This window comes from Paenarthrobacter sp. PAE-2 (assembly GCF_026013155.1).
GTDB classification, from domain to species: domain Bacteria; phylum Actinomycetota; class Actinomycetes; order Actinomycetales; family Micrococcaceae; genus Arthrobacter; species Arthrobacter ureafaciens.
Map to the genome: position 1 here is coordinate 1 of NZ_JAPDNV010000027.1, position 50,232 is coordinate 50,232.

A 50,232-nucleotide genomic window follows, 5' to 3' on the forward strand; every position below is an offset into this window, starting at 1 on the left:
GCTTGAGGTGCTAGTCCTCGAAAGGGGGTGGGGGTTCAAGTCCCCCTCCGCGCACACAATGAGCCCTGGAAGGTCAATGATCTTCCAGGGCTCACATGTTTAGGCTGCCATGTTCCAGCCGGTAAGCCGGTAAGGCGCCCGCCGGTCACGCGCCCGTGCGCGGCGCGAACATGATGACGCCGACGCCCACTATGCAGATGACGGCTCCAATGATGTCCCAGCGGTCCGGGCGGAATCCGTCAACCAGCATGCCCCAGGCAAGTGAGCCAGCTATAAAAACGCCCCCGTACGCCGCGAGAACCCTTCCGAAATGGGCGTCGGGCTGGAACGCCGCGAAGAAACCATAGATTCCCAAGGCAACGACTCCCAGCCCGGCCCACCACCATGCCTTGCCCTCCCGGACTGCCTGCCAAATGAGCCAAGCGCCCCCGATTTCGGCTGCCGCGGCCAGGACGAAGAGGACTGTGGACTTGAGGATGGTCATGGTTCAAGTATTCATTGCCCCTTATCCACATAGGCCTTCCCGGCGCTTTCGGCCACGACACACCGCCGAATAGCTTTGGATGCAGGAGATGCACTAGGATATTGAAGTCTGTGCTGCGCCCTCCTTCCGAATCTTTGGCGGGGGAGCGAGGCACAGCAATCGCAAATGAACCTCCTGTTACGGAAATACCGTAACCGCTTAGCCCAAAGGAGGTGGGTTCACATATGCGTCCTTACGAATTGATGGTAATCATCGACCCCGAGGTCGAAGAGCGTACCGTAGAGCCGTCGCTTCAGAAGTTCCTGAATGTCATCACCACCGATGGTGGAACCATCGAAAAGGTTGACATCTGGGGCCGTCGTCGCCTGGCATACGACATCAAGAAGAAGTCCGAAGGTATCTACGCAGTGGTGAACTTCACCGCTGAGCCTGCTACCGCCAAGGAACTTGATCGCCAGCTGTCTCTGAACGAGACGATCATGCGCACCAAGATCATCCGCCCCGAAGACCAGAAGGTTGTTGCTGAGTAATCAGCCCCTTCCAGATCTTTACCCCGCAGGAACGAACAAGGAGGCAGTAGATGGCAGGCGAAACCACTATTACGGTCATCGGTAATCTCACCAATGATCCGGAGCTGCGGTTCACCCCGTCTGGCTCAGCAGTAGCGAACTTCACCATCGCTTCTACTCCCCGGACCTTTGACCGCCAGTCGAACGAATGGAAGGACGGGGAAACCCTGTTCCTCCGCGCGTCCGTATGGCGGGAAGCAGCCGAGAACGTTGCCGAGTCCCTCACAAAGGGAACCCGCGTCATTGTTTCCGGCCGTTTGAAGAGCCGTTCTTACGAAACCAAAGAAGGCGAGAAGCGCACCGTTATTGAGCTTGAGGTCGACGAGATCGGCCCGAGCTTGCGTTACGCGAATGCCAAAGTCAACCGCACCCAGCGCTCCGGCGGCGGGTTCGGCGCCGGCAACGGTGGCCAGGGTGGCTTCGGTGGCGGCAACGCAGGTGGCTTCGGAGGTGGCCCCGCTGGTGGAAACCAGGGCGGTAACTCCGGTGGAAACTGGGGCGGCAACCAGCCCGCACAGCAGGATGACCCTTGGGCTACGCCCGGCGTCAGCAACGCTGGTGGCTGGGGCAACGGCCCGGACTCCGAACCTCCCTTCTAAACAAAAAAACACCACCATCCCGTGGATCAATATCCACGGGCTCCATAGAAAAGGAGCTCCACGATGGCTAAGGCTGAACTCCGTAAGCCCAAACCAAAGTCCAACCCCTTGAAGGCCGCTGACATCACTGTCATCGACTACAAGGACGTAGCATTGCTGCGCAAGTTCATCTCCGACCGCGGAAAGATCCGCGCTCGTCGCGTCACTGGCGTTACCGTTCAGGAACAGCGCAAGATCGCCCAGGCAATCAAGAACGCCCGCGAAGTTGCTCTGCTGCCCTACTCCGGCGCTGGCCGCGGCTAAGGGAAGGGATTAACTAACATGGCAAAGCTCATTCTGACCCACGAAGTAACCGGTCTCGGTGCTGCTGGCGACGTTGTCGAGGTGAAGAACGGTTACGCACGTAACTACCTTCTGCCCCGCGGTTTCGCTCTGACCTGGACCCGTGGTGGCGAGAAGCAGGTTGAGACCATCAAGGCAGCACGTGCTGCCCGTGCCCACGCAACTGTTGAAGCTGCACAGGCGCAGGCCCAGGCACTGTCCTCCAAGAAGGTCAAGCTCGAGGTGAAGGCCGGTCAGTCCGGTCGTCTCTTCGGCACCGTCAAGCCTGCTGACGTCGCTGCTGCTGTTGAGGCTGCCGGCCTCGGCGCCATCGACAAGCGCAACGTTGAACTGCCGAACCACATCAAGTCTGTCGGTTCGTACCAGGCCAACGTTCGCCTGCACGAGGATGTTTCCGCTGTCATCGACCTTGAGGTCGTTGCCGGCAAGTAGTCCCTGACTACGCCTGAAGGACCCCGCCCCCGGATTCCGGGAGCGGGGTCCTTTTGCATCCCCCGAGTTGGCAATTGATGACAATGTTGGTGCCCTGGACTGCCATTAACTGCCAGCTCGCGGGGGCACGGGCGCGGGGTCAGGGCCTATGGATCTCCGTCATGGTGTGGTTGTAGCCGGTGCGGATCAGCTCGGCCAGCACATCCCTGTCCACATCGTCCAACCTGTTGACGTACAAGCACGATGCGCCGGTTTTGTGCTTACCCAGTTCGGGAAGCAAGCGGTCCGCCTCCGGACTCATCGTCAGTCCATAGAGGGCCAGGTTGGCTTTGCGCGGTGAGAACCCCACGGCTGCAGCATCGCCTTCACGGCCGCTCTGGTACTTGTAGTGGTACTGCCCGAAACCTACGATCGACGGACCCCACATCACGGCTTCCTGGCCGGTGATCCCGCGCATCATGTTCAGTAATTCAAAGCCGTCCGCACGCCGGACCGGGTGCTCCACGGCATTAAGGAATTCCTCAACGGGCACTTGGGTGGGCTGCGTCTTGTTCTCTGCCATGAAGGTAGTGTGGCAGACGGCCCACAGGCTCACCAGCACCAGTGATAGCCTGCACCGGTGAGCCCACTTTCCCCCCGAAACCGCCCATTCCACCAAGTTGACGTCTTCTCCGACCGTCCCTATTTCGGCAACCCGCTCGCCGTCGTCGTTGATGCCGAAGGGCTCGACAGCGGGACGATGCAGCGATTCGCCAACTGGACCAATCTGTCCGAAACCACCTTCCTGCTGCCGCCCACACATCCGGACGCGGACTACAGGGTGCGTATCTTCACCGGCAGCGAGGAGTTTCCGTTCGCGGGACACCCCACGCTTGGCTCAGCTCACACGTGGCTGCAGGCAGGGGGAGTGCCCAAGTCTGCCGGCGTCGTGGTCCAGGAGTGCGGAGCAGGTTTGGTACGCGTCAAGCACGACGGCGGACGGCTGGCTTTCGCGGCCCCGCCACTGACCCGGTTTGGTCCGGTGGAGGACAGCGTACGGAAGCAATTGGCCGCGGGTCTTCGACTTTCGGAAAATGACATCCTCGATGCTTCGTGGCTGGTGAATGGGCCGGCGTGGATTGGCGTCCTGCTCGAATCCGCTGACCAGGTCCTTGGCCTGGAACCGGACATGCTTGCCTTGGGGGACTTGAAGGTGGGCGTCATCGGGCCGTATCCGACAGGCTCCGACGTGGATTTCGAGGTTCGTACGTTTTTCCCGGGCGACGCCATGATCGAGGACCCGGTGACGGGTAGCTTCAACGCGGGGGCAGCTCAATGGCTGATAGGGAGCGGGCGTGCGCCGGAGGCATACGTGGCCGCCCAAGGCACCGTGCTGGGGAGGGCAGGGCGCATCCACGTCAAGGCTGAAGGGGACCAGGTCTGGGTGGGCGGTGATTCGACTACCTGCATCCAGGGGACAGTACTGTTATAGGCCTGGGTAACTAAAGGAGAACGCATGGGTTCCGCACGGACATTTGAGTCGATCGTCATCATCTTCAACCCCAACAGCACGGGGAATGCCCCTGAGCTTGCGGAAGAGCTGCACGGGAAGCTCATCAAGATGCTGCCGTACTCGCCGGAGATCATCCTTGAACCAACCCAGCACGCGGGGCACGCGGTCGATCTGGCCCGCGAAGCCGCCGGTAAGGGTGGCGACGTCCTGGTGGTCTCGGTCAGCGGCGACGGTGGCTACAACGAGGTTGTCAACGGTGTGATGCAGGCGGAGAACCCCAAGGCAGTGGCCGCAGTCATGGCTGCCGGCAACGCGAACGACCACCGGCGGACGGTTGGAACCAAGCCCTTGGAGGAAGCCATCGCAGAGGGCAACGTCCACAACATCGACCTGCTCCGGATCCACACGGGCCAGAAAGAGAATGAGCCGCTGGAGTACGCCCACTCGTACATCGGGTTCGGCCTGACCCCGGTTGTGGCGACGGAGTTGGAAAAGGGAAGCAAGGGCGCCCTGACGGAGATGGTGTCCGTAATCAAGACGTTCTCGGAGTTCAAGCCGTTCGAAATCCGGCTGGACAACGGCAAGCGCCAGAAGGTGGACAGCCTCGTTTTTGCGAATATCCCCGAAATGGCAAAGTACGCCACCCTCAGCGAGGCGGAGGAGACGCCCCGTGACGGCAAGTTTGAGGTCATCTTCTTCCCCCACATGCCCAAATGGCGGGTGGTCTTGAACGCTTTGCGGGCCACCACCCAGGGCCTGGGCGATCAGCCGAGCGTCAGCAGCTACGAATTCACCACGCTGAAGCCCTTGCCGTACCAAATGGACGGGGAAGTAAAGAACGTGGAAGCCGGGATCAAGGTCCGCGTGGAGAGCGCACCAGCGGCGCTGCCCACCATCGGCTGAGTTCAGCCTGCGCTGCAGGCAGCGGTGACAAAGTCATGGATGCGTCCGCGCAGATCGGCAGGAGCCGGCACCTTCAGGGCTCCCTGACGGTTGCCGATGGCCACATTCAACGGAACCAGTGTTCCCACCTTGTCTTCAGCGACGGCATGGGGGTCGCAGCGGGCAGGGCGTACGCGCAGGGACAGCACCCGGGCGTCCGCTGCGGCCGTAATAATGACATCGCGGGGCCACGGGTCCGACGGCTGCTCCGCCAGTAACGTGGTGCCACCGATCGATTCGATAACCAGGGTCTGGTTATGGGAAGCGTTCTTGGTTGGGGTGACAACCAGGCGCACGACGGCGGTTCTTCCGTCGGGAGCCACGTCCAGTTCCGGGTCCAAGGCGATGGCTGCCACCGCCTCAACGTATTTGGCGAGGCAGAGCTCGTCTGAGTTGCGCTGCAGGACGCCGAAGGGGTCGTTGGCTCCGGTGCTGATGTGGCGTTGCTGATCGGTGCCGCCGGCGTATCCGATTGTGGTTACCGGGGGGTCGCCCGCTTGGCTCCCGCAGCGTGGCTCCGGAAGGCTGGCGGGGAGGCTCTTGGGCTGGTTCGGCGGTAGTTCCAGTGGCCCGTTCTCCGGCCTCCATGTGATGTCCTGCTGGAACAAGCCTGAGCGGAGGTCCACGCCGCTGACCGTGACGGGCGAGCCGGAGGTGTTGGTCAGTTGGATGAGGATGGCTTGCTTTCCGTACTGGTCGCGGGACTGGTTGATGTCCACCACGATCCCCGCTTCTGGCTCACTGGTCCTTGTTTCAGGAGCCGCGGGCTGGCAGGAAGAGACCGCCCCCGCGGCACACAGCAACAAAATGAGTGCCAACCATGAACGCCGCTGCCGGGCCATGCGATCAGTTTAGGCCTGGCCTTGCGAAACCTGTTCGGGTTCCTCTGGCGATAGCTTCGTAAGCATGCTTAGCTTAATTTCCAATGCTGGTGCGCCACCGGAAAGGAAGTCATGTCCACTGTTACCCGGCCCTTCAAGTCTTCAGCAGCCGACGTCTGGAATGTGATCGCCGACGGCTGGCTTTACCCTGGCTGGGTGGTGGGTGCCTCACGGATCCGCGCTGTGGATGATCAGTGGCCCCAGGCCGGTGCGAAGCTTCATCACTCCGTTGGCGTCTGGCCTTTCCTGATCGATGACAGCACCAGCGTGGCTGCGGTCCAGACCGGACGCTCCCTTGAGCTCCTTGCCCGTGGATGGCCGATGGGTGAGGCCAAGGTGCTGATCACGGTGGAAGAGGCCGGTCCGGACGAATGCCGCGTCTCCATCTCCGAGGACGCAGTGCGAGGTCCCGGCAAGTTGGTTCCCAAAGTCCTGCGGGACCCTGTGATCGACGTTAGGAACAACGAGACCCTGCGACGACTGGAACTGATGGCAGTCGGCGGGGCTGGGCGGCAAAGGTAGTCTTTTCGGCAAGATCCTTCGCCAAGGGCCTCTTCCGTCCTAGCATGGTCCGCAGGTGCGCACACGGACGGTGCACAGTCGGGGGGATGGGGTCATGGGGTCATCGGAAGCGGCAGAAGCCAGCGTACCGGCAGCGGCCAGTGCAGGGCCTCCCAAGCCGGAGAGTGAGCCGGGCAGGCGCAGGCGTCCACGGAGAATCCGGAAGCTGGAGCTCGCCGTCGTGCTTGTGTTGGCTGTACTCCTGGCCCTTTCTGCCACCCCGTGGCCATCGGCGATGGTGATCCGTGGGGTCTTCGAGCGCGGGGCCCAGGACACCGTTGCGGAAATGACTCCTTACGTCCCGCAAGCCGGGCTGCAGACACGCGCCAATGTTGTCTACAAGCCGGGCCTCTCCTTCGACGCCTTTAGTCCCGAAGGAGCTGCAGGCGGACTGCCGACGATCGTCTGGATTCATGGTGGTGCCTGGATTTCCGGAACCCAAGCCAACGTTGAGCCCTATCTTCGGATTCTCGCCGCCGAAGGCTACACAACCATCGGCGTGGGCTACACGATCGCGCCCGAGGCCACGTATCCCACAGCGGTTCATGAAATCAACGACGCACTGGCTTACATCAAGGCTCATGCCGCTGAACTGAACGTGGATCCGGGCCGCATCGTCCTGGCAGGGGACTCTGCGGGTGCACAGCTGGCCAGCCAAATGGCCACCCTGACGGTCAATCCTGCCTACGCCAACCTGCTCGGTGTGGAGCCGGCGTTGCGCAAGGAGGATCTGGCTGCCACCATTCTTCACTGCGGTGTTTACGATCTGGACGCCATGAGCAAGCTCAACGGTCTGGTGGAGTGGGGTCTCAAGACGTCTTTGTGGTCCTACACGGGCACCAAGGATTGGTCCGCCACCTACGCCGGGGCAACCATGTCCACCATCGAATTCGTTACGGGAGACCTGCCCCCTACGTTCATCAGCGGCGGCAACGGGGATGGGCTGACCTGGCTGCAATCCGTTCCCTACAGCAATCGTTTGAAAGCAGCCGGAGTTCCCGTGACCGAGCTTTTCTGGCCGGCCGACCACACTCCCGCACTTCCCCATGAGTACCAGTTCCAGTTGAACTTCTCCGAGGCCAAGGACGCCAAGGACAGGACCATGGGCTTCCTGGCCACTCACGTGCAGCCGCGCCCATAGAAGCGGCCGGGAATACTTCCGGTGTTCGTCCGGTTCAACCACATAGATGCATATGCATGTAAACTGAGTTGAATCGAGCAACAGGAGAACGCCATGGAAACCCGCCGCATAACCGTCCTTTCAGCAGGGCTCGGCGTGCCGTCTTCGAGCCGTCTGCTGGCCGACCAATTGGCTGCCTCCACGGAACGGCAGCTGCAGGCAGCCGGGTACCAAGTGAAGATCGACATCGTTGAACTAAGGGACTTGGCGGTGGACATCGCCAACAACTTCGTCACCGGATACGCAGCTCCCCGCCTCGCGGAGGTGATTGCCGGCGTCGAAGACTCCGACGGCATCATCGCCGTCAGCCCCGTTTTCAGCGCCTCGTACAGCGGCCTCTTCAAGTCCTTCATCGACGTCCTGGATCCCAAGTCGCTGGACGGCAAGGCGGTCCTCATTGGCGCCACGGGCGGCACCGACCGCCACCAGATGGTCCTCGACCACGCCATGCGGCCGCTTTTCAGCTACCTGCGGACCAGGATGACGGCGACTGCCATCTTCGCCGGGCCCCAGGACTGGGGTAGTGACGACGGCGGCTCACCGCTTTCCGCGCGCGTAGACCGGGCGGCCGGTGAGCTCGTGCAACTGCTGAGCGGCCCCCAGCCCGGGCGGAAGTCGCCCGCCTTGGAGTCGTTGCCGTTCGAGCAATTGCTGGCAGGAATCTCTGCTGCGCGATAGCCGAACTAATCGCCGTGCCGGGTCGTTGGGGAAGGCATGAAATGTCCTGTGGATTCTGTAGACCTGGTGATGAGCGAACGCAGCGGGGTTGAGATTGATTACTGCCCGCAATGCAGGGGTGTGTGGCTGGACCGCGGTGAGTTGGACAAAATCATCGATCGGGTGGCCGCCGACCCCGCACCCGCTCCGGCGCCGCACGTTCCAAGCCAACCTCCCATAGCCCCTCCACCGCTCTACAACCCGTTCGAATCGAGGCCCGGGCAGCCGCGGTACGACGACCGGGGTGGCCGCCGGGACTATGAGCGGAGGGACGCTGATCGGCGGGACTACGACCGTCGCGATGACTATGGCCGCAAGCGGAAGAAGAAGGAAGGCTGGCTCGGAGACCTGTTCGACTTCTAGTCGTCCAACAGCTCGATGAATTCGCGCGCCTGCTTGATGGTGATGTCCGAGTGGCGGGTCAGGGCCAGCGCTGCGCCCTCCACGTCCCCGCTTTTGGCGAGAGTCCTGATCCGCCCGTAGATCTCGTCATTGAGCATATTGCTGCTCACCTCGCGGGTCACATCGCCCTTGCTGACGATTGCCCGGTACCGGTAGGGGAACCGCTCGGGCTCATCGTCATCGTCCGCCAGCAGGTCCTTGGCGGGAGCTTCCGGCCGGTAGGGCTGGGGATGGGCGGCGAGGGCTCCGACGGCGTCGCGGGAGGCCCGCAGGCCTTCTCCAGTGGCCTGCAAGTAGAGCTTGATGGCCGCCATCCCTTGGCCCTGCGCTATGAGGGAGTACAGGCGACGGTGCTGTTCCTCGTTTAGTTTGGCTGCCGACTCCTTGGCGAGGGTGACTGCATCCTTGGGCACGTTCAGGGCCGCGGCGTCGGCACGGGTCTCGGCAGATCGCTTGGTGTAGGAGCGAATGAGCAGCAGCACGCCCGCAATGACCGCAATGAGGATCACGAGCGGGATGAGAAGCGAATCCATGGCGTTTATCAGAGCCGATCTATGTAGTTCTTGGCGGTCATGAGATCTGAGTGGGTTGCCTGCCGCAGTACCTTGATGGCTTGGATCTTTTGGCCGCTGCGGACAAGGTTTTGGAGCTCGAATGCCAACTGTGGGTTGAGCTGGCCGTTGGGAAGTATTGCGGGTTGCTGACCCCGGGCAGGGGAATTCGGGGACTGCTGGCCAGGGGCCGGGCGCGAAGTGTGGGAACGGTTCTGGCTGGGCTGCGCGGAAGCTTCTATGCGTGCCCGCTGGGCCAGTGCCGCCTGGATTTGCGAGGCTTGGTGCGCGGCGGAGCGTGAAGCCAGTTCACGTTGGTAGCGCTCCGCCTCGGACACCCCGGTATCACGGGGCCGAAGCGCCGTGGACACGGCCCATAACAGGCCAATAAGGATCACCAAAGGGAGGGCTGTCAGGAGCAGGTCGCCAAGGTCGTTCCCCATGCTTAGAGCTTATGCCAGATTGAGGTTATCCACAGCACATTCCATGAGCGGCATAAGCTTCCGAGAGGGAAGTGTCAAATGCGGCATGAACTTGTTGGATGCATCACATTCTGGGCATGTTTGTGCCTCGTCGAGGCGTGATGGGCTTCCCTCCCTGTGAATGTATTTGTGGATGGTTATCCACCAAAAAAACTTTTGCTCCACAAGCTGTGATGAACGTTTTCCCACGTCAGACGCAGTTTTCTGCAAAAAGTATTTTCATATCCACAGGTTCGCACACAGTCTGTGCACAACCAGCAGGACTTATTCCACAGGTTATCCACAGATGTGCAAGACGGCGGGCTTTGTGCTTCCGGTGAGCGCGGATAACGTGGCTCAGGTACCTGTTTCAGGATGGAAATAACCCTCCCGAATATCCTCAGCCGACGGCGCGCAAATCAGCTTGGGGATACTTCTGTGGATAAGTTGTGGGTAACGGGGACGGCCCTAAGAATGTCGGTCCCGGACGATATAACAGGAGCACTCGGCTGGTCCGGATGCCAGGGTTATCCATTCCAGGTCCACCCGCGCTTTACGCACCGCCGAGGGACGGAATCTCTGCAGCGGTACACATATGGAGGACGGCTTTGTCAGTAACGCACTTGGACTCACTCGAGGGCACCCGGGCTTCGGATTCGAGCCGCAAACCTCCGCAGGACATCGCGGCTGAACAATCAGTCCTCGGTGGCATGATGCTCTCCAAGGACGCCATTGCCGACGTCGTGGAGATCGTTCGCGGGCACGATTTTTACCGCCCGGCGCACGAGACCATCTACGAATCCATCATTGACCTGTACGGACGCGGAGAACCCGCTGACGCAGTGACCGTCTCGGACGAACTGACCAAACGCGGCGAGATCAACAGGATCGGCGGGCCGGCCTATCTCCATGAACTGATCCAGACTGTCCCCACCGCCGCAAACGCCGGCTACTACGCGGAAATCGTCGCAGAACGTGCTGTCCTGCGCCGCTTGGTCAATGCCGGAACCAAGATCGTGCAAATGGGCTACGGGCAGGACGGAGAGGTCGAAGACCTCGTCAACCAGGCCCAGGCCGAGGTCTACGCTGTTGCTGAAAAGCGTACGGCTGAAGACTACGTGGCGTTGAAAGACGTCTTGGAGTCCACGGTGGACGAGATCGAGGCGTCCGGGCACCGTGGAGAGGGCATGGTGGGTGTTCCCACCGGCTTCTATGAACTGGACGAACTCACCCACGGCCTCCACCCGGGTCAGATGATCGTGATTGCAGCACGCCCCGCCGTTGGTAAGTCCACGTTTGCGCTGGACTTCGCCCGTTCGGCAGCCATCAAGAACAACATGGCCACTGTGATGTTCTCCTTGGAAATGGGCCGGAACGAGATCGCCATGCGCTTGCTCTCCGCGGAGGCCACCATCAGCCTCCAGGATCTCCGCAAGGGGACCATCAAGGACGAGCAATGGTCCAAGATCGCCACCACCATGGGCCGGATGAATGATGCGCCCCTGTTCATCGACGACAGCCCCAATATGTCCCTCATGGAAATCCGGGCCAAGTGCCGCCGCCTCAAGCAGCAACATGACCTGAAGCTCGTGGTGCTCGACTACCTGCAGCTGATGAGCTCGGGCAAGAAGGTCGAGTCCCGCCAGCAGGAAGTGTCCGAGTTCTCGCGTGCGCTGAAGCTGCTCGCCAAGGAACTCCAGGTCCCCGTGATCGCCCTCTCGCAGCTGAACCGTGGTTCAGAACAGCGTCAGGACAAGCGGCCCATGGTTTCCGACCTCCGTGAATCCGGCTCTATCGAGCAGGACGCGGACATGGTCATCCTCCTCCACCGTGAGGATGTCTACGACAAGGAGTCCCCCCGCGCAGGTGAAGCGGACATCCTGATCGCCAAACACCGTAACGGCCCTACCAAGGACATCGTCGTGGCATTCCAGGGCCACTACTCCCGGTTCGCCAACATGGCCGGCGATTCCGGCGGAGGCGGCGGTTTCTAGCACCCGCTAGGCAGCGTCCTCAAGCTGCTTCCGCAGCAGGCAGAACTCGTTGCCTTCGGGGTCTTGCAGCACATGCCATTGTTCCTCGCCCGTTTGCCCGACGTCGGCTGGCCGGGCTCCGAGGGCAAGCAGGCGCTCCAGCTCAGCAGCTTGGTCCCGGTCCACGGGATTTACATCGATGTGGAGCGGCAGGCGGCCCGTCCGCGGGTTGCTGCTGGGGCTCAGGATGATGGTGGGCTGCAGGCCGCCGAAGCCGGCATCGGATGGCCCGATCTCAATCGAGCCCTCATCCCTGTCGAGTTCGACGTATCCGAGCACGTCACACCAGAACTTGGCGAGCAGTTCGGGATCTTTGCAGTTCAGGACCAGTTCGCTGATTCGGCAAGACATGGACGCCAGTGTAGTTGGGCTTCAGCCCAGTAAGAGATAGAACACGATTGCCAATCCGGGGATGAGGGCCTGTCCTATCGCACTCGTCCACAAGCGTTTCTCCGTCACCCAGAGCCAAAAGCTCAGGAACACGTGGCTTGCGCAGCAAAAAAGGACGATTGACGTTCCACCAGCCGCGTTGCCTGTGTTCACCATCAACAAACCCACGGCCAATCCAAATGCGAAGGCAAAGTTGTAGGCACCTACGTTCATGGCCCACATCCTGACGGCCCTCACGTCGTCCGGTTGGATCAGTAAGATCAGGTGGAAGCGTTGATTGCCGTGGAAGAAAATCTCAAGAATGCCGACGCTGCCCAGCGTCAAGAGTGCAGGGCCGCAGATCCTCCGAGACAGCTAGCAGCCTTCGAAGTCGCTGAGGACTTTCACCTTCTCCGCGGAAGCGGACGCGGGATCGAAGGCGTAGCCGACCCACTCTTTGGCCAGCCGCCGGGCGAGTTCCACGCCCACCACGCGCTGTCCCATGGTGAGGACCTGGCAGTCGTTGGAGAGGATGGAGCGCTCCACGGAAAACGAATCGTGGGCCGCGGTGGCACGGATGCCGGGCACCTTGTTGGCGGCGATGGCCACGCCGATGCCGGTACCGCAGAAGAGGATGGCGCGATCAGCCTTGCCGTCGCGGATCATTTCGCCTGCCGCGATGCCCACGTACGGGTACGGCCTGGTGAAGTCCGCATCGGCACGGTTCACTCCGATGTCAATCACTTCGGTGATCCGGTGGTCTGCCTCCAGATCCGCGAGGATCCGGTCCTTGTAGTCAACGCCGGCTTCGTCGGCGCCCACGATGATGCGCATGGTTACTCTCCTAGTTGGTGGCTGCAGCTACGGGAACTGCCGTGAAGTGGGGTCCGACGGCGGTGAACACCATGGCGAGCGACGTCGCCCCGGGGTCGGGGGTGCCGATGCTCTTCTCGGCGAGGGGACGGGCGCGGCCTTTGAGCGGGCGAAGATCAGCGGTGGCGGCTGCTGCCGACGTTGCTGTTGCAGCCGCGGCAGCCCACGCCTCCTCTGCGGGGGATCCTGCAGTCACGGCGTGAGTGAAGGATGAAGCAAACGGCAGCAGGGAGTCCACCATGGTCTTGTCGCCAATTTCGGCTTTGCCCAGGCCGGTGATGCGGTCGGCGAAAGCGCGCACAGCGTCTGCGAGGAGGTCCGCCGTCGGGCTTTCCGCGTCGCCCAGCCGCTCGCCAAAGGCGCGCAGCCCGGCACCCCAGAGGACACCCGACGTTCCGCCGGCTTTGTCAGCCCACGCGTCGCCGCCGGCGATCAGCACGGAGCCCGCCCCGGCACCGGCCGAGTAAGCGGCGGCAGCAGCCTCGAGGGCGGCGGCGGATCCACGGACCATGCCGCGGCCGTGGTCACCATCGCCGGCGATCGCGTCCATGTCTCCGAGCATCGCCTCCGATTCGCGGAGCAGCTCCGCAGTGGTTTCCAGCGCGGCAAGGCACCTGCCGGCGTAGGCCCGCGATTCCTCTGTGGAGAAGTAGTTGGCGGAGTCCGAGGCAACGACTTCTTCTGCAGCGTCGCCTGCCGCGGTGACATCGAACCCAACCGAACCCCGGCGATAGGCGGGAGTCAGGGCAGGAGCCGTCCAGTACTCCTCCAGTTCCTCGTCCAGCCACGTCAGCGTCAAGGAAACACCCGCCATGTCCAGGCTGGTCACCAGTTCTCCGACCTCGGGCATGACCAGGGTGTATCCCGCTTCGCGGAGGAGCGGGGCAACCGTGCGCCACAGGACAAACAGTTCCTCGTTCTTGGTGGAGCCAAGCCCGTTGAGGATGACGGCAACACGTCCGGGCACGGCTGCGGGCGCTTCCGCCAGGACGCGTCGCACCAGTTCGTGGCCAAGTTCGACGGCGGTAGGCAGTTCAGTATCGAACAGTCCCGGTTCGCCGTGGATGCCCAGGCCCAGGCCCATGTGACCTTCGGGAAGGCGGAAGAGGGGTTGCTCCGCTCCCGGGAAGGTGCAGCCGCTGAACGCCGTTCCGATGGTGCGGGTGCGGTCATTGGCCTTGCGTCCCAAGCGCACCACCGAATCCAGGTCCAGCCCGGCTTCGGCGGCTGCACCCATGACCTTGAAGACCACGAAGTCCCCGGCAATGCCACGGCGCTTTTCGACCTCGGACAGTGGGGCGCTGGCGATGTCGTCCGTGACCAGTACGTTTTCCGCCCGGATTCCCTCGGCATTCAACCGTTCGCTGGCCATGCCGAAGTTGAGGACGTCGCCGGCATAGTTGCCATAGGTGAAGACGACGCCGGCACCCGAGTTCGCGGCCTTTGCCACGGAGTAGGCCTGTTGGGTGGACGGTGAGGTGAAGATGTTTCCCACCACGGCCCCGTCAGCAAAGCCCGGGCCGATGATGCCGGCGAACGCGGGGTAATGCCCCGAACCGCCGCCCGTAATAACTGCCACCTTGGGAGCGGAGGGCCGGTTGCGGCGAACGGCGCCACCCTCTACCTGGCGTACGAGGTCCGAGTGGGCGTCGCAGAAGCCGGCGAGGGCTTCATCGGCGAAGTCGGCGGGATCGTTGAAGATTCTGGTCATGGTGGGTCCTGGTGTTCCTCGGAAATGCGGGCGACTAGTGAATGTGGCTGCCGCCGTTGATGTCGATGGTGGTGCCGGTGAGGTACGCGGAATCCTCGGAGGACAGGAACGTGATGACGGCGGCAACTTCCTCGGTGGTGGCGTTGCGGCCCAGCGGGATGCCGGCGTTGATGGCGTCTTCCTGCTCCTGGGTGCTGCCTACGCGGATGTTCGTGTCCACCGCGCCGGGGGTGATGGCGTTAACGGTCACGCCGGTTTCGCCGATTTCACGGGCCAGGGCTTTGGTGAAGCCGAGGATGGCTGCCTTGGCTGCGGAGTAGGGAACCTTGCCGAACACGCCCCCACCACGCTGGGCGGAAACGGATGACATGTTCACGATGCGACCCCAGCCGTTGGCGATCATGTCCGGGAGGAATGCCTTGGTCACCAGGTAGGTGCCAGTGGCGTTGACGTCCATGACCTTATGCCACAGCTCAAGGGTGGTTTCGAGGAACGGAACGGGCGAGGTGATGCCGGCGATGTTCGCCAGAGCGCCGACCACCGGGAGGTTTCCGGCCGACACTTCAGCCGCGACGGCAGCCTGGGCCCTGGCAACGGAGGCTTCGTCGGCCACGTTGATTTCGTAACCGAACGCGGGGACGTTGAATTCGTTGCCGATCTCGGCAGCGACTTTCGCCGACTTCTCGCCGTCGAGGTCGAGGATGACGACTCCCCAGCCCTGGGCGGCGTAGCGGCGGGCTGTGGTGAGGCCGATTCCACGCTCGGATGTGGCTCCGGTGAGGACTGCGGTGCGCTGGATGGTGGTCATGATGCTCCTTGAATGGTGTGCAGGGGGTTCTGGATGAGGTCTGTGATGAAGCTGCCGGCCTTGGCTGCGGCAGCGGGCCGCTCGTCATGGGTGACGTCGCGGGTTTCGAGTTCCAGGGAGAAGTGGCCCGTGTAGCCGATGTCCCGCAGGGCGGAGAAACCGGCTGCGAAGTCCGCCTGGCCGTTGCCGATGCTGAGGTTGATGTTCCCGGGCCCGGTTTCGGTGGCGGGCACCGCATCGCGCAGGTGCACGTGGGTGATGCGGTCGCCAAACCGTTCGACGAAGTCCACCGGGTTGCCCCCGGAGGCCACGATGTGGCTGAAGTCCATGACGATTCCGACGTTTGAACCGGTGAGCTGGTCGGCAAGGAGCTGGGCCCGCTCTGTGTTCCAGCACAGCCGGAAGTAGTGCAGGGATTCGGTCCACAGTTCTACGCCGAACTCTTTGGCCCGTTCGGACGCGTGGATGAGTTGGGCGCCAACCGTTTCGATGTCTCCTTCGAGGCTGCCCACGGGTTCGTGGTCGATCGCACCGCACGGCAGGACCAGTGCTTTCGCCCCGGTTTTGGCAGCGAGGCTGAGCAGCATCTCAAGGTGGCGTTCGCGCTCCAGCCGGGCGTCGGCGTCGAGCGTTGTATTCAGGTCCCCGACGTCGCCGTTGACGCTGCGGACACGCAGTCCGGACTCACGCACGACGGCGGCAACCGCCTCCACTGCCTCGGCGTCCAGCACGTAGGGCACGTGGTCGCAGACGCCGGGGAGTGCTCCGAGGTCGATCTCTTCAAAGCCGAGGCCGCTCATGGTGGGCAGGGCTGTTGCCAGGTCCTGGTGCCGGAAGCTGATGGAAGAACAGCCCAGTCTTTGATGGAACATCGTCGTTGATCCTCAGGTTGCGGCTCTCGTCGGAGAGAGCCTTTAGTGATGCGGACCACGTTATAGGAGTTAACTGTTAACAGTCAACCCTCGAAGTTGACTGTTGACATTGCTGGTGGCGTCGGTCACAGTTGACGTATTATGTTGACTGTCGACAGTGGTGTTGCGGAATGCAGCCCACTCTTCGAAAGGGAATAAGCAATGAGCAATGATGCTCTGACCATGCGTGGTCCGGTTCATGGAACCAAGGAAGCCAAGCGAGTCGCCGTCGGTTCGGGCGTCGGCGCAGTCATCGAAACCTACGACTTCATCGGGTTCGGCACCGCTGCCGCACTGTACTTTGGTACGGCATTCTTCCCGGGCGCCGATCCGGTGACCGGTACGTTGGCGTCCTTCGCGACACTCGGTGTTGGCTTCGCTGCCCGTCCTTTGGGCGGCATCATTGGCGGCCACCTCGGCGACAAGCTTGGCCGTAAGCCCGTCCTCGTTGCCTCCCTCATCCTGATGGGCCTGGCGACCTTCGCTATTGGCCTCCTCCCGACCTATCAGCAGGTCGGCCTGCTGGCTCCCGCACTGCTCGTGATCGTGCGCATCATCCAGGGCCTGGCATTCGGCGCCGAATGGGGCGGTGCCATCCTGATGAGCTACGAGCACGCACCGTGGAAGAAGAAGGGCCAGTTCACCGGCATCGTGCAGGCAGGCTTCCCCGTAGGACTGCTGCTGGCAAACCTCGTCTTCCTCTTCAGCGTCGGCCTCGGCAGCGAATGGGCCTGGCGCGTACCGTTCCTCGCCAGCATCCTGCTGGTCGCCGTAGGACTCATCATCCGTTCCAAGGTGCCCGAGTCCCCGGTCTTCGAAGACGTCAAGACCAAGGGCGACATTGTTAAGTCCCCGATCGTCGAGGTCATCAAGACCGACTGGCGCAACATCGTCCGTGGCATCGGCCTCCGCATCGCCGAAACCGCCGGCTACGCCGTTTCCGTGACGTACATGATCTCCTACCTCCACAGCACCAAGCTGGCCGACAAGACCCAGACCCTGGTGGCCCTCTGCATCGCAGCCGCCATCGGCATCTTCGCCACCTACGCCTGGGGCAAGCTGACCGACAAGGTAGGCCGCCGTCCCGTGTACATCTGGTCAACGGCCTTCGCCGTGGCCTTCGGCATCCCGATGTTCCTCCTGGTCAACACCGGCATGTTCATCTTCATCATCGCCACCATCGTGATCGCCTACGCCGTATGCCAGAACTCGCTCGCCGGCGCCCAGGGTGCCTGGTTCCCCGAGCTGTTCCAAGCCAAGACCCGCTCCTCCGGCGCATCCCTCGCCTACCAGATCTCCGCCATGGTCTCCGGGTTCACCCCGTTCATCACCACCCTGCTGTTCGTCAGCTTCGGCTGGATGGGCCCCGCAGCCCTCTTCAGCATCTACGGAGCGATCGGTCTCTGGGCCGCCCTGGTCACCAAGGAAACCTGGGGCAAGCGTGAGCGCCGGCTGGCCGAAGAAGCCGCCAGCAAAACTCCCCAGACGGTAACCGCCTAAGCAACCACTCGACGTCGGGCGTGTTCTCCCCATCGGTCCACGCCCGACCCCGGAAGGATTCCCGTGACTATTCCATCAGTCGAAGCAGCGCCCGCTTTGCCGGCCGCCGACCGCGTGGAGCGCATCCGCGCTGCCGCCTACCGCATCCGCCACCACGCCCTGAACATGGGTGAGGTCCAAGGCCAGGGCTACGTCGGCCAGGCCTTGGGTGCAGCGGACATGTTCGCCGCCGTTTACGCCGACCAGCTTACGTACCGTGCCGAAGATCCGCACTGGGAGGGCCGTGACAGGTTCCTGCTCTCCACCGGGCACTACGCGATTGGGCACTACGCGGCCTTGGCCGAAGCCGGGATCGTTCCCGTGGCTGAACTCGAAACCTACGGCTCTGACGATTCCCGCCTCCCGATGTCCGGGATGTCCACCTACACCCCGGGCATGGAAATCTCCGGTGGTTCGCTGGGACACGGTCTGACCATCGCCGTCGGGATGGCTCTTGGCCTCCGGGCGCAGGGTTCCTCCAACCGCGTCATCAACTTCCTTTCCGACGGTGAACTGGATGAGGGCTCAACCTGGGAAGCTGCCATGGGCGCACATCACCACCAGCTGGGCAACCTGACAGCCATGGTGGACATCAACGCCCTCCAGGCCGACGGCGCCACCAATACGGTGCTGCGCACCGAACCTGTCACCGAGAAGTGGGAATCGTTCGGCTGGTACACCCAGCGCGTGGACGGGAACGACGTCGGTGCGCTGCTGGCAGCGTTCGACAACATCGCCGCAGTTTCGGCACCGGTCGGGCAGCCGTCCGTCATCCTCTGCGACACCAAGGTCGGGCGCGGGGTGCCGCTGCTGGAGACGCGGGAGAAGGCACACTTCATGCGCATCGAAGAACACGAATGGCAGATCTGCCGCGAGCAGCTGACCGCAGGATACGAAGGGACGGCATCAGCATGAGCACAGTCACCGCATCGGCTTCGGCCGCAAAGCCCAAGTTGAAGACGTCGGCGATGATCGCTTCCTTCGCCGACCCGGGCCAGAAGACCACCTCCGCCCCGTTCGGTCACGCGTTGGTTGCCGCCGCCGAGGCTGATAAGCGGATTGTGGGCCTGACGGCAGACCTCGGCAAGTACACGGACATGCATATCTTCGCGAAGGCTTTCCCTGAGCGGTTCTTCCAGATGGGCATGGCCGAGCAGCTCCTCCTTGGAGCCGCCGCAGGCATGGCCGAGACCGGCATGATCCCCTTCGCCTCCACCTACTCCGTGTTCGCAGCCCGCCGTGCCTACGACTTCCTCTGCCTGGACATCGCCGAGCCGAACCTGAACGTCAACATCGTCGGTGGGTTGCCGGGGTTGACCACCGGCTACGGTCCCAGCCACCAAGCAACCGAGGACATGGCGATCTTCCGCGGCATGCCCAACCTCACCATCGTGGACCCTTGCGACTCGGTCGACATTGAGCAGGCCGTTCCCCAGCTGGCAGCCTCGGAAGGGCCCACCTACCTCCGCCTGCTGCGGGGCAACGTTCCCACGGTGCTGGATGAGTACGACTACACATTCGAACTCGGCAAAGCCAAAGTGCTGCGCGGCGGCAACGACGTTGTGTTCGTTTCCTCCGGTCTGATGACCATGCGGGCCCTGCAAGCGGCAGACGCCCTGGCCAAGCACAACGTTGACGTTGCCGTGGTTCATACCCCCACCATCAAGCCGTTCGACTCCGCGACTGTCCTCGCCGAACTGAACACGGACCGACTCGCCGTCACCTTGGAAAACCACACCGTTGTTGGCGGTCTGTTCGAAACCGTCGCCTCCGCCGTCGTAACCGCCGGTCTGGGCAAGCGCGTGGTGCCCATCGCGCTTCCGGACCAGTTCCTCGACGCCGGCGCGCTGCCGACGCTTCATGAGCGTTACGGACTCTCCGTCGACAGGATCGTTGCCAAGGTCCTGGCCGAACTGGGCTAAGAACCTACCCGCAAGAGGGGGCGCAGGACTGCCGGTCCTGTGCCCCTGCCCGTAGTATCAACTGTTAACACCGGACTGTTGGCAGTCGCCCGTACACATTGAGGACACATCATGGCCCTAACCGCATCCCTGCTGGGACTGGAAAAGAAGAGCTTGCGCGAACAGGCGCTCATCGCTCTGCGGAGTGCCATCACCAGCGGGGAACTGGAGCCCGGCCGCCACCTCGTAGAGACCGAACTCTCCGAGATGCTCCAGATCAGCCGCGGAACCCTCCGTGAAGCGCTGCGGCAGTTGGAGCAGGAAGGGCTGGTCTCTGCCGGGGCGCGCGGCCGGCTCTCCGTTCGCCACCTGGACGTCAAGGAAATCCGGGACATCTTCGCGGTCCGGGGCGTCCTCGAATCGCTCGCTGCCCGTACCCTGAGCGACATGCCGGACAAGGAGGCCGCCCTCGCTGAACTGCGTGCCGCCGTCGAGAACATGGGTAACGCCGCAAAGCTCTCACTCGAGGAACAGATCGAAGCCGACCTCGAGTTCCACCGGACGCTGTGCCGGCTTTCCGGGAACGAAACGCTGCTCCATCAGTGGGAATCGCTGGAAGGCTCCATCCGGATGTCCATTATGTTCGCCGGTTTGGAGCGTGCCACCAGGAACATGAGCGTCGGACGGCATCACGATATTGTGGCCGCCATCGAAACCGGAGACGCTGCCAAGGCGCGCGAGACCATCATCGGACACATGGACGGTGCCGCCGAAAACCTGGTGGGCTAGGTAGGCTCGGTGAATCCGTGAGTTGATGGATTACTGAGGAGGGCGCGGATTTGCCGATGTGGATGCAGGCCCTGATGTGGGGCACGATCGCCGGCGGCGCGTTGGTGCTCGGCTCGGCGTTGTCATGGAAATGGTCCATCCCGCCCAAAATCGTCTCATCCGTCATGTCCTTTGGGGCAGGCGTCCTCATCTCCGCGTTAGCCTTTGACCTGGTGGACGAAGCCGTCAGTGGCGGGGGTCTATGGCCGACCGTCTTCGGGTTCCTGGCTGGCGCGGTCGTCTATGTGGGAGCAAACTTCCTGCTGGCCCGCCGGGGAGCCAAGCACCGGAAACGCTCGGGTGGCCACCAGCCCAGCGAAGCAGAGTCGCCGGGCAGCGGGACCGCGATCGCCGTCGGTGCCCTCCTGGACGGCATCCCGGAATCCGTGGTTCTGGGCCTGGGGCTGATCACCGGGGGCGGTGTCAGCCCGGCAATGCTCGCAGCTGTCTTTATCTCCAATGTCCCGGAAGGTCTTTCCAGTACCGCGGGCATGAAGAAATCCGGACGCAGCGCCGCCTACGTCTTCGGAGTCTGGGGTGGTATCGCCGTGCTGTGCGGTATTGCCTCACTGATCGGCTACTCGGCACTGGAGAACGCACCGGCAGGAGTCATTGCCTTCATCACGGCCACCGCAGCCGGTGCCATCCTGGCAATGCTCGCGGACACCATGATTCCGGAAGCCTTCGAGGAACATCACCTGCTGAGCGGCTTGATTGCTTCGCTGGGCTTCCTGACAGCCTTCACGATCAGCGAACTCGGGGGCTAGCCTCTTTCGCAGTCGATCAGTTCGCTGGTCACTGGCCGCCCGCGTTCAACAGATGGTCCGGCAGCCGGTTTCCAGGTGCCCTGCCCCGTATTTCCAGCAGTTCGCGCGCGTGGGCGTGCAGCTTCTTGTCCTCCTCGGAGACCGGAACCCAAGCAGGGATGGGAACTGCGGTACCGGTCTCGTCCCGGGCCACCATGACGGTGAGGCAGTACGTGGTCAGATTCATCTCCCGGGTCTTTGGATCGCCCGAACGTACATGTACCGCAATGTGCATACCTTTGGCGCCCGTGTAGACCAAACGGGCTTCCACTTCCACCACATGGCCAATGAGGAGAGGCCTGTAGAAGCGGACACCTCCGGAGAACACAGCAACCGTGTCCTTTCCGCAGTACCGCGACGCGCAGACATAAGCGGCTTCATCGATCCACTTCATCACGATGCCACCGTGGACTTTTCCGCCCCAGTTCACGTCCGTGGGGGACGCCATGAACCGCAGGGTCACACGCTCCGCGGTTCCGGCGTCGGTATATTCCTGGGCGTTCATTGCGTTCACGATCTGTTCGCGAACATCTATGCGGGCAAGGGCATGTTCGCGTGCTTCGATTTCGGCGGGTGTGGATGGCTCGAACTGCGGAACGGGGATCGGCTTTCCGTCGGGCCCCACCGCAACAAAGATCACCATGCATTGGCTGTGCATTGTCTCCGGGCCGCCCTTGGGATCCCGGGAGCTCACGGTCGTGTGGATGTGCATGGACGAGCGGCCGGTGTAGACGATCGTGGAGGTGACCTCAACCATGTCGCCGCTGTTGACGGGATCTGCGAAGTGGATGTTTCCCACGTACGCCGTGACGCAATAGGACTTTGCCCAGCCGACAGCTGCTGCGTACGCCGCCTTATCCACCCACTCAAGGACGGTGCCGGCATCGACTGAGCCGCTGTGGCCCACGTCCATGGGGGCTGCGAGGAAGCGGAGGGTCACGGAATTCGCGGGGGACTCGCTCATGGTTCGAAGTTTACTGTTGGCGTGTTTCTGTTACGTGACTGAGTCGGTCGCTCTACCACTTCCCGCCGCCTCCAGGCCGTCGCTCTATCACTTCCCGGCGCCTCCAGGCCGTCGCTCTATCACTTCCCGCTCCCTTTCTGCCGTTCCTCTATCGCTTCCCGGCCCTTTTCCGCCGTTCCTCTATCGCTCTCTTGAAGGCAGTGATAGAGCAACGGGGAGATCGATGGGTTTAGTGATAGAGGAACCGGGGGATTGGGGGGTGGCTAGGGTGTCGGGCAGTAGGTAGCGCTCAAGTTGCGATGCAATTGAGAATCATTATTATTAACGCATGTCATCAATCACACCCTCCTTCGACCTGCCCTTGAGAACCACGCGCCGCCGTCTGCGGGCGGTTGCCGCCGTCGGGCTTTCCGCCGTTTTGCTTGGCGCCTGCGCGGCGCCCGGCAACCAGGCGGGTGCGGCGCCGGAACCAAGCCCGTCCACAGCCTCCACCAAGGAGGCGCCCGCTCCCGCCCCTCGCCTCGTTTACACCCACGACGGCGGCGTGGCCGTTCTGGACGCAAAGACCCTGAAGCCAGTCGGCGGCGTGGAGCTGGAAGGCTTCAATAGGCTGAACGCGGCGGGTGACGGCAGGCATGTGCTCATCTCAACGGGGGACGCTTTCCGTGTCTTGGACTCCGGTGCCTGGTCCGAGGCGCACGGCGACCATAGCCACCACTACGTCTCCGACCCCGCCTTGACCGGGCTCTCCTTCGACGCCGACGAAGCAGGGCACGTGGTTACCCACGCCGGCAGGACCGTCCTTTTCAGCGACGGTTCCGGGAAAGTGGAGAGCTTCGCTTCTGCCGACCTCACAAAAGAGAGCGAACTGCCTGCCACCGACCAGTACACGACGCCCGAGCCTCACCATGGTGTCGCCGTCGAGCTTGAGGACGGCAAGATGCTGGTGACGCTCGGCAATGAGGAAAGTCGGAAGGGGATCGCCATTTTGTCGGCGGGCAAGGGCCAGGATCGCCGGGAAATTGCGCGCAATGAGGATTGCCCGGGCGTGCATGGCGAAGCGATGGCTGGCGGTGAAGCCGTGACGGTGGGGTGCACCGACGGCATGCTGATCTACAAGGACGGCGTCATCACCAAGGTGCCCAGCCCGGATGCATACGGCCGGATGGGAAACCAGGCGGGCTCGGAGAAATCTGCCGTGATCCTCGGTGACTACAAGGTGGATAAGGGTGCGAAGCTGGAGCGTCCTACCAGGATCTCGTTGGTCAATACCGACTCCGCATCGCTGCGACTCGTGGACATCGGGACCAGCTATTCGTTCCGCTCGCTGGGCCGGGGACCCGCAGGCGAAGCGCTGGTTTTGGGAACAGACGGCGGTTTGCGCGTCATCAACCCGCTGACGGGCGCTGTGGAAAAGAACATCCCTGTGGTGGCTGCATGGGAAGAGTCGGAAACCTGGCAGGACCCGCGGCCCACCCTGTTCGTTCAGGGCTCGACGGCGTTCGTCACCGAGCCTGCGACGCGAACCATCCGCGCTGTGAACCTTTCCAGCGGGAAGGTTGCGGGATCGGCCCAGCTTGAGCACGTGCCGAATGAGCTCACGGGCGTCACGGGCTGATCTCTCCCCTTTCCACCCTCACCCGATGCTCTTCCACATCCTGCCTCCTTCAGCCCGACGCTCTATCACTCCCCTGAAGAGAGTGATAGAGCGCCGGGGGTTTGGGGGTGGGATGTGATAGAGCGTCGGGGCAATCAGGGTGGGATGTGATAGAGCGTCGGGGGTTTGGGGGAGCATCTACCCTTGATGAGTGCCTGAAACCACAACCGCCCCCAGCCGTTCCAATGCCCGGGAAATTCTCCGGCTAGCCGTGCCCGCTTTCGGCGCCCTGATCGCCGAGCCCCTGTTCCTCCTGGCCGACTCGGCGATCGTAGGGCACTTGGGCGTCGACCAGTTGGCCGGTGTGGGACTCGCCTCCACGGTTCTGCACACCGCGGTTGGGCTCATGGTTTTCCTGGCATATTCGACGACGCCGGCAGTCGCCCGCGCGATCGGCGACGGAAAGCTCGGCAGGGCTTTGGCGGCAGGGCGCGACGGCGTATGGCTGGCTCTTCTGCTTGGCGTGGCGCTCGCGGTGCTCGGCTTCATCTTCGCCGAGCCGCTGGTTGGTCTCATGGGCGCGAGCGGAGACGTGCAGGGATTCGCCGTCGACTATCTCCGCTGGTCCATGCCGGGCCTGGCCGCGATGCTCCTGGTTTTTGCCGGAACAGGTGTGCTGAGGGGATTGCAGGACACCCGTACTCCGCTGGTGGTGGCCACTGCCGGGTTCGCGCTGAACATCGCCCTGAACTGGTTCCTGGTGTATGGGCTGAACCTTTCCGTGGCTGGTTCCGCGATCGGAACCAGCATCGCGCAGTGGGCTATGGCCGCGGTTTACCTGGTGTTTGTCGGACGCAATGCCCAGCGTTGCAACGTTTCCCTCAAGCCCGATTGGCACGGCATCCGCGCCATGACCAAAGTGGGCTCGTGGCTCATGCTCCGCACCCTCAGCCTCCGCGTGGCCATCCTCGCCACCGTTGTGGTTGTCACGGCACAGGGCGCGGTCAACCTTGCAGCCCACCAGTTGGCCATGACCATCTTCTCTTTCCTGGCGTTTGCGCTGGATGCCCTGGCGATTGCAGCCCAGGCCCTGATCGGCAAGGAGCTGGGAGCCCGGAACGCCCGGCGGGCCCGTGAACTGACACGGACCATGGTTCGCTGGGGCTTGGGCTTCGGCGTGATCACCGGGGTGTTGCTGGCCTTGGTGGCGCCGTTTGCCGGCTATCTGTTCACCTCGGACGCGGGAGTCCGGTCTGCGCTCACTCTTGCCTTGTGGGTGCTGGCCGTCGGCCAACCCCTCGCCGGTTACGTCTTCGTCCTTGACGGCGTGCTGATCGGTGCCGGCGACGCCCGCTACCTGGCGATTGCCGGCGTCGTAAATCTTGCTGTCTATCTGCCGCTCCTGGCGGCGGTGTACCTGACAAGGCCCGACGGCGCGGCGGGGCTGGTCTGGTTGTGGCTCGCCTTCGCGCTGGGCTACATGCTGGCGCGCGGGGTGACCCTTGGCCTTCGGGCGCGGACGGATCGGTGGATGGTCCTGGGTTCGCACTAAACTGGACGCGTGACTCTCCCAGCGAATGCCGCCCAGCCCCGTTCTGCCTCCCGGCCCACGCCTTGGAAGCCCGTGCTGCTCCGTGCTGCTGTTGGACTGGTGTTCGGGTTGGTCACGGCGTTCTGGAGCAACCCTTCCGGCGAGGGGCTTGCGTGGGCTATGGGACTGTATCTGCTGGCCACGGCGGGAGCGGTCTGGATGTTCCGGACTTTGCCGGTGTTCGTGCCGGTGGTCATCGCCCTGGGTGGGATCGGTGCCCTGGTGACGCGGTCCGACGCGGGCGTTGCACTCTCCGCCGTCGTAGCGCTGTTGGTCCTGGGGGCGTCCGAGTTGACTCGCGGCGTCCGGAAGCGCGACGACGTCGCCCGGGATTGGCTGATTTCCGGCGTTGTTTCCGTGGGTACGGCCGTGGCGCTGCCGTTCTTCATTTCCATGGGCGCCCATGCGCTCCTGGGTGTGGCCGGTGGCGGCGCCATCATCTGCGGGGTCTTGTGGATTCTCTCGGGGCTTACCTTGCGTCACGAAGCCAAGGCGTCCTCCGGACCCTCTGCACCCGGCTCGTCACCCGAGGCCGTAAACTAGTAGCTGGACGTTCTACTGATCGTAGAACTTTGCAAACCGGCGGCAGCTCTTAGAAGCCGCCATTATTGGAGGAATGACCGTGGCTGACCAGACACCAGGAGAACCGCGCAAGATGCGGACTTCGGTCAAGGGACCGCTTGTCTTCTCCGCATTCTTTGCCGTTTTGGCGTTCGTCGCCGTACTGATCTTCGCCTCGGGCGGCAGCGCAAAGGCTCCGAGGTTCGACCTCGCCTTCACAGGCGCCGGCATCGCCTTCATTGTGAGCCTCGTGGTGGCTGCGATGCTGTCCATGAGCTACAAGGAGAATGCCGAACACCTCGGCAAGGGTTCGGGCGTCAACCTCAGTTCCAAGCGGCCGCAGGGCCGTCCGGGTTCGCCGGACTCGCCTGATACGCCGGAAACGCACGACGGCGGACACTAGGTTCCAGCGCTCCTCCCGTTTGATGGGGGAGCGCTTTTTAGTTCCGGTGGGGTGAAGGCTAGTCGCCCTCGGCGGCTTTCCGGGCCCGGTACGCTGCGACGTGGGTCCGGTTGGCGCAGTTTCCGGTGTCGCAGTAGAGCTTTGAACGGTTGCGGCTGAGGTCCAGGACCACGGCGTCGCAGTCTTCCGCTGCGCAGAGGCGCATCCGCTCCATCTCCTTGCTCCGGATCACATCGACGATTGCCATGGCGGCTTCCGTGCCCATGCGATCCGCCAGCGGAGCTTCCGGGGTGGTGGCGTGGAGGTGCCAGTCCCACTGATCGTGCTTGACGAGCTGGGGGAGGGCCTTGGCATCGGCGAGGAGTTTGTTGATGGCTTTGGCAGCGGTGTCCTCATCGGCACTCCAGAGTGCTGCGAGCTCACCCCGGAGGCGTTTTACGCTGCGCAACTCAGCGGCCGTTCTGGTGCGCGAACCGGAGAAACCTTCGGCATCCAGGAAAGCGTCAAGGTCCTCTACGGTGGCCAGCGAGTCCTCTCCATTGGCGGCGGTGTTGATCAGGTTGACGACACTGCGGAGGGCAACCTCGGTGTCAGGCGCAAAAAGCACTTTGACTCCTTACATGCTGGGGGAGTACTGTCATGACCATAAGCCCACTTTACTCCTGACAGGAGGCTGCTGTGTCAGCAACAAGGACCATGGCTGATGCAAAAGGATTCCTGGCATCCGGACTTGGCATCGCCATCATTTCCTCGGCAGTGTTCGGCACTTCCGGATCCTTCGCCAAGTCGATGCTGGAGACCGGCTGGTCTCCCGGGGCCGCCGTCGCCGTGCGGCTCAGTGGCGCTGCCCTCATCCTGCTGATTCCCGCCGTCGTGGTTCTTCGCGGCCGTTGGCACCAACTCAAGGACAACTGGCTCACCATCCTGCTTTTCGGCCTGATCGGCGTTGCCGGCTGCCAGCTCTTCTACTTCAACGCAGTGGCACGCCTGTCTGTGGGCGTTGCGCTCCTGCTGGAGTACCTGGCGCCGGTGATGATCGTCCTGTGGCTCTGGATTTCCAGCCGACGCCGGCCACGCGCCCTCACTGCTGCCGGAGCCCTGCTCTCCCTGGCGGGGCTGGTGCTGGTGCTGGACCTGACCGGTTCCGTGAAGGTGGACTTCATCGGTGTCTTGTGGGGCATGGCCGCAGCCGTGTGCCTGGTCATCTATTTCTTCATCACTGCCAAGGAGAATGACACCTTGCCGCCGCTGGTGCTGGCTTCGGGTGGCCTGGTTGTGGGCGCGGTGGTCATGTGGCTGGTGGGAGCGGTGGGCCTGCTGCCCATGACTTTCAGCACGGCCAACACCTCGCTCGGACCCTGGGAGACCCCGTGGTGGGTCTCGGTGGGCGGCTTGGTGATTCTGGCAACCGTGCTCGCATACGTCTCCGGCATCATGGCTGCCCGTAGCCTCGGATCCAAAGTGGCGTCGTTCGTGTCCCTGACGGAAGTACTTTTCGCCGTGCTGTGGGCTTGGCTGCTGCTGGGCGAGCTGCCCGGATCCATCCAGTTGCTGGGCGGCCTGCTGATTGTGGGCGGTGTGGTGTTGGTCCGGGTGGACGAACTGCGGGGCGACAAGCGGGCTGCCCGAACAGACCCGGTGGCGGAGCGCGTCCTTGACCACGCGAACGACGTCGAGCCGGTCCCTGGTCCTTAACAGGCGAAGGCCCGGACGCTGTGGCGTCCGGGCCTTTCCCAACTGTCTTAGTTGGAAGCCTGCTGCTGCTGCTCGGCGTTCTTCTGAGCGCGTGCGCCGGCGTCGCGAAGTGCGTCGGCAACCTTCTTGAGGCTGGAAGCGTGCTGGCTGTCCCACTCACCGCGGAACTTGTCAGCGTCCGGGCCCTTCCAGTCGGTGCCGTCCAGTGCGCCCTTCAGCTGTGAGCGCTGCTGCTCGATGGTCTCTGCGCCGGCCTTCAGCTTGTTACCGAGCTGGCGAAGCTGATCAACGTCTGCACCCCAAATAGCCATGAGATATCTCCTTCATTCTTTTCGGACCCGAGCTCTTCGGCATCCCCAGCGGCCTCCGGCTCATCCGGAAGATCCAATGAATAAAACCTATCCCGGGAATCGCGGGACGGTCGATGGGCACCCCTCCCCATGGAGCCCTGCCCATGGCTAGCATGGGTTTATGTGCCGAAATATCCGGACCCTGCATAACTTTGAACCGCGTGCCACGTCAGCTGAAGTTGAGGCTGCTGCCCTTCAATATGTGCGCAAGATCAGTGGCTCCACCAAGCCGTCCAAGGCCAACGAGGAGGCCTTCGCGGAGGCTGTTCACCAGATCGCACACATCACGCAGCACCTGCTTGATTCGATGGTGAGCCACGGCCCCGCGAAGAACCGTGAAGAGGAAGCGGCCAAGGCCAAGGCCCGGGCCGCCGTCCGCTTTGGAACGGCCTAGCCCGGGCCCTGGTATCCCCAAGTAGCTGGCAGTTGTTGTTGTTCTGGGGGCTCGGAACAACAACAACTGACAGTCAGTTGGGGGCTACTTCCCAAAGGAACGCAGCCTGAGCGAGTTCGCGACAACCAGGACGGAGCTGGCTGCCATGGCCGCGCCGGCGATCATCGGGTTCAGCAGGCCAAGGGCAGCCACCGGGATGCCGATCGCGTTGTAGAAGAACGCCCAGAACAGGTTGGTCTTGATGGTGGACAAGGTCCTCCGTGAAAGCTCTATGGCCTGCACCAACTGGTTCAAGTCGCTCCCCATGACGGTCAGGTCTGATGCTTCAATGGCGACGTCAGTGCCGGACCCCATGGCTATGCCCAAATCAGACTGGGCCAGTGCGGCAGCGTCATTCACGCCGTCTCCTGCCATCGCAACGGTGGCACCGGCATCTTGGAGCTTCCTGACGGCTTCGACCTTGCCTTCCGGCAAGACACCTGCAAAGACATCATCCGGGGCGATCCCGACGGCGTCGGCGACCTGAGCGGCCACGGCCGCATTGTCTCCGGTCAGGAGCATGGGACGGATTCCCAGCTCCTTGAGCTTGCGGATGGCGTCCGCTGAACCGGGTTTGATGGTGTCAGTCAGGCTGATGATTCCCGCAGCCTGTCCATCCAACGCGACCCAGATCGCTGTTGCTCCGGCACGTTCCTGCTCCGCGAAGGTTTCCTGCTGGGCGGGCGTGGGCTTCACGCCGTTCTCCTCAAGCCAACCGGTGCGGCCAACAAGAACCGACTTTCGGGCTCCGTTCAGCGCAACAGTTCCCTTCACTCCACCTCCGGGAGCGGAAGTGAAGCCTTCCACGCGGGGTATGGCGCCGGCGTCGGGCATTGCTTCCTTGGCGGCGGCAGCTATGGCGTGGGCGATGGGATGTTCCGACGCGGCCTCAACGGCACCGGCAAGCAGCAGTACGTCCTCTTCGGCCTGGCCGTTGAGCGCAATAGTGTGGTCCACGGCAAGCTTGCCACTGGTCACGGTGCCCGTCTTGTCCAGGAGGATGGTGTCCACATGGCGGGTGTCTTCAAGGACTTGGGGGCCCTTGATGAGGATGCCCAGCTGGGCGCCGCGGCCGGTTCCCGTGAGCAGGCCAACCGGGGTGGCCAAGCCCAGGGCGCAGGGGCAGGCAATCACGAGAACTGCCACAGCGGCAGTAAACGACGCGTTGAGGTCTCCGCTGAAAACCACCCACAGTACAAACGTCAGAACGGCAATGATCAGGACGATCGGCACGAACACGGAACTGATGCGGTCTGCGAGCCTGGCGATGGGTGCCTTGCCCGTTTGAGCCTGGCTGACCAAGCGGCCCATCTGCGCGAGGGTGGTATCCGACCCCACCCGGGTGGCCCTGACCAGTAACCGCCCGGATGCGTTGATGGTGGCGCCGGTGACGGGACTTCCCGGTCCGACTTCGACAGGAACCGATTCGCCGGTCACCAAGGAGGCATCGACGGCGGAAGAACCCTCCGCTACGACGCCGTCAGTGGCGACTTTCTCACCAGGGCGAACCACAAAGATGTCCCCCACTTGGAGCTGGTCCGCCGGAACTTTCTGTTCCCTGCCGTCCACGAGGATGGTTGCGTCCTTGGCGCCGAGATTCAGCAGGGCCTTGAGGGCATTTCCTGCCTTCGCCTTGGCGTTGGCCTCCAGGTAGCGGCCGAGGAGCAGGAACGTGGTGACGACTGCGGCGACCTCGAAGTACAGCCCGCCGGACATGCCCTCCATGCCCGGATGCTCGGTGATCCGCGGGTCCGCGAACAGCTGCCAGGCGGAGTAGACGTAGGCCGCAATCACACCGATGGAGACCAAGGTGTCCATGGTGGACGCAAAGTGCCGGGCATTGATGGCTGCGGCTCGGTGGAACGGCCACGCAGCCCAGCTCACTACCGGGAGTGCCAACGAGGCCACAACCCAGCCCCAGTTGGGGAACTGGAAGGCCGGAATCATGGAGATCGCGAAAACGGGGACCGTGAGGATGGCTGCCAGGATCAAACGGGGAAACAGGGTGGATGCAGCCGGGCCATGCTCCATGTGATTCCCGTGAGGAGCCTCGCCATGTTCGGCGTGGTCCCCATGTGCGCCGAAGTCGTCGCTGTGGGCGACATGCTCTGCATGCTCGCTCGTACCTCGCCTGGACGCATGCTGCCGCATGTCCCCCACTTCGACGGAGTGGCGAGGTTGTTGGGTTGATACTTGGCGGATGGTGGCCTTGTAGCCCGTGGCGTTGACCGTGTCTACGAGTTGCTGGTCCGTGACGGTCGACGGGACGGTGACGTGGGCTGACTCCAGGGGAAGGTTGACGGTGGCCTCGACGCCTTCGATCTTGCCGAGCTTCCGTTCTACGCGATTGACGCACGACGCGCACGTCATGCCCTCAATGTCCAGTTCAACTACCCGGGTATCGGGCTTGTGGAACGTCTCCTGGTTGGTCAAGGGAACTCCTATGCTTGGTTGGCTACCACCACGTAGCCGGCTTCTGCGACCGCTTCACCGATTTCAGCCGGTGAGAGCTCGCTTGTGGAGGTGATGGTCACGGTGGACAGCCCACCGGGGTTCAGGTCTACGGAGACTTCCTCGACCCCGTTGAGTGCTTCAAGTTCTTCGCTCACGCTCGAAACGCAGTGCCCGCAGGTCATGCCGGAAACGTTGACGTTGGTTTGGATTGTCTGGCTCATGAAGTGCTCCTTGGTGGTGAGTTGAATGGGGTAGTGCGGGTTTGACCGGCTACCGCAGCAGGCGGCCGATGGCATCTGTGGCTTCCTTGACCTTGGCGTCGATCTGCTCCGCCCGGGCTTGGGGATCGGGCTCGGAAGCGGCTCCCACAACACAATGGCCGATGTGCTCTTCAACGAGCCCCAGGCTCACTGCGTGAAGGGCCTTGGTTGCGGCGGCCACCTGGGTGAGGATGTCGATACAGTATTTGTCCTCTTCGACCATCCTCGCGATGCCGCGGACTTGGCCTTCAATACGTTTCAGGCGCCTCAGATAAGCATTTTTGTTGCCCGTGTACCCATGGGTGGTGGGCCCAAGATCAACCTCCAGTGCAGGGAGGTCCGATCCCGGGTAGTTCAGGTCTGCCGTGTTCATGGGATCAAATTTATACCCCTCAGGGGTATAAATCAATTACCCCCAGGGGGTATCTTCCCAAAAGGGTGAACCCATCCTTAAGGATGGGCAGAACCGTCAAAAAATAGCGTTACCCTACCCCTTTGGATTCGGAAACATGGTTGTCAGCAGGCAAGCATTCCGCAAGATCCCGGAGCCGGGACCGAATCGAAGGGAAAACTCGTGAACCCGCCAGCAAGCGCCACCACGACCGCTGCATCAACGACTTCGTCCGATATCGTGCGGAACCTCTCCCTCATCACTGACGAGATGACGGGGACCGCGGCCAAGATCGACGAACTTCAACTGGCCCGCGTAGCCAGCCACCTGGCACACCCCGGGCGAATCTTCGTGGCAGGAGCCGGTCGCAGCGGGCTGGTCCTCAGAATGGCCGCCATGCGGCTGATGCATCTCGGCCTCACCGTCCACGTTGCCGGAGACACCACTACCCCGGCCATCGCTTCCGGCGATCTCCTCCTGGTGGCGTCCGGCTCCGGAACGACCTCCGGCGTCGTAAAGGCCGCGGAGACTGCTGCACGGGCCGGTGCCCGGATCGCAGCGTTCACCACCAATGCCGACTCCCCGTTGGCGGGTCTGGCCGATTCCGTGGTGATCATCCCGGCCGCCCAGAAGACCGACCACGGATCCGCCGTCACCCGCCAGTACTCCGGCTCATTGTTCGAGCAGGCACTCTTCCTGGCTACCGAAACCATCTTCCAATCCCTCTGGGACAACGACGCGCAACCCGCCGAAGAGCTGTGGTTGCGTCACGCGAACCTTGAGTAGAGCCACCCCGATTTCCCTCCAGCAGAACCACAACAGAAAGTAGTCCCTTCCCATGAAGCTCCAAGTTGCCATCGACCTCCTGACCACCGAAGCCGCCCTCGAACTGGCCGGCCAGGTAGCCGAGTACGTAGACATCATTGAACTCGGCACGCCGCTGATCAAGGCCGAAGGCCTGCCGGTAATCACCGCCGTCAAGAACGCCCACCCGGACAAGATCGTGTTCGCCGACCTCAAGACCATGGACGCCGGCGAACTTGAAGCCGACATCGCCTTCAAGGCAGGAGCCGACCTGGTCACCGTCCTTGGCGCAGCGGACGACTCCACCATCGCCGGTGCCGTGAAGGCCGCCAAGGCCCACAACAAGGGCGTTGTGGTTGACCTCATTGGCATCGAGGACAAGGTCACCCGTGCACAGGAAGTCCGTGCCCTCGGCGCGAAGTTCGTTGAAATGCACGCCGGCCTGGACGAGCAGGCCAAGCCCGGCTTCGACCTCAACGGCCTGCTGCGCGCCGGCTCCGAAGCCCGCGTTCCGTTCTCCGTCGCCGGAGGCGTGAAGCTGGAGACCATCGCCGACGTGCAGAAGGCGGGAGCCGACGTCGCCGTCGCCGGTGGCGCCATCTACTCCGCCGAGGATCCTGCACTCGCCGCAAAGCAGCTCCGCGCAGCCATCGCCTGATTCCTTCCGCACCAAGGTGGCGCCCCGCAGCTGGACTGCGGGGCGCCACCTTTCGCATATCGGACGAACCTGGAGAAGGCCATGATCGTAGATCTTCCCGATACAACTACCTCGAAGATTTCCAAGAAGATCACTTCGTTGCGTGAGCAGGGCGGGGTGATTGCGCTGGGCCGGGTGTTGACGCTGGTGGTGGTGACCAAGTCCGGGCAGGAAGAAGAAGCGATCGAGGCCGCGAACGAAGCTTCCCGGGAACACCCCTGCCGGATCATCGTGCTGGCCGACGCCGGAGCGCAGGAACCGGACCGGTTGGACGCGCAGATCCGGGTCGGTGGCGACGCGGGCGCGTCGGAAGTGATCGTGTTGCGCGGGTACGGGCAGATGGCCCACGAAAGCGAGTCCCTGGTGGCTGCGCTGCTGCTTCCGGACGCCCCGATCGTGGCCTGGTGGCCGAACGGGGCACCCGAATCCGCGTGTGAGACCTCCATCGGAGCGATCGCGCACCGCCGGATCACCGACTCCGCGAATGAACCGGACCCCGCCCGGGCACTGGAGAACATCCGCCGAACTTACAAGGCCGGCGACACCGACCTCGCCTGGACCCGACTGACAAACTGGCGCATCCAACTCGCTGCGGCTTTGGAGCAGTCCGACGACGTTGAGGTCACCGCAGTGACGGTGGAAGGCGACGGCGATTCCCCAAGCACCCTGCTGCTCGGAAGCTGGTTAGGACGCGCCCTCCAGGTTCCCGTGGCGATCGTTGCCGGCCAGGCAGGAACGGGCCTCGTCGGGGTCCACCTTGCCACGCCATCCGGGACCATCAGCCTGACCCGGGAACGGGGTTCGATCGTCGAGCTCGTCCAGCCAGGCCAGCCCGCACAACGCATCGCCCTCCCCCGCCGAAGCCTCAAGGACTGCCTCGCAGAAGAACTCCGCCGGCTCGACCCCGACGAAGTCTTCGGGGACACGGTGCGCAGCTTCGAGGCGTTCACCAACGTCCAGGCCAGCGCCGAGGATGTCCTCCTCAGCGGGGTGGACAGGTGGGATGACGCTTTGGTGAGGGTCGGTTAGCCTTACCGCATGCCCCGGCTGTGGGCCAGTGCGATCGCCTCGGTGCGCGAACCGACGTCGAGCTTCTTGAAAAGGTTCCGTACATGGAACTTCACCGTATTCTCGCTGATCCCCATGGACGACGCGATGGTGCGGTTGCGGTGCCCTGCTGCCAGCAGTTGGAGCACCTCCAGTTCGCGCGCGGCAAGGTTCCACGCGGCAACGTCTCCGGGCGGCCGCGTCGGCAAGTCCAGTGGGAGCGAAACGAAGACGTCCGCGCCCCAGCCGGACATGACATCCATCCGCATCTGACCCGTGAGGGCCTGGACCCGGCGGTCCAGCCTCGCAATGCCGGGGTCGTCAGTGGTCAGTGCGCCACCGCCGTCGTCGCGTACGTTGATCAGCAGGTTCTCACCGTCACAATCCCATTGCGTGCGGACGCGGCGTACCTCCGGTTGTTCCATCATCGCCAGCACCAGCCCGCGGACAATGGCCCGGGCCGCATGCGCGACCTCGCCCGGCAGTGCCCTGCCATTGAGCGGCGGTTCGATGAATTGGACTTCGATTCCGCTGAAACTGGTCAACGGGCGCAGGTCCTCGCGCAAGCGTTCGAAAGCCCTGACGACCGGCTCTTCCACCAGATCCGTGGTGCGGTCGCTGTATGAACGGAGCGCCACCAAGGCCTTCGCTGCGAGGTTCGTGGCAGTCGTTCGGGCGGTGGCGTCGTCCAAAGCGTTCGACCGCAAGGCCGCGAGCAAGGTCTCCAAAGTGGTCGAGTGGAGGTCCGTCAGTTCCGCCGTGACCCGCACCCGCTCGGCCGAGGCCGCCCGTGATTCAAGCAAGTACGACGGCGGTGCATCCGCGACTTTTTCGCGTATGCGCTTGGCCGTGAGGTCCCACAGGTACTCCAACAGTCCAAACCCGGGGTCCGGTTCTGCAGGCTTGGGATCCGTCAACACAAGAAGGGCATTGCTGGGGCCATGCCGTAGGGCGAGTACCTGCCGGGCTTGCCCTGCGATATCGGCTTCCCCCAGCCAGGGTGCCTCGTCGGGCAGCGCACCACGGAGAACGTCTAGTTCTGCAATGGACACGCGGGAAGTGATCTCCTCGGCGCCCGCCTTCTTCTGCGGCCGGCCGGTGCAATCTTCGGTAAAGATCACTAAGGCGCTGCAGCCGAACGTTGGAAGAAGGGCATCCCGCAGCCGCTCGGCAATCTCCGCTAAGGGCGCATCGGCCAGTGCAGCCACAGCGCGCAGCAACGGCCACGGAAGTTCGGGCTCAGGCATGGAACGTCCTTCTTGTTTCGTCAGTCGGACAGGCGGCCGGTACTGACACATCCTGCCCGAAAGTGTAGCCAAACTTGGCGTCGGCACCTAGACGCGTTCCGCCGTCGTGCCCCGTGCGTAGGCGACTGCCGCAAGATGTACCGCCACGACCCACTTTGGCTGAAACTTGGACAGACTCGCCGTGAAAGCGGGCAAGTGGGCGGGGTGCGCAACTCAAAGTAGGTGGTGACGGCACACAGGACCGTCGTGCCCTTCAGCAAAACTGGTTACATTCTTCTGACTGCCGGACATTAACCGGCTATGAGCGTTGAGACGGATCAAGGGGGTCGTGTGGAGCCGACCAGGGAAAAGCAGTTCCTGGCGGCCCACGTTGCCTGCCACGACCAGGTCTACCGGTACTTTCGGCGCCGGACGGAGGAAGCGTCCACCGCGGAGGATCTCTCCGCGGAGGTGTTCAGGATCGCGTGGGAGAAATGCAGTCGTGACCAGGAATTATCCGTGCCGGTGGTGTTCGGCATAGCCCGGAACGTCCTCCGCAACCACTACAGGGCAAACCTTCGCTCCCACAACCTCACGAAGCTGCTTGAGATGCAGCGGACACACATGCCGGACACCCACGATCAGGGCGTCCGTGAGGCCTTGGACATGCTCAAGCCAGAGGAACGCGAGGTTCTTCTCCTGACCTACTGGGATGGCTTCAGCTCTACCGAAATCTCCAAACTGCTTCGGCTGACTTCCACGGCCGTCCGGATGCGACTGCACCGGGCCCGCAAAGAACTCAGCCGGATGCTTTTGACCGACCACGCTGCAGAGGAATCCACATAATGAGTACCAAGCAGGACCTGGAACGACTGGTCGCGGCCGACCCGGCCTTGGCGGTGACGGAGGGGGAGTTGGCCAAGAGCCGGGAGAGGAGCCTCGCAGTCATCCTCTCTGACGCGGACCAACTCACTGTGGGTGGTTCCGTTGAAGATTTCCACAAGCAGTCGTCCTCTCGGCGGTTCCGACTGGTGGCGGGAGTTGGCCTGGTGGCGGCGACGGCGGCCGTGATTGCCGGCGTTGCTGTTTCCGGAGTGTTTGTGGCGGCAGCGGAGCAGCCGGCTCCCGCGGCCACCCAGACTGTCGCAACCGAGGAGACCGGATCTCCGTTGCCGGAGATCATGGGCCGCATGCCGACTTTCGACAACCACATCGTCACGGGCGGCAATGGCAATAAAGCCGCGGTCGCCAAGGACCCGGAAGCAGACTTCCATATGGACGCTGCCAATCCGGGAAAGCTCGGCATTAACGCCGCCGGGTGTTTTGTGAGCACCTATCCCGACGGCAGCGAGGGCAGCCTCATTTTCCCTTCGGGGACCAGGATCATCGACTCTGGAGTGGTCTTCCCCGACGGCGCGACCTTGACCATTGGCGACGATTTCGTCTTCGGAGGCGGTTCCGCCGAGGTAGATGAGGGGCAGTGCGCCCCCCGTGGTTCGGCTTTCCTTGTTCAGAGCTGGGACTCCACCCGCTGACTCCCAGAGGTGCGCCTTCCAGGGTGGCCGCACGAAACCGCGACGGCGGCGCCTGGAAACCGCCGCCGCCCCACCGCCGTCGTGCCTTTACTCTGCTGACTCCTCGTCGGCAGGTTCCGGTTCCCGCAGTACCAGCGCGGTGCCTTGGTACGGGCCGAGCTCCAGGAAGAAGCTGTGGAGGTCGTCCACATGGCCGACGTCCTCACTGCTGAAGAGGTCATGGACCACTGAACCAGGGACCAGGTGCGGGGACTGGATGCTGCCCGCGATCTCCTGGTCGGAGAAGTTCAGGACCGTGACCTCGAGACTGCCGTCGCCGAGTTGGTTGACCAGCACCAGGAGGGCACGGTTGGAGACCTCCGGCACATCCAGGAGCACGCTCGTGGCAATGCCGGAGCTCTCGCGCACCCGCAGGATCTCCTGGAGGCGGCGCGCGTAGGAGTTGGGGTCCTTGAGCTGCTCCGGCAACGAACCATAGAGGCTTCGGGCGCGGGGCATCCCTGCCGCGGACTTGGCCGCATCCGGGCGGGTGCCCATGAGGTCGTGGGCGCCGCGGTTGATCCAACGGGTGTCGCCCTGCGCGGTCAGTTCACCTACGACGTCGCGCGGCAGGGCAATGATGCCCGTCAGGTCCCACCCGGACAGGGCAAAGACGCCCGGCTGCAGCGCGTTGTACATGGACATGAGCACGTGGACGTCCCGGACCTGTGCCTCCTGCTCCGGAGTCATGGCCTCTGGGTCCGGGATACCGAGGGTTGCCATGATGAAGCTCGCCGTGGTGCATGCGATGCCGTTGGTGGTGAAGAGCGCGTTGTACGGGCCACTCTCACCGGTGAGGCGATCGCGGAGGGTCTGCTGAACCTTCTCCGCCACCTCTGCGCCGGTCAGTTCCTCGCCGCCGAGTTCGAACACGTCCTCACGGTGGCCGGCAGCGAAGTGCAGAAGCTCGTACGTCAGTTCATCGTGGTTCTGGAGGGCATGGACCAGTGAAGCCTGGTCAACCCCGATCTCCATGGCCAGCCGCAGGGTGAGGCGGAGGAACTCGGTGTCGGCCGTGACCAGGGAGTAATGGTAGGCCGGGCGCGTGATGAAGTCGTAGGACAGATCGGCGCCGGCCTCGGACTGGGCCTTGATGTCGTCGATGGTGAGGTTGAGTTCCTGGAACGAGAACCCGCCCACCTTGCGGATCATGGAACCGATGAGTTGGTTGGCGGCTTCGGACAACGGATGGCCCTCAGACCAGCCCGGTTGCTCTTCGGCACTCTTTTCCACGCCCAGGAACCCGTTGGCATCAAGGCGGAGCGCGCCCGTGCCGAGGTCAAGCAGCGAGTGAAGGGCGTCCCCCACAACCAAACGCATTCCCGCGAACGTCGGGTCCAGCCAGTTGATCGAGGGCTGTCCGGCTTTGAAGTAGTGCAGGTACACCCAGCGCCTGACCTTGCCCGTGGTGTCTGCCACCGGACGCGTGGCGCTCCAGTTGGTCTCCTTGACGCCCGGTTCGTAGAAGATCACACGCTGCAGGCGGCCAATGATGTAGCCGGCTTTCTGCAGCGCCTGTTCAGCCTCGGGGCTGATGTTGACGGAGTCCTTGCCCTCAGGAACATCGGGCAGCAGGTGCCAGTCCTCTTCGGGAATATCCACCATGTGGTAGATGCCGGGGTAGTCCCGGAAGTTCATCTCGGCGAGCCGGAAATCGGCGCCCTTTCCGGTGTGGCCCGGAACGATGTCGTCAATGACAGTGCCATCGTGGTCCGCTGCCACCTCGCACATCCGGCGGAATTCCTCTTCCGTCCCGAAGGCGGGATCGATTGCCATGCTGATGCGGTCGAAGTGCCCGTCAACGCTGGGCGTCTGGGACCAACCACTGATGCCGCCGGCCAGTTTCACGGGTCCGGTGTGCAGGCCCCGAATGCCGATCTCGCGGAATGCCTCCCACAGTTCGGGGTCCCCCAAGGCGGCGAGGAAGGACTGCTTTTCCTTGGTGATGAAGGAAAGAGGATAGGCCGTGAACCAGACCGGGGCCTTCTCCACGGCAGCCCGCGGGTTCGGCCGGGCATAGGCGTTCTGCCACATGCTCGCCTGGCCGGACAACTGCCGCGCCATGGTGTTGGCATCTCCCAGCATCGACTGGTTGCGAAGCCAATCAACGTATGTCTTGTTCAGCCCGTCGAACTCAAGGGAGGGGCGCGCGGCGAAAAACTGGCGACGGCGGGCTACGGGCCTCAGCGCTTTGGGCCGCGCAGGGTAGAACTGCTCGTCGAAGGAGACTTCCGGGACTTCGGTTTCTTCTACCGTCTCTTCCCCGCTTGTGCCGTTCGATGACTCATTCAGCTCTGCGGAATCTCCGGCAACATCCTTCATGCCGGACACATCGTCGCTGACTTTCGGCTCCTGCACAGTCTTCTCCTTTACGCGGCCCACGCACTTGGCGCCGGCCTTCCGAGGGCTTGCTCAAGAGGACACGTACCCGGGCAGCCCGGGAGTATTCATGCTAGTCGGAGCACCTCAACGTTTGTCGAACCCGAGCCGAATACTGGCTGATTGTGTACAGATAAGGCATCGCGGACCAAGCTTAAGGGGCGTGACATGAGCACGAACCGGATGTGTGATATTTCGGAGGGGGCCGATGTACAAGTCAATGGAGCAACAGCCTGGTGACAGCTGGATAGACCACGCGTTCTTTGTCCTGGCGGGGGCATCGGCGGTGTGGTTGGCCTTCCTGCTGGCGGGGGAGAGCTTCCAGCTTGGCTGGGGACAATTGTGGTCCTGGCTCCTCTTCTGGGCCTTTTTGGCATACCTGTTACTTCCCCGACTCCACCGGATCCTGACCACGATCTACGTTCCGGGCTACTTCATCGGCCGGGCCCGGACCAGTGACGGACTCCTCGGGGACCCCGTGAACGTTGCCCTCCTCGGTGCCGAACGCCAGATCCATGCCATCATGCACCGCGCGGGCTGGACCATCGCGGACGATGTCACCTTTGCCAGCAGCCGCCGCATCATCAGTTCAACCATCCTTCGCCAGAGCTACACCCAGGCACCGGTTAGTCCCCTCTACCTCTTCGACCGGCAACAGGACTTCGCCTACCAGCAGGAGGTGGACAATAATCCCGGCAAACGGCATCACGTCCGCTTTTGGCGCTGCCCCGACGGGTGGATGCTCCCCGGCGGCCACACAGTGGATTGGCTTGCCGCCGGAACGTACGACCGCAGCGTCGGTTTCTCCCTGTTCACGCTTCAGATCACCCACAAGATTGAGCAGAATACCGACGTCGAGCGTGACCACATCGTCCGGACAGTCTCCGAAGCCGAACCCGCCGTCCGCGTCCACGTGATCAAGGACTTCTCCACGGGGTACCACTCGCGCAATGGTGGCGGCGATTCCATTTCTACGGACGGCGACCTTCCCGTCGTCGACGCCCGTGGCGTTCCCGTCGCGGAAGCCGACGGACCGAAGAACACGGACAGCCGCGACCGCCGTCCGGCACCAACCATTGTGGGCGTTGCCCTTGTGGTGGTCAGGGCGGTTGCGGCGCTCGCGCTCGCCGTCACGTTGTTGACGTCTTCAGGCGATTTCTCGGATGTCACCCTTGATGACGGTGCGGCCGATCCGGAAACCACGACGGCGGTGCTCACGTTCCTGGGGATTGTTGTGTTGGTCTTCGGGCTGGGGGAGGTTTTCCTGGCCTGGCGGATTTTCCTGGGCAGCAATGCGGCCCGGGTGATCGCGATGGGCCTGAGTTCACTATCGATCCTGGTGCAGGCCATCGATGCTTCCACGGGCAGCACCAGCATCACGCTCGAAGCCGGGCTTCCGGGCCTTGCCACCGACATCCTGGTGCTCCTGGCCCTGTCCAGCCAGCGCGCCCGGGTCTATGCGAAGCGGCAGAGAGTTCCCGCGGTCCCGCCGACCCTGGCCCCGAAGCGGCTAACCCCCTGACCCGCCCGGCGTTGCTCTCTCACACCCCGTCCCTTCTTCGGCGTTGCTCTCACATCCCGACCCTTTTTCGGCGTTGCTCTCTCACACCCCGTCCCTGTAGGCGCGGGCCCGTGCGGCCACGACCCACTTTGACGTCCGGGCGCGGGGGAATCGAGGCACCGGACGGCGTGTTGGCCGCACGCCCCCGGCAAAGTAGGTCGCGACGGCACGCCGCCGTAAGGCCCGCTCTCCAAGCCCCCGACGGCGGTACCCACGTGCCGTCGTCGGGCGTTTCCCGTTGGGATGTGAGAGAGGGATCGGTCAAACGGGTGGGGATATGGGAGAGCGATCGGTCAAACGGGTGGGGATGTGAGAGAGCGATCGGTCAAACGGGTGGGGATATGGGAGAGGGATCGGTCGAGGGGGTTAGGCCGTGACTGCCAGGGCGTCGATTTCCACCAGCATGACCTCGTGCGGCAGGTCGACGAACACCGTGGTGCGGCTGGGGAGCAGGCCGCTGGGGACGTTCTCGCGGATGAATTCGCCGTAGACCTCGTTCATGGCGGCGAAATCGTCCCGGGTGGTGAGGTACACACGGAACATCAGGACGTCCTCAACGGAGGAGCCGCCGGCCTCGAGGATGGCCTTGACGTTTTCCAGGGTGCGGCGGGTCTGGACGCGGACGTCGCCGTCGCCGATGTACTGGTTGGTGACCGGGTCCATGGGCCCCTGGCCGGAAACCTGGAACATGCCGCCCTTCTTGATGCCCTGGGAGAAAACGTGGGCAGGCGCGGGGGCGTTCTCGGTCAGTACTACTGTCTTTTCACTCATGCTGAGTTCCTTTCGTGGCTGATCCAGCCGAGGTCCTTGGAGATGGCCTCGGTGCTGGCTTTGAGGTCGGGCAGCAGCTCGAGCAAGCCTTCATAGCTGAGCATCACTACCGGTACTGAACAAGAGGCTGCGGCAACAACGGATCCGCTGGCGTCGCGGATGGGGGCCGCGATGCAGTGCACGAAGGCTTCGTGCTCGGCATTGTCGTGTGCCCAGCCCTGTTCCCTGACCTGCTCCAGTTCGGCCAGCAGGGCCTCGGGGGAGGTCAGGGTGTTTTCGGTGACTTTTACGTAGTCCAACCCCGCGGCGATCTTTTCTTGCCGGCTGCGGGGCATGTCTGCGAGGAGGACTTTGGACACAGCGGCCGAGTGCAGCGATGCAGTGAGGCCGATGCGTGAGTACATGCGGACGGGGTGGTGGGATTCGAATTTGTCGATGTACACCACCTCGTTCCCTTCGAATGCCGCGAGGTGCACGGTGTGACCGGTGAGGCCGTTCAATTCCGCCAGGTGCGGGTGGGCAACCTTGCGGATGTCCCGTTGTTCCAGTGCAAGCGAGGACAGCTCGAACAGCTTGGAACCCAGCATGAAGCGTTGGTCGTCGTCGCGGACCACCATGCGTTTTTCCTCGAGGGCGTGCAGCAACCGCATCACCGTGGTTTTGTGCACGGAAGCTTTCGACGAAAGTTCGTCCAAGGTAGCTGGTTTCGCGGCGAGTTCGCCGAGCAGGTCGATCGCCCGCAGAAGGCTCTGGCTCAAAGTGTCACGCTCCGGTCCTGGTGTTGAAATGTCCGCCTTCAACATGGATAGCAGCCCAATCGCTGTCCGAAGAATCGAGGATGGCGGCCAGCTGACCGGCAGGCGGCAACGGACCGCGGTCGCCATGGACGGTCAGCGTGCAGGCGGCGGCAACGTGGCCGCGGCGCAGACTGGCCTTCTGGTCCAGGCCGAACAGGAGGCCGCTGAGGTAACCGGCGGCAAAGGAGTCGCCGGCACCAACAGGCTCGACGACGGCAACGGACAGTGCGGGAACCTCCACCCGGGTGCCGTTCCTGTTGAGCGATATGGCGCTGATGGCCTCGTTCTTGATGACAAGGACTTCGGGATCCGGCAGGAGCCTGCGCAGTTCGGTTTCGTCGGTGGTCCCGAACGCGTGCTCGGCCTCGTCTTTCCCGACAAGCACGACGTCGGCAAGGTTCGCCAGCCGCTGCAGGACTCCGCGGTCCTGTCCATCCCATAGGGATGCCCGCCAGTTCACGTCAAAACTGATGGTCCGCCCGTCCCGTGGTCCTGTCAGCAGTACCTCGAGCATGTCCAGGCAGTCGGGAGAGAGCGCAGCGGTTATCCCGCTGAGGTGAATGAGCCCGGCTTTGTCCACGAGTGAAGCGACGGCCGGGTTGGTGAGTGTTTCCCGTCCCATGGCCGAGGCGGCCGAACCCTGCCGATAGTACAGAACCGAGCTTCCGGCGTCGGGGTTTGAATCCTGGGCGGGAACCTTCACGTATACGCCGGTGGGCCGAACGGAGTCCACTTCAACGCCGGAGACGCCAACGCCGTGGTCCTTCAACTCATTGAGGATGCGCGTGCCGAAGCCGTCTTTGCCGACGCGGCTGACCCAGTGGGTCTCCAGTCCCATGGCGGCCAGTCCCATGGCAACGTTCGACTCTGCGCCGCCGATACCGCAGTGAAGTACGGAGGCCAAGTACAGCGGAACACCTTGGGCAGGGGTCAGCATGGCCATGGTTTCGCCAAGACATACAGCAGACAGCATGTAACTCCCGTATCCGATCGGTGCGTTATTTCGCGGTGCGTGGGGCCGCAGCCGAAGCGATCCGCGGCGGATTGAGAGGCTCCGGGGGGCGTGCCGTGGCCTTGACTCTCGATCCGCCACCATGTTAGACATATCACCAGCAGGTTTGCAACCAGCGTTGCAAAATACGCAACGCAAGCAAATATCTCTCCCATAACCCCACAACGCAGCTCCAAAAGCGCAGCATCAAAAGCGCAGCATCGCGAAGGGAATGAAAGCGTGAACACCTCCCAAGCCATCTCGGCACCCGCCGTTGCGGGCCTGGCCGACCGCCGGCTCGACTGGCGGCACAAGGCAGTCCCCGCAAACGCCAACGGGACGTCCCACGCGGAGTTCCTGGCCGCGAAACACACCCTCGCCGACCTTCAAACGCCCCTTCTGACGCTGGACGCCCGGGCGCTGAAGGTCAACGCGGACCGCCTCGCCGCGTGGTGCACCGACCACGGGGTCCTTTTGGCCCCGCACGGGAAAACCACCATGTCCCCGCAGCTGTGGGCCGAGCAGCTCAATCGCGGAGCGTGGGGAATCACGCTGGCCAACTATGCGCAGCTCCGGGTCGCGGCGGAGTTCGGCGTCCGTAACCTCCTGCTCGCGAACAGCCTCACCGACCCGCAGGCCATCAAGTGGGTAGCGGCAGCGGATGCCACCATCCTGTCCTGGGTGGATTCGGTGGCCACCGTCGCATTGATCGAACGCACCCTCGCGGACACCGAGGGGGTCCTTGACGTCATGGTGGAACTCGGCGGGTACGGCGGCCGGACCGGTGCGCGCAGCGTGGAAGCCGCCATGGACGTTGCGCTGGCGGTCAATGACGCGCAGCACCTGCGGTTGGTAGGCGTCAGCGGGTATGAAGGCGCCCTTGCCCACACAGCGGACGACGCCGGACTGGCAGCGGTCCGTGGCTATCTCGCCAACATGCGGCTGCTTCACGAGGAAATTCTGGGGGCGGGACTCTACGGTTCGGACTCGGTGATCATCACGGCGGGCGGCAGCGCATACTTCGACGATGTTGTCTCCGTACTTTCGCCGTGCATGGGTACCACGGCAGAGACCAACCCAACTGTGCCCAATTCCTTAAAGGTGGACCTCATGATCCGCAGCGGCGCCTACATCATCCATGACGACGGCTTCTACCGGGTTATCTCGCCGTTCTCCCGCGAAGGTGGTCAACCCTTCCGCGCCGGCATGCACGGCTGGGCGCGGGTCGTTTCACAGCCCGAACCCGGCCTGGCCATCCTGGACGCCGGCAAGCGTGACCTGCCGTTCGACGAAGGTTTCCCCGAACCCCAACTCATTGGACCAGCCCTCGGGGGAGCGATGGAACCGCTGGAAGGTGCCAAGATCACGGCGATCAACGATCAGCACTGCTTCATGACCTTCCCCTCCAACGTCACGGTTACACCCGGAGACGTCGTACGCCTGGGCCTCTCGCACCCTTGCACCGCCTTCGACAAGTGGTCCGTCATCCCGGTCCTGGCAGATACCGGCAGCAGCACCGACGCTGGCAGCTCGGCCGACCTGACCGTCGTCGACCTTATCCATACCTTCTTCTAGGAATCCCATGAAGACCCTCATCAGCAACGCCACGGTGGTGGACGGAAGCGGAGCGGAGCGCCGTGCAGCGGACGTCCTGCTGGACGGTTCCGTGATCGCGGAGGTGGCCGACGCCGGCAGCCTCACCGCTGCCGGAGCGGATCGCGTCATCGATGCGCACGGCCTGGTCCTGAGTCCCGGTTTCATTGACATGCACGCCCACTCCGACCTCCAGCTGCTGGTCAACCGGGACCACTACGCCAAACTCAGCCAAGGCGTCACCACTGAACTGCTGGGCCAGGACGGACTCTCCTACGCACCCGTGGACGATGCAACACTGGCGGGTGTCCGCGAGAAGATCGCCGGCTGGAACGGCAACCCCGAGGACTTCGACTGGAACTGGCGCAGCGTCGGCGAGTACCTGGACCGCCTGGACGCTGAAGATTCCGGCGGGAGGATCGCCACCAACGCCGCCTACCTCGTACCGCAAGGAACGGTCCGGGCCATGGTGATGGGCTTCGACGAAGGTGATCCCACCCCGGAACAACAGCAGCGGATGCAAGACGTTGTCCGCGCCGCGATGGAGGAAGGCGCCGTGGGGATGTCCTCCGGTCTCACCTACACCCCGGGCATGTACGCAACAACGGAAGAGCTGGCCGGACTGTGCCGGGTTGTCGGTGGACTGGGAGGGTTCTACGCCCCGCACCACCGCTCCTACGGCAAGAATGCCCTGGGCGCCTATGCCGAGATGATCGACCTGAGCCGGGACAGCGGATGCGCCCTGCATCTGTCCCACGCCACCATGAACTTTGCCGAGAACAAGGGCCGTGCCGGAGAACTCCTGGCCCTGATCGACTCCGCGCTCGATGACGGTGCGGACATCACCCTGGACACCTATCCCTACCTTCCCGGCGCCACCACGCTGAGCGCGATCCTTCCCGGTTGGGCATCCGCGGGAGGAACGGAAGCAACCCTGGCACGCCTGTCCGACCCCGCCACCCGGGCACGCATCCGCGAAACCGTGGAGATCTATGGCTCGGACGGCTGCCACGGGGTTGTAGCCGAATGGGACACCTTGGAAATCAGCGGCGTCCAAAACCCTGCGCTCGCGGGCTACGTGGGCCGGACCATCAAGGACATCGCCGCGGAAACAGGCGAGGAAGCGTTCGATGTGTTCGCCCGCATCCTCACCGATGACCGTCTGGGCACCGGAATCCTGCAGCACGTGGGCCACGAAGAAAATGTCCAAACCATCATGAACCACCGCACGCACACCGGCGGCAGTGACGGGTTGTTGGTCGGCGCCAAGCCCCACCCGCGGGCGTGGGGCACATTCCCGCGCTACCTCGGCCACTACTCCCGCGACCTCGGACTGCTGAGCCTCGAGGACGTGGTCCATCATCTGACGGGCCGGCCTGCCGCACGACTGAAGCTCCGCAACAGGGGACTGGTCCGCGAAGGGTTCGCCGCCGACGTCGTGCTTTTCGATCCGGAAACCATCCGCGACGAAGCCACTTTCGACAATCCCCGCCAAGCCGCCAGCGGCATCCACTACGTGTTCGTCAACGGAACAGCTGCGATCGACGGCGGCCGGCCCACCGGCGCACGTGCCGGCCGCGCCCTCCGTCGGCACAGTGACGGCCTCACCCGGGAACGCGGGATCAACCGAGAAGGAATGCAATGACCCCCGAAGAATTCATCCATCAGCTCGAGACCGACCGCACCCTGGCGGTGGTCCGCGCGCCGTCCATCACGGACGCTGCCGAGCTGTGCCGGGCGCTGGCCGACGGCGGCATCCGCAGCGTCGAACTGACCTTCACCACGCCTGATGTGCTCAAGCACGTCCAACGCGCGGCGGAAACGGCAGCGGACCATGGTGCCGCCGTCGGGATCGGCACGGTCATGACCGGTGACCAAGCCCGCGCTGCGATCGACGCCGGTGCGAAGTTCCTGGTGACGCCCGGGCTTCGGCCCGAGGTAGCCGCGGTCGCAACCGCCGCCGGCGTTCCGTTCAGCCTCGGCGCCATGACCCCCACCGAGGTAGCCCAGGCTCTCGATTTGGGATCGGCCGCCGTCAAGATTTTCCCTGCCCGCCAGCTCGGACCTGCCTACCTGAAGGACCTGCAAGGACCCTTCCCGGGGATCCGGCTGCTGCCCTCCGGGGGCATCGACGCCTCCAACGCCAAGAGCTACCTCGACGCCGGTGCTGCCGCAGTCTGCTGCGGCACCAGCGTGGTACCGCCCGCGGCAGTTGCTGCCGGCGACTGGGCAGACATCGCGGCCCGTGCCGCCGCCTTCACAGGCACCCTCAAGTAGGACTACCCGGAAAGACACGTCCATGAATGAATTCCTCGACTGGCTGCGGCACGATACCGCCGGCCTGCTCCTCCTGGCAGGCGCCGGCATTGCGCTCCTGCTGTTCCTGATCATCAAGGTCAAACTCGAACCGTTCATCGCTTTGGTGGGAACCGGCGTGCTGGTGGCCCTGGTGGGCGGCATCTCGGTGGAGGCCCTGGTGGGATCGGCCACCAAGAGCAGCGACGCCCTCATAGAGAAGGGCTTCGCCGGCATCCTCGGGCACATCACGGTGATCATCGGCCTGGGTACCGTCCTTGGCGCGATCCTCGAACGGTCCGGCGGTGCCGAGGTGCTCCTTGGCCGGCTGGTGAAGATTTTCGGTGAGAAGGGAACGCCGCTCGCCATGGGTATCACCGGCTTTGTGCTGGGCATCCCCGTGTTCTTCGATATCGGCATCTTCGTGCTCGCGCCGCTGGTGTACGTTGCGGCGATCCGCGGCGGCAAGTCCCTCGCGCTGTATGCCCTGCCGCTGTTGGCCGGCCTCTCCGTGACCCACGCCTTCCTTCCCCCGCACCCCGGACCCGTTGCTGCGGCCGGTTTGTTCCACGTGGACCTCGGCTGGATCATCCTCATGGGCCTCATCTGCGGCATTCCCGCCTGGTTCGCCTCCGGTATCTTGTGGGGCACGTGGATCGGGAAGCGTGTGATGGTCCACGTTCCCGAGGACCGCATCATCGAGGAGGCGGACACCGCCCGCGGACACGAACCCTCCATTGGCCTGGTTCTCCTGGCCATCGGCCTGCCCATGATCCTCATCCTCGGCGGCACCTTCGGCAACATCTTCGCCCCGGCCGGCGCCTTCCGCGACACCCTCCAGTTCTTCGGCAACCCGGCCATTGCGCTGACCGTCGCCGTGCTTCTGGCCATGTGGCTCCTGGGCATCCGCCGCGGCATGACCGCCGCTGAATTGAGCGAGATCACCGGGTCCTCACTGCGGCCCGTGGGCATGATCCTGCTGGTGGTCGGTGCCGGCGCGTTCTTCGGGGCAGTCCTCTCGGCGACCGGCGTTGGCAAGGCTGTTGCGGACACACTGTCCCAGGCGGGCCTGCCCATTATCCTTTCGGCGTTCGTGATCAGCGCCGGCATGCGCATCGCACAGGGTTCGGCCACGGTGGCGATCGTGACCACCGGCGGCATCCTCGCGCCGAGCCTCGCCTCCGGGTACAGCCAGCCGCAGCTCGCCCTGATTGTTGTGGCCATCTCATCGGGCTCCATCATCGCCAGCCACGTCAACGACGGCGGGTTCTGGATCATCTCCAAGTACTTCAATATGTCAGTGAAGGACACCCTGAAGACCTGGACCGTCCTGGAAACCGTTCTGTCCGTTGTGGGCTTCGGCATGGCGGCCCTGCTGTACACGTTCGTGAGGTAAGCCGCCGCGCTGAGGTGGGCGCCGCGCCTGGTGAGCCGCCGCGCTTGGTGAGCCGCCGCGCCTGCGGTGGGTGCCGCCGTCGTACTTCCCGCGGACCCGTGCCGCCACCACCTGCTTTGGCTGCGAAACGGCCCCGACCCGCCCCTAAAACGGCGTGTCGGGGCCGTTTTGGCTTCAATGTCGGTTGTGACGGCACGCGATCCCGCCGACGCCACGCTGGTTCAAGTGGTTAAACAAAAGCTCCGGAGTGCGTTATTGGGGGATACGCACTCCGGAGCAGCTTTGTGGCAGGCGCTCCCGCTGACCTGCAGTAACAACTCTACGTTGGGTGTGACGGCATTGCCACCACTTGGAATTAGTACTTTCGCTTTATTTTCCCGGCGCGTGATCCGGCCGCTTTTTCTGCGGCACAATCAACACCGGTCGGCGCTGATGATGGCTCAACCACGCGGCCACCGAACCGTTCAATGCCTCAGAAATCCGGTGCCCCAGCCCGGGCTCGGGAGTGCCGACGATGATCATTGAGGCCTTGATGTCCTCGGCCAGCCTGCCCAAGGCCCGGGCCGGGTCACCTGCCAGAAGCCGCAAGGTCCAGTCTGCCGAGCCGCCCTCCATGGCTTCTGCGATTTCCTTGCCGAGGTCGTTCCGGATGGCGGCCACGTCCTCGTCGTCCTTCTCCGGGTGCAGCGACATCCTGTGGGTCTCCCGTGACGGATCCCACTCCACGAGGTAACTCGCCTCGTCCACATATGCGCAGACCAGGGGCACGCCGAGCTGCTCGGCCAGTGCGCGGGCCGTCTGCAGGACCTCCACGTGCTGATCCGGCAGCACCCCTACAACCAATGGAATGCGTCCGCTGAATTCTTCGCCAGCCATACCTTATTGTTGCGCTGCGGCCTGCCCTTGAACAGGCTCCCCGGCCCCCAACTGGGTAGCAATAGTGCGCGTTTTCAGGGGGCGGTTTCTAGCGGTTATCGCAACAGGAAGGTTCTGATCATCTCATTTGGGGT

General features: G+C 63.4%; 55 protein-coding genes. 32 read left to right on the plus strand and 23 right to left on the minus strand.

The window, feature by feature from the left end; genetic code table 11:
• Positions 1–145: 145 nt before the first annotated feature.
• Positions 146–484: a YnfA family protein gene (locus OCL88_RS15195; RefSeq protein ID WP_021473325.1), complete on the minus strand. Its 339-nt coding sequence runs from the start codon at positions 482–484 to the stop codon at positions 146–148.
• A 224-nt stretch (positions 485–708) separates the two neighbouring features.
• On the opposite strand from OCL88_RS15195, the gene rpsF reads away from it, so the two are divergent.
• From rpsF to rplI, 4 genes are all read left to right on the plus strand, one after another.
• Positions 709–1,014: a 30S ribosomal protein S6 gene (rpsF, locus tag OCL88_RS15200; RefSeq protein WP_021473324.1), complete on the plus strand. Its 306-nt coding sequence runs from the start codon at positions 709–711 to the stop codon at positions 1,012–1,014.
• Positions 1,015–1,064: 50 nt separating this feature from the next.
• A complete protein-coding gene (locus OCL88_RS15205; protein WP_021473323.1) occupies positions 1,065–1,652 on the plus strand; it encodes a single-stranded DNA-binding protein in 588 nt (195 codons plus the stop codon).
• 63 nt (positions 1,653–1,715) lie between these two features.
• On the plus strand, positions 1,716–1,955 hold the full coding sequence (gene rpsR, locus OCL88_RS15210; protein WP_003800144.1) for a 30S ribosomal protein S18: 240 nt from the start codon (positions 1,716–1,718) through the stop codon (positions 1,953–1,955).
• 18 nt (positions 1,956–1,973) lie between these two features.
• The gene (gene rplI, locus OCL88_RS15215) at positions 1,974–2,426 is read left to right on the plus strand and encodes a 50S ribosomal protein L9 (RefSeq protein ID WP_166186219.1); all 453 of its coding nucleotides are present in this window, start codon (positions 1,974–1,976) and stop codon (positions 2,424–2,426) included.
• Between the two features lie 139 nt (positions 2,427–2,565).
• Here the strand turns inward: rplI and OCL88_RS15220 are convergent, their stop codons facing one another.
• On the minus strand, positions 2,566–2,988 hold the full coding sequence (locus OCL88_RS15220; protein ID WP_264963038.1) for a DUF1801 domain-containing protein: 423 nt from the start codon (positions 2,986–2,988) through the stop codon (positions 2,566–2,568).
• A 57-nt stretch (positions 2,989–3,045) separates the two neighbouring features.
• Here OCL88_RS15220 and OCL88_RS15225 point away from each other — a divergent pair, with 57 nt between their 5' ends.
• Positions 3,046–3,897 (plus strand): PhzF family phenazine biosynthesis protein, encoded by an 852-nt coding sequence (locus OCL88_RS15225; RefSeq protein WP_264963039.1) that lies wholly within the window; start codon positions 3,046–3,048, stop codon positions 3,895–3,897.
• A 24-nt stretch (positions 3,898–3,921) separates the two neighbouring features.
• A complete protein-coding gene (locus tag OCL88_RS15230) occupies positions 3,922–4,821 on the plus strand; it encodes a diacylglycerol/lipid kinase family protein (protein ID WP_193592443.1) in 900 nt (299 codons plus the stop codon).
• 2 nt (positions 4,822–4,823) lie between these two features.
• On the opposite strand, the gene OCL88_RS15235 is transcribed toward OCL88_RS15230, so the two are convergent.
• Entirely contained in the window at positions 4,824–5,702 is an 879-nt protein-coding gene (locus OCL88_RS15235; RefSeq protein WP_205679889.1) for a hypothetical protein, read from the minus strand.
• Positions 5,703–5,813: 111 nt separating this feature from the next.
• Here OCL88_RS15235 and OCL88_RS15240 point away from each other — a divergent pair, with 111 nt between their 5' ends.
• The 4 genes from OCL88_RS15240 (at position 5,814) to OCL88_RS15255 (ending at position 8,562) form a co-directional block, all read left to right on the plus strand.
• Complete coding sequence (locus tag OCL88_RS15240; protein WP_264963040.1) at positions 5,814–6,263, plus strand: SRPBCC family protein; 450 nt, start codon at positions 5,814–5,816, stop codon at positions 6,261–6,263.
• 94 nt (positions 6,264–6,357) lie between these two features.
• The gene (locus OCL88_RS15245; protein WP_264963041.1) at positions 6,358–7,443 is read left to right on the plus strand and encodes an alpha/beta hydrolase; all 1,086 of its coding nucleotides are present in this window, start codon (positions 6,358–6,360) and stop codon (positions 7,441–7,443) included.
• A gap of 93 nt (positions 7,444–7,536) precedes the next feature.
• A complete protein-coding gene (locus OCL88_RS15250) occupies positions 7,537–8,160 on the plus strand; it encodes an FMN reductase (RefSeq protein WP_264963042.1) in 624 nt (207 codons plus the stop codon).
• Positions 8,161–8,208: 48 nt separating this feature from the next.
• A complete protein-coding gene (locus tag OCL88_RS15255) occupies positions 8,209–8,562 on the plus strand; it encodes a zf-TFIIB domain-containing protein (RefSeq protein WP_236593392.1) in 354 nt (117 codons plus the stop codon).
• Here OCL88_RS15255 and OCL88_RS15260 read toward each other — a convergent pair.
• Both OCL88_RS15260 and OCL88_RS15265 read right to left on the minus strand, forming a co-directional pair.
• Complete coding sequence (locus tag OCL88_RS15260; RefSeq protein WP_021473313.1) at positions 8,559–9,134, minus strand: hypothetical protein; 576 nt, start codon at positions 9,132–9,134, stop codon at positions 8,559–8,561. The two genes, OCL88_RS15255 and OCL88_RS15260, sit on opposite strands and share 4 nt — an antisense overlap.
• An 8-nt stretch (positions 9,135–9,142) precedes the next feature.
• On the minus strand, positions 9,143–9,595 hold the full coding sequence (locus OCL88_RS15265) for a hypothetical protein (protein ID WP_264963043.1): 453 nt from the start codon (positions 9,593–9,595) through the stop codon (positions 9,143–9,145).
• A gap of 626 nt (positions 9,596–10,221) precedes the next feature.
• Here OCL88_RS15265 and dnaB point away from each other — a divergent pair.
• Positions 10,222–11,607: a replicative DNA helicase gene (dnaB, locus tag OCL88_RS15270; protein ID WP_031216797.1), complete on the plus strand. Its 1,386-nt coding sequence runs from the start codon at positions 10,222–10,224 to the stop codon at positions 11,605–11,607.
• A gap of 6 nt (positions 11,608–11,613) precedes the next feature.
• Here dnaB and OCL88_RS15275 read toward each other — a convergent pair whose 3' ends face one another.
• Genes OCL88_RS15275 through OCL88_RS15300 form a run of 6 tightly spaced genes read right to left on the minus strand, consistent with a single transcriptional unit; the run spans position 11,614 to position 16,279 of the window.
• Positions 11,614–11,997: a VOC family protein gene (locus tag OCL88_RS15275; RefSeq protein ID WP_264963044.1), complete on the minus strand. Its 384-nt coding sequence runs from the start codon at positions 11,995–11,997 to the stop codon at positions 11,614–11,616.
• Between the two features lie 21 nt (positions 11,998–12,018).
• Complete coding sequence (locus OCL88_RS15280; RefSeq protein ID WP_264963045.1) at positions 12,019–12,360, minus strand: DUF1304 domain-containing protein; 342 nt, start codon at positions 12,358–12,360, stop codon at positions 12,019–12,021.
• Between the two features lie 30 nt (positions 12,361–12,390).
• A complete protein-coding gene (locus OCL88_RS15285; RefSeq protein WP_264963046.1) occupies positions 12,391–12,849 on the minus strand; it encodes a ribose-5-phosphate isomerase in 459 nt (152 codons plus the stop codon).
• A 10-nt stretch (positions 12,850–12,859) separates the two neighbouring features.
• Positions 12,860–14,599 (minus strand): dihydroxyacetone kinase family protein, encoded by a 1,740-nt coding sequence (locus tag OCL88_RS15290; protein ID WP_264963047.1) that lies wholly within the window; start codon positions 14,597–14,599, stop codon positions 12,860–12,862.
• A gap of 34 nt (positions 14,600–14,633) precedes the next feature.
• Positions 14,634–15,407: an SDR family NAD(P)-dependent oxidoreductase gene (locus tag OCL88_RS15295; protein WP_062098854.1), complete on the minus strand. Its 774-nt coding sequence runs from the start codon at positions 15,405–15,407 to the stop codon at positions 14,634–14,636.
• On the minus strand, positions 15,404–16,279 hold the full coding sequence (locus tag OCL88_RS15300) for a sugar phosphate isomerase/epimerase family protein (RefSeq protein ID WP_264963048.1): 876 nt from the start codon (positions 16,277–16,279) through the stop codon (positions 15,404–15,406). The genes OCL88_RS15295 and OCL88_RS15300 overlap by 4 nt, the downstream gene beginning before the upstream one ends.
• A 201-nt stretch (positions 16,280–16,480) precedes the next feature.
• On the opposite strand from OCL88_RS15300, the gene OCL88_RS15305 reads away from it, so the two are divergent.
• The 5 genes from OCL88_RS15305 to OCL88_RS15325 all read left to right on the plus strand — a co-directional run bounded on the left by OCL88_RS15305 (position 16,481) and on the right by OCL88_RS15325 (position 21,353).
• Positions 16,481–17,818: an MFS transporter gene (locus tag OCL88_RS15305; protein WP_201433892.1), complete on the plus strand. Its 1,338-nt coding sequence runs from the start codon at positions 16,481–16,483 to the stop codon at positions 17,816–17,818.
• A gap of 63 nt (positions 17,819–17,881) precedes the next feature.
• Positions 17,882–18,772, plus strand: a complete 891-nt coding sequence (locus OCL88_RS15310; protein WP_021473303.1) for a transketolase — start codon at positions 17,882–17,884, stop codon at positions 18,770–18,772.
• On the plus strand, positions 18,769–19,779 hold the full coding sequence (locus OCL88_RS15315) for a transketolase family protein (RefSeq protein WP_166186210.1): 1,011 nt from the start codon (positions 18,769–18,771) through the stop codon (positions 19,777–19,779). Before OCL88_RS15310 ends, OCL88_RS15315 begins: the two co-directional genes overlap by 4 nt.
• Before the next feature lie 111 nt (positions 19,780–19,890).
• Positions 19,891–20,547 carry a GntR family transcriptional regulator gene (locus tag OCL88_RS15320; protein ID WP_021473301.1) on the plus strand — a complete coding sequence of 219 codons (657 nt, stop codon included), beginning with the start codon at positions 19,891–19,893 and terminating at the stop codon, positions 20,545–20,547.
• Between the two features lie 50 nt (positions 20,548–20,597).
• A complete protein-coding gene (locus tag OCL88_RS15325) occupies positions 20,598–21,353 on the plus strand; it encodes a ZIP family metal transporter (RefSeq protein ID WP_062098845.1) in 756 nt (251 codons plus the stop codon).
• 28 nt (positions 21,354–21,381) lie between these two features.
• On the opposite strand, the gene OCL88_RS15330 is transcribed toward OCL88_RS15325, so the two are convergent.
• Positions 21,382–22,356, minus strand: a complete 975-nt coding sequence (locus OCL88_RS15330) for an acyl-CoA thioesterase (protein WP_166186208.1) — start codon at positions 22,354–22,356, stop codon at positions 21,382–21,384.
• A gap of 328 nt (positions 22,357–22,684) precedes the next feature.
• Between OCL88_RS15330 and aztD the strand changes: the two genes are divergently transcribed.
• The 4 genes from aztD to OCL88_RS15350 all read left to right on the plus strand — a co-directional run bounded on the left by aztD (position 22,685) and on the right by OCL88_RS15350 (position 26,508).
• Positions 22,685–23,974, plus strand: a complete 1,290-nt coding sequence (aztD, locus tag OCL88_RS15335; protein ID WP_264963049.1) for a zinc metallochaperone AztD — start codon at positions 22,685–22,687, stop codon at positions 23,972–23,974.
• A gap of 190 nt (positions 23,975–24,164) precedes the next feature.
• Complete coding sequence (locus OCL88_RS15340) at positions 24,165–25,505, plus strand: MATE family efflux transporter (protein WP_062098838.1); 1,341 nt, start codon at positions 24,165–24,167, stop codon at positions 25,503–25,505.
• 9 nt (positions 25,506–25,514) lie between these two features.
• Positions 25,515–26,087, plus strand: a complete 573-nt coding sequence (locus OCL88_RS15345) for a hypothetical protein (RefSeq protein ID WP_264963050.1) — start codon at positions 25,515–25,517, stop codon at positions 26,085–26,087.
• Between the two features lie 73 nt (positions 26,088–26,160).
• Positions 26,161–26,508, plus strand: coding sequence for a hypothetical protein (locus OCL88_RS15350; RefSeq protein WP_021473295.1), 348 nt, complete (start codon positions 26,161–26,163; stop codon positions 26,506–26,508).
• Between the two features lie 58 nt (positions 26,509–26,566).
• On the opposite strand, the gene OCL88_RS15355 is transcribed toward OCL88_RS15350, so the two are convergent.
• Positions 26,567–27,115, minus strand: coding sequence for a CGNR zinc finger domain-containing protein (locus OCL88_RS15355; protein WP_021473294.1), 549 nt, complete (start codon positions 27,113–27,115; stop codon positions 26,567–26,569).
• An 89-nt stretch (positions 27,116–27,204) separates the two neighbouring features.
• Here OCL88_RS15355 and OCL88_RS15360 point away from each other — a divergent pair, with 89 nt between their 5' ends.
• On the plus strand, positions 27,205–28,203 hold the full coding sequence (locus OCL88_RS15360) for an EamA family transporter (RefSeq protein WP_205679887.1): 999 nt from the start codon (positions 27,205–27,207) through the stop codon (positions 28,201–28,203).
• Between the two features lie 47 nt (positions 28,204–28,250).
• On the opposite strand, the gene OCL88_RS15365 is transcribed toward OCL88_RS15360, so the two are convergent.
• A complete protein-coding gene (locus OCL88_RS15365) occupies positions 28,251–28,514 on the minus strand; it encodes a WXG100 family type VII secretion target (RefSeq protein WP_021473292.1) in 264 nt (87 codons plus the stop codon).
• 160 nt (positions 28,515–28,674) lie between these two features.
• Between OCL88_RS15365 and OCL88_RS15370 the strand changes: the two genes are divergently transcribed.
• The gene (locus OCL88_RS15370) at positions 28,675–28,947 is read left to right on the plus strand and encodes a DUF2277 domain-containing protein (RefSeq protein ID WP_021473291.1); all 273 of its coding nucleotides are present in this window, start codon (positions 28,675–28,677) and stop codon (positions 28,945–28,947) included.
• Between the two features lie 84 nt (positions 28,948–29,031).
• Here OCL88_RS15370 and OCL88_RS15375 read toward each other — a convergent pair whose 3' ends face one another.
• The 3 genes from OCL88_RS15375 to OCL88_RS15385 are packed head-to-tail and all read right to left on the minus strand — an operon-like array spanning position 29,032 to position 32,073.
• Positions 29,032–31,419, minus strand: a complete 2,388-nt coding sequence (locus tag OCL88_RS15375; protein ID WP_264963051.1) for a heavy metal translocating P-type ATPase — start codon at positions 31,417–31,419, stop codon at positions 29,032–29,034.
• 8 nt (positions 31,420–31,427) lie between these two features.
• Complete coding sequence (locus OCL88_RS15380) at positions 31,428–31,661, minus strand: heavy-metal-associated domain-containing protein (protein WP_021473289.1); 234 nt, start codon at positions 31,659–31,661, stop codon at positions 31,428–31,430.
• Between the two features lie 49 nt (positions 31,662–31,710).
• Positions 31,711–32,073 (minus strand): metal-sensitive transcriptional regulator, encoded by a 363-nt coding sequence (locus tag OCL88_RS15385; protein WP_166186205.1) that lies wholly within the window; start codon positions 32,071–32,073, stop codon positions 31,711–31,713.
• A 201-nt stretch (positions 32,074–32,274) separates the two neighbouring features.
• Between OCL88_RS15385 and hxlB the strand changes: the two genes are divergently transcribed.
• From hxlB to OCL88_RS15400, 3 genes are all read left to right on the plus strand, one after another.
• Positions 32,275–32,877: a 6-phospho-3-hexuloisomerase gene (hxlB, locus tag OCL88_RS15390; RefSeq protein WP_166186204.1), complete on the plus strand. Its 603-nt coding sequence runs from the start codon at positions 32,275–32,277 to the stop codon at positions 32,875–32,877.
• A gap of 52 nt (positions 32,878–32,929) precedes the next feature.
• Entirely contained in the window at positions 32,930–33,553 is a 624-nt protein-coding gene (hxlA, locus tag OCL88_RS15395) for a 3-hexulose-6-phosphate synthase (RefSeq protein ID WP_021473286.1), read from the plus strand.
• Between the two features lie 81 nt (positions 33,554–33,634).
• The gene (locus OCL88_RS15400; RefSeq protein ID WP_264963052.1) at positions 33,635–34,621 is read left to right on the plus strand and encodes a glucose-6-phosphate dehydrogenase assembly protein OpcA; all 987 of its coding nucleotides are present in this window, start codon (positions 33,635–33,637) and stop codon (positions 34,619–34,621) included.
• 2 nt (positions 34,622–34,623) lie between these two features.
• Here OCL88_RS15400 and OCL88_RS15405 read toward each other — a convergent pair whose 3' ends face one another.
• Positions 34,624–35,886, minus strand: a complete 1,263-nt coding sequence (locus tag OCL88_RS15405; RefSeq protein WP_166186202.1) for a helix-turn-helix transcriptional regulator — start codon at positions 35,884–35,886, stop codon at positions 34,624–34,626.
• 300 nt (positions 35,887–36,186) lie between these two features.
• Here OCL88_RS15405 and OCL88_RS15410 point away from each other — a divergent pair, with 300 nt between their 5' ends.
• Positions 36,187–36,711 (plus strand): RNA polymerase sigma factor, encoded by a 525-nt coding sequence (locus OCL88_RS15410; protein ID WP_264963053.1) that lies wholly within the window; start codon positions 36,187–36,189, stop codon positions 36,709–36,711.
• Positions 36,711–37,400, plus strand: coding sequence for a hypothetical protein (locus OCL88_RS15415; protein ID WP_166186200.1), 690 nt, complete (start codon positions 36,711–36,713; stop codon positions 37,398–37,400). Before OCL88_RS15410 ends, OCL88_RS15415 begins: the two co-directional genes overlap by 1 nt.
• A gap of 87 nt (positions 37,401–37,487) precedes the next feature.
• Here the strand turns inward: OCL88_RS15415 and treS are convergent, their stop codons facing one another.
• Positions 37,488–39,761 (minus strand): maltose alpha-D-glucosyltransferase, encoded by a 2,274-nt coding sequence (treS, locus tag OCL88_RS15420; protein ID WP_410868312.1) that lies wholly within the window; start codon positions 39,759–39,761, stop codon positions 37,488–37,490.
• Positions 39,762–40,026: 265 nt separating this feature from the next.
• Between treS and OCL88_RS15425 the strand changes: the two genes are divergently transcribed.
• Positions 40,027–41,340, plus strand: a complete 1,314-nt coding sequence (locus OCL88_RS15425) for an LssY C-terminal domain-containing protein (protein WP_264963055.1) — start codon at positions 40,027–40,029, stop codon at positions 41,338–41,340.
• 405 nt (positions 41,341–41,745) lie between these two features.
• Here OCL88_RS15425 and OCL88_RS15430 read toward each other — a convergent pair whose 3' ends face one another.
• From OCL88_RS15430 to OCL88_RS15440, 3 genes are read right to left on the minus strand one after another with little or no spacing between them, the layout of a single operon-like run.
• Positions 41,746–42,150 (minus strand): RidA family protein, encoded by a 405-nt coding sequence (locus OCL88_RS15430; RefSeq protein ID WP_264963056.1) that lies wholly within the window; start codon positions 42,148–42,150, stop codon positions 41,746–41,748.
• The gene (locus OCL88_RS15435; RefSeq protein ID WP_319951662.1) at positions 42,147–42,953 is read right to left on the minus strand and encodes an IclR family transcriptional regulator; all 807 of its coding nucleotides are present in this window, start codon (positions 42,951–42,953) and stop codon (positions 42,147–42,149) included. Before OCL88_RS15435 ends, OCL88_RS15430 begins: the two co-directional genes overlap by 4 nt.
• Positions 42,913–43,920 (minus strand): sugar kinase, encoded by a 1,008-nt coding sequence (locus OCL88_RS15440; protein ID WP_264963058.1) that lies wholly within the window; start codon positions 43,918–43,920, stop codon positions 42,913–42,915. Before OCL88_RS15440 ends, OCL88_RS15435 begins: the two co-directional genes overlap by 41 nt.
• A 258-nt stretch (positions 43,921–44,178) precedes the next feature.
• Between OCL88_RS15440 and OCL88_RS15445 the strand changes: the two genes are divergently transcribed.
• The 4 genes from OCL88_RS15445 to OCL88_RS15460 are packed head-to-tail and all read left to right on the plus strand — an operon-like array spanning position 44,179 to position 49,222.
• Positions 44,179–45,513 (plus strand): alanine racemase, encoded by a 1,335-nt coding sequence (locus tag OCL88_RS15445; protein WP_264963059.1) that lies wholly within the window; start codon positions 44,179–44,181, stop codon positions 45,511–45,513.
• A gap of 7 nt (positions 45,514–45,520) precedes the next feature.
• A complete protein-coding gene (locus tag OCL88_RS15450; RefSeq protein ID WP_264963060.1) occupies positions 45,521–47,176 on the plus strand; it encodes an N-acyl-D-amino-acid deacylase family protein in 1,656 nt (551 codons plus the stop codon).
• Positions 47,173–47,808, plus strand: coding sequence for a bifunctional 4-hydroxy-2-oxoglutarate aldolase/2-dehydro-3-deoxy-phosphogluconate aldolase (locus OCL88_RS15455; RefSeq protein WP_166186193.1), 636 nt, complete (start codon positions 47,173–47,175; stop codon positions 47,806–47,808). Before OCL88_RS15450 ends, OCL88_RS15455 begins: the two co-directional genes overlap by 4 nt.
• Positions 47,809–47,830: 22 nt before the next feature.
• Positions 47,831–49,222, plus strand: a complete 1,392-nt coding sequence (locus OCL88_RS15460) for a GntP family permease (RefSeq protein ID WP_264963061.1) — start codon at positions 47,831–47,833, stop codon at positions 49,220–49,222.
• 369 nt (positions 49,223–49,591) lie between these two features.
• Here OCL88_RS15460 and OCL88_RS15465 read toward each other — a convergent pair whose 3' ends face one another.
• The gene (locus OCL88_RS15465; RefSeq protein WP_166186191.1) at positions 49,592–50,098 is read right to left on the minus strand and encodes a universal stress protein; all 507 of its coding nucleotides are present in this window, start codon (positions 50,096–50,098) and stop codon (positions 49,592–49,594) included.
• Positions 50,099–50,232 lie beyond the last annotated feature (134 nt).

What these genes read in the sequence shown, in the direction of transcription:
- OCL88_RS15195 (WP_021473325.1), bottom strand. Translation starts at nt 484, where the DNA reads ATGACCATCCTCAAGTCCACAGTCCTCTTCGTCCTGGCCGCGGCAGCC.
- rpsF (WP_021473324.1), top strand. Translation starts at nt 709, where the DNA reads ATGCGTCCTTACGAATTGATGGTAATCATCGACCCCGAGGTCGAAGAG.
- OCL88_RS15205 (WP_021473323.1), top strand. Translation starts at nt 1,065, where the DNA reads ATGGCAGGCGAAACCACTATTACGGTCATCGGTAATCTCACCAATGAT.
- rpsR (WP_003800144.1), top strand. Translation starts at nt 1,716, where the DNA reads ATGGCTAAGGCTGAACTCCGTAAGCCCAAACCAAAGTCCAACCCCTTG.
- rplI (WP_166186219.1), top strand. Translation starts at nt 1,974, where the DNA reads ATGGCAAAGCTCATTCTGACCCACGAAGTAACCGGTCTCGGTGCTGCT.
- OCL88_RS15220 (WP_264963038.1), bottom strand. Translation starts at nt 2,988, where the DNA reads ATGGCAGAGAACAAGACGCAGCCCACCCAAGTGCCCGTTGAGGAATTC.
- OCL88_RS15230 (WP_193592443.1), top strand. Translation starts at nt 3,922, where the DNA reads ATGGGTTCCGCACGGACATTTGAGTCGATCGTCATCATCTTCAACCCC.
- OCL88_RS15235 (WP_205679889.1), bottom strand. Translation starts at nt 5,702, where the DNA reads ATGGCCCGGCAGCGGCGTTCATGGTTGGCACTCATTTTGTTGCTGTGT.
- OCL88_RS15240 (WP_264963040.1), top strand. Translation starts at nt 5,814, where the DNA reads ATGTCCACTGTTACCCGGCCCTTCAAGTCTTCAGCAGCCGACGTCTGG.
- OCL88_RS15245 (WP_264963041.1), top strand. Translation starts at nt 6,358, where the DNA reads ATGGGGTCATCGGAAGCGGCAGAAGCCAGCGTACCGGCAGCGGCCAGT.
- OCL88_RS15250 (WP_264963042.1), top strand. Translation starts at nt 7,537, where the DNA reads ATGGAAACCCGCCGCATAACCGTCCTTTCAGCAGGGCTCGGCGTGCCG.
- OCL88_RS15260 (WP_021473313.1), bottom strand. Translation starts at nt 9,134, where the DNA reads ATGGATTCGCTTCTCATCCCGCTCGTGATCCTCATTGCGGTCATTGCG.
- OCL88_RS15265 (WP_264963043.1), bottom strand. Translation starts at nt 9,595, where the DNA reads ATGGGGAACGACCTTGGCGACCTGCTCCTGACAGCCCTCCCTTTGGTG.
- OCL88_RS15275 (WP_264963044.1), bottom strand. Translation starts at nt 11,997, where the DNA reads ATGTCTTGCCGAATCAGCGAACTGGTCCTGAACTGCAAAGATCCCGAA.
- OCL88_RS15285 (WP_264963046.1), bottom strand. Translation starts at nt 12,849, where the DNA reads ATGCGCATCATCGTGGGCGCCGACGAAGCCGGCGTTGACTACAAGGAC.
- OCL88_RS15290 (WP_264963047.1), bottom strand. Translation starts at nt 14,599, where the DNA reads ATGACCAGAATCTTCAACGATCCCGCCGACTTCGCCGATGAAGCCCTC.
- OCL88_RS15295 (WP_062098854.1), bottom strand. Translation starts at nt 15,407, where the DNA reads ATGACCACCATCCAGCGCACCGCAGTCCTCACCGGAGCCACATCCGAG.
- OCL88_RS15300 (WP_264963048.1), bottom strand. Translation starts at nt 16,279, where the DNA reads ATGTTCCATCAAAGACTGGGCTGTTCTTCCATCAGCTTCCGGCACCAG.
- OCL88_RS15305 (WP_201433892.1), top strand. Translation starts at nt 16,481, where the DNA reads ATGAGCAATGATGCTCTGACCATGCGTGGTCCGGTTCATGGAACCAAG.
- OCL88_RS15315 (WP_166186210.1), top strand. Translation starts at nt 18,769, where the DNA reads ATGAGCACAGTCACCGCATCGGCTTCGGCCGCAAAGCCCAAGTTGAAG.
- OCL88_RS15320 (WP_021473301.1), top strand. Translation starts at nt 19,891, where the DNA reads ATGGCCCTAACCGCATCCCTGCTGGGACTGGAAAAGAAGAGCTTGCGC.
- OCL88_RS15330 (WP_166186208.1), bottom strand. Translation starts at nt 22,356, where the DNA reads ATGAGCGAGTCCCCCGCGAATTCCGTGACCCTCCGCTTCCTCGCAGCC.
- aztD (WP_264963049.1), top strand. Translation starts at nt 22,685, where the DNA reads ATGTCATCAATCACACCCTCCTTCGACCTGCCCTTGAGAACCACGCGC.
- OCL88_RS15350 (WP_021473295.1), top strand. Translation starts at nt 26,161, where the DNA reads ATGACCGTGGCTGACCAGACACCAGGAGAACCGCGCAAGATGCGGACT.
- OCL88_RS15360 (WP_205679887.1), top strand. Translation starts at nt 27,205, where the DNA reads ATGGCTGATGCAAAAGGATTCCTGGCATCCGGACTTGGCATCGCCATC.
- OCL88_RS15365 (WP_021473292.1), bottom strand. Translation starts at nt 28,514, where the DNA reads ATGGCTATTTGGGGTGCAGACGTTGATCAGCTTCGCCAGCTCGGTAAC.
- OCL88_RS15370 (WP_021473291.1), top strand. Translation starts at nt 28,675, where the DNA reads ATGTGCCGAAATATCCGGACCCTGCATAACTTTGAACCGCGTGCCACG.
- OCL88_RS15380 (WP_021473289.1), bottom strand. Translation starts at nt 31,661, where the DNA reads ATGAGCCAGACAATCCAAACCAACGTCAACGTTTCCGGCATGACCTGC.
- OCL88_RS15385 (WP_166186205.1), bottom strand. Translation starts at nt 32,073, where the DNA reads ATGAACACGGCAGACCTGAACTACCCGGGATCGGACCTCCCTGCACTG.
- hxlA (WP_021473286.1), top strand. Translation starts at nt 32,930, where the DNA reads ATGAAGCTCCAAGTTGCCATCGACCTCCTGACCACCGAAGCCGCCCTC.
- OCL88_RS15400 (WP_264963052.1), top strand. Translation starts at nt 33,635, where the DNA reads ATGATCGTAGATCTTCCCGATACAACTACCTCGAAGATTTCCAAGAAG.
- OCL88_RS15405 (WP_166186202.1), bottom strand. Translation starts at nt 35,886, where the DNA reads ATGCCTGAGCCCGAACTTCCGTGGCCGTTGCTGCGCGCTGTGGCTGCA.
- OCL88_RS15410 (WP_264963053.1), top strand. Translation starts at nt 36,187, where the DNA reads ATGAGCGTTGAGACGGATCAAGGGGGTCGTGTGGAGCCGACCAGGGAA.
- OCL88_RS15415 (WP_166186200.1), top strand. Translation starts at nt 36,711, where the DNA reads ATGAGTACCAAGCAGGACCTGGAACGACTGGTCGCGGCCGACCCGGCC.
- treS (WP_410868312.1), bottom strand. Translation starts at nt 39,761, where the DNA reads ATGAAGGATGTTGCCGGAGATTCCGCAGAGCTGAATGAGTCATCGAAC.
- OCL88_RS15425 (WP_264963055.1), top strand. Translation starts at nt 40,027, where the DNA reads ATGTACAAGTCAATGGAGCAACAGCCTGGTGACAGCTGGATAGACCAC.
- OCL88_RS15430 (WP_264963056.1), bottom strand. Translation starts at nt 42,150, where the DNA reads ATGAGTGAAAAGACAGTAGTACTGACCGAGAACGCCCCCGCGCCTGCC.
- OCL88_RS15435 (WP_319951662.1), bottom strand. Translation starts at nt 42,953, where the DNA reads ATGTTGAAGGCGGACATTTCAACACCAGGACCGGAGCGTGACACTTTG.
- OCL88_RS15440 (WP_264963058.1), bottom strand. Translation starts at nt 43,920, where the DNA reads ATGCTGTCTGCTGTATGTCTTGGCGAAACCATGGCCATGCTGACCCCT.
- OCL88_RS15450 (WP_264963060.1), top strand. Translation starts at nt 45,521, where the DNA reads ATGAAGACCCTCATCAGCAACGCCACGGTGGTGGACGGAAGCGGAGCG.
- OCL88_RS15455 (WP_166186193.1), top strand. Translation starts at nt 47,173, where the DNA reads ATGACCCCCGAAGAATTCATCCATCAGCTCGAGACCGACCGCACCCTG.
- OCL88_RS15460 (WP_264963061.1), top strand. Translation starts at nt 47,831, where the DNA reads ATGAATGAATTCCTCGACTGGCTGCGGCACGATACCGCCGGCCTGCTC.
- OCL88_RS15465 (WP_166186191.1), bottom strand. Translation starts at nt 50,098, where the DNA reads ATGGCTGGCGAAGAATTCAGCGGACGCATTCCATTGGTTGTAGGGGTG.